Source organism: Eubacteriales bacterium mix99 (genome assembly GCA_038396605.1).
In the GTDB taxonomy this organism is placed as follows: Bacteria; Bacillota; Clostridia; order Caldicoprobacterales; family DTU083; genus UBA4874.
Genome location: CP121690.1, coordinates 2306859 through 2364529, shown reverse-complemented (window position 1 = coordinate 2364529; position 57671 = coordinate 2306859). Strand labels below are relative to the sequence as shown.

Genomic DNA, 57671 nt, shown 5'->3' with positions numbered 1-57671 from the left:
CGGAATAGTTCGTATAAGCCCATTCCCAGCAAAAATCCCCCGAACAATTTTCCAAGAAGCCGAGAAGGCATGGAAGAAGCCAGAATGGAACCCAGAACGGCACCGAACGCCCCTGCCAGCATCAGAGGGAGAGCCAGTCGGAATCGTATATGTTTGTTCTTGCTGTGTACACAAATCGCAACCAATGCCGTGGGGATAAAGACAGTAAGGTTAATCCCCTGAGCACTGTGCTGGGACACGCCTGCCAGAAATATCATCGCCGGAATCAGAACGGTTCCTCCTCCAATCCCCATTCCGCTGACTACGCCGGACACCAATCCGATTGCAAACAAAAGCAGCTTCAGAAAATCATCCTTACGGCGGCTACAATCATAAACAGCGCGAATATCTTTTGCAGCCAATAGGAGGATACACGGTGAAGGAGATATGCGCCCGTAAATCCACCCAGAATTCCTCCGGCGGCAACCGGCAGTGCTTTCCCAAAATCCAGATATCCGTTCCGGAAATAGATGAAGGCGCTGATGACAGCCAGAGGCAGGATCACAGCTATGGCCGTCGCATGGGCATCATGTTCATCCACATCCAGGAAATGCACCATGGATGGTACAACAATCATTCCCCCGCCGGCACCAAACAGACCATTGCATAACCCGGTCAGGATGCCCATCAAAATAATTTTCAGCTGATAGAATCTCTTTTTCAAAAAAATCACCTGTTCGGTCCGTCATTTTTGAGTGCCATTATCTTGCCCGTGCCGACTCATTTTATTCAGGAACTCAGAACCTGCTCCCGCAAGCGTTCTTTCAGCTTCGCAAGGTCAAACATATCTGTTGCTCCCACTTCTTCGCAATACTGCCACAACCGGATGTAGCACCCTGCTGTGTGGCTGTCGCCGAGAAGTTCCTGCCCGAAATAGGAATCAAATGCTTCTTTGGCAATTTTACTGCCGAGCTGATATAAATCAGAATTTTTGATTCTGTATATATCGGCACTCCCTCTTCGGAAAAGCCATAATTCATCCATTTGTATGGCTTGTCCCAAATATATATTGAGGCAAGAGGTTTGTATGTAGTTAAATAAACTGCAGCATAGTCTAAACTTGAAATGGGATTTGCAAACGGTTTTAGAACCGAAATCCCCTGCATTACGCTTCCATGATATGCTATCATTTCAAACTCCTCTCTTTCAGCCACTCCACTGAGCGCCGCAATCCTTCGATGGTCTTTACCTCCAAGACGATGCGGCAATTATGGTTTTCCGCTAAATGAAGATATTTTTGCAAATCCAATTCTCCCTCGCCTAACGTACTCATCAAGTGTTTTCACCGTCAAATACAGATAGCCGTTATCCTTGCAGTACCGTTCGACGACTTGCATCAATTTGCTTCCAACACCCTGCCGATGATATGCTTCCAAAATACCCATATTGAAAACTTCTGCTGTGTAAGGATTGTGTATTTTCAACGCTATGAATCCAACAGGCTCGTCTCCGTTGTATGCCGCAAAGAAAGGGTAGTCTCTATGTATAATGGCTTTGCGGTCTATGTCCCCGGGGGGACTGAACCAAGCGGGAAGCGCGTGCATTATTTCTAGCGTGATTGCCGTTATTTCATCCGGCAGTTCGACCATTGCAATTCTCATTCTACACTCCTCCGTATCAGAATGCCCTTCATGTGTTCGCTGTTGTTATGGACTTCCAAAACAAGCTGCTTTTCTTCCTCACTACACCCGATGAGGATTTTAATTCGCTGTCCCTTTTCATCAAACCCACAGTGCAGATGATAGCATCAACTGCATTGCCATCAGTGCTTTTCCAAACGTCAATCCCGCCGCCGTCCATCGAGGAGGTGTTTTCGAGATAGCCGTAGTCGACAGGATATATCAATGTCGGATATTTCGGTTGATGACTGCCTTTTGGGCGGTCGATGATGATTTAGGATTCAGATACAAGTTTATCTATGGCAGACCAAAAATCGGTGTTATTCGTTATCAATTTAGAAAAATGCTTATTCGCATTCCATTCTAATGCCTTTTCTTTTTCAATGGCTGTATGCTCTACCCATGCCGGACGAAATCCGCTTTTGATAGCGTTTCGCACGGAGCCGAGATTTGACCACGCACAGCAGTAAAACGGAACCTTTTCTCTTTTAAACACTTCAACTGCCAATTGGGAAGTCAAAGCTGCGGCAACACCCTGCCGGCGATACTCCGGCAAAACATCAATTCCAATTTGCCACATGGTTTCACAATCAGCGGAGCAGCCGGAAAGACCGATTAATCTATCGCCATCATACGCGCCGACGCCAAGCATATCTAAATGCGGCCGCGTTGAGGACAGTGCGTTGCTCCACTCCGGCAGATACAAATCGGCAAAATCATGTCGTTCTAATAGCCGCATTTCATATTTGCACGAAAGTGCTTTTACCACGTCAACATCCGGCAACCAGTATTCTGCTTGGTAATACGGTAAAAAACCGTATTTGACAAATTCGTTTGTCAGATGGTGTATCTGTGGCATCTCAAAGCAGCCATGTGGATACTTCGTATCTATATATAGCTTCACAAAGTCATAAACTCGCTCGTCAACGGAAGCGACGATATTTGAACCGTATGTAATAAGGTCACAGAAAAACGGCAAGTTCAAGTATCTTCGTGCTTTTTCATTTGGCTTAGAGATAACAACGACATTTTCCGTTTTTGTAAAATCATTGGGCGAACAGTTTGCATCTATCGCATGCTGTTCCATCGCAATGCGCAATATATCAGCGTTTGTCATTTTGAGTATCCTTCCTATAGCCTTTTTACAAAGTGAATGGTTCGCCCTGCTTCTTCAAACCCGATCTTCAAATGAAAAGCGAGGCTCTCCGTGTTGCCAATCAGGCAGTCGCTTGCAAATTCGACACAGCTTTTTTCTCGTGACCATGCCTCTCCAAAACGAACTGTCGCAGTTCCTGATTATTTTCGGCCTTATCGCGTATGAGTTGCGGTTCGTAATTATAAAGCTTGCCTTGCGGCTTGTCCGTCCGTCCAAAGATGTAATCCATTGACACATCAAAGTAATCCGCATACCAGCGAAAAGTTTGAATGGAGGGAACCGACTGTCCGTTTTCATAACGGTTAATGCTGGACTGGCGAACTCCGATCATACCGGCAAGTTTATTCTGAGAAAGCCCCACGCTTTCACGTAGCGCACGTAGTCTTTGGCTCACAATTTCCATATCAAGACCTCCAATTAAAGCTACACAGTAGTATGGCAAATAATCGGATATTGTTCAACCCGCAATAGACATAAGATATTGATTTATTTATAAATATTTTTTAAGTTGGCCTTTGTTCCACTGAACGGAGAGGTTTGCGAGTTGCCGGGTCAGTTCATCAATGACTCGATCACATTCTGATTCCTGGCAACTTTTATCCAGACGACTATTCCTGTTTGTCTGGGTAATTTGTCGTTTCGGTTATTTTGCCTGTAATGGAATCCAGCCGGGTGCGTTCAACGATTTTGTTTGCATCATATTCGTATATCGTAAAAACAATTTCGTGAGCCGCCTTGTTATAAGTCTTTTCATATACATAGCGCACCCCATTCTCCAATGCCTCACGGTTGCCAATCCACATGGGATAATTGGCAAATAACTTGTCGTTGATACTATTCGACACATCAACGGAAACGCCGACATCGGTAAGCAACGTATGTTCAAAGTCACCGTAATCACCTATCACCGCATCTCTGCCGATTTTCTTCATATAGCTTGCCGCATACGAGCGTTCCTGGGACTTTAAATTCTGCTTGTCGCCGTCCGAAGGAGATAAAGCCCTACTCCTGTATTCGGACGGGAACAATTTTCTGATGGAGTCCCCATATCTTGGCCATCTTCCGGATATTCGATTTTCGTACAAACAAGGCCGCCGTCTGAATACGTAAACGTGAATACGGCGGGAATAATACCACTACCCGAAACTTTCACGAAATTCCCGTCCTCAAAGCCGTATTCACCGTACATGGTAAGGACATAGACTGTTATAATTCCTGATTTTTCTTTCTGTCCGAGAAGAATGTGACCTTCTCCGGCACACTCTCCGCTGAGATAACCCGTCTGGTTATCCTTTAGAAAGGCCGATCTGACGGCTTCGTCCAGAGCGCTGCCTTTCCATTGCCAAGTCATCCCGCCGTCTTCCGTTGCGAGATAGGCCGTGGAGGTATTGCCGTCGTTGTCATAGAGCTCAATCGGGTAGATGCCAGAGTTTCCGGTGAACGTGGGAACGAGGGGCGTCATCCTGTATTCCTTCAGATAATCAGGGATATCCACCGTCATACGGCTCCATGTTTTTCCGCCGTCAAGCGTGCGGCTGATTTCTGGCCCGTGGTCAACAAAGTAGCGGTAACTCATAAAGCCGACTTTGGAAGAGGCAAAACCGGCGCCGGTCACCGTTCCGGAGTACATTGCGGAGCGGTCTCCGACCCACCAGGTCTTTCCGCCGTCCGACGAGGTGCAGACATTTTCGTTTCCAGTTCCGGCTGAGGGCCCGGTACAAACCACCGCCCATGTGAAATTATCAATCGAGCCGCAGTAGACATCGGCATTCATCCAACCCGGTTCCCAGTGATTTGCTGGAAAATCATTAAATAACGACATGGGCAGGCTCATAATATAGGTTCCGTTCTCTTTCGTGTAAACGTCAAAAGGGCCCGTGTTTGTGTCTTTCACATACTCCACAAATGGGCCCGTGGATATATCCTCCGCAGCGGAAGCATAGGCGCTTTTTACATGTTCATTGATTTGCGTAATCAGACTGTCCAGCTTTTCTGCGGAGTCGCTTTCCGACCACAAATCCGCGCCGACAATGCTTTCCACCCAATCGCGGGTAAATTGCATGTCAGCGGGATTTCCAGTACCATCGTCCAGGCGGAACGTGACCTTGTCTGCGTTTCCAATCAGAGAAAACATAATGCAGGCATTCTCTTGGAAAACGTCGATATGATCCGGTTCCGATGTGTTATAGGCGGCCTTGACTTCGGGCGTTACGCTGAAATATACATCGACGCCGTAAGGCTCAGCGCTTGTTTTCAGTTCAATATGGTCATACTTGACGTCGGTCGGAAACTCCAGAAGGCTGATTATATTTCCGACAGCTGAATTATCTCCAACATAAGCGGTACGGTACTCAAAAAGCTGCTCCGCATTGGGGTGCTCATAGGATGTGTTAGCCTTCTCTTTTGGATTGGACAGCAGGCATATCCCGGCGACTATGCAAGCTATGACCGCTACTATAATGATCCAGAAAGCTGGTTTCTTATAATTTAGCACATTTTTCACTCTTTCTTTGATGCCTACTTCACCAAACGCCAACGGACACATCGCAATGTTTCGGCGCTTGACTGCACAGCCCAGCAGCGCGAGGGAATAAGCTTTCTTTTCATTGACGCCAATATCTTTTATGACGGTTTCGTCACAGGCAACCTCGATATCCCGGCACAGCAGGACGTAAGCCACCCACATCAGTGGATTGAACCAATAAACCGTCAAGAGCAGAAAACCGAAAGGCTTTATCCAGTGATCTTTCCTTCGGATGTGGGCCTGTTCATGAGAAACGACATAGTTTCTGTCCTCTTCGCCGACGGCAAAGGGCAGGTAGATCCGTGGCTTTATGATACCCAGGACAAATGGGAACGATATCGCGTCGCTCTCATAAATATTATCTTTGAAAAGAATAGCGGAATCGACCTTTCGGCGCAGTCTGACATAGGTAATGGCGCTGTAGAGCATCATCACAAGCATTCCGGCGAGCCATACAATTCCTGCAATTGTCATGACGATCTGCATGGGATTGGCACTATCCGTCACTGCCGGAGTCAAAGATCCCGCAATCGTCGGATTGACGACGCTGTTTACAGTGGGAATGCCGCTGCTGATGGCCGGTTCCCCTGAATACAGGATATCTGGCGTGACGGTAGTAGAACTTGGGATCAGGCTCATGACGCTTTCAAACGAAAACGGCAGTATAAGCCGCAGTCCAACCAGCGCCCAAAGGGCGCAGGAAATCCATCTGGGCGCTTTCCTAAGCAGCAGCCGCAGGAGGATGACCGCGACTACCACATAGCCTGCCGTGATGCTCATGTTGAGAAGATTAACAAACAATTCTTCCAGTCGCATATTATTTGACCTCATAGTTGTCGATCATCTTCCGAATCTCGGCAACATCCTGTACCGATAAGGATTTACCGTCCGCAAACGCGGCCAGGAACGCCGGCAGAGAACCATTAAAGGTTTTATCGAGAAACTCCCGGCTTTCCTGACGCTGTATTTCTTCCTTAGAGTACAGGGAAGTGATTATAGCATCCTCGCTTTTCAGAACGCCGCGCTCGCAAAGCCGTTTGATAATTGTATAGGTCGTGGATTTTTTCCATCCGAGTTCTCTGGCCGCTAATTGAACGAGTTCACCGCTGTTTATCGGCTCATGCTCCCATATGATGCAGCAAAAACGGTATTCCGTTTCAAATATTTTGGGTGTTTCCATTTATTAATTCTCCTTGGCTTTAGTCTACCTTAGTCGACCGTATAAATTAAGTCTACCACAGTCAACCCGGCGTGTCAATTATGACCGCTAAATTATCTTTTAATTTTTAAAAGACAGGAAAGCGCGTTTTTCATGGTCATATCCTCCTGTTTTGTATTGTGTTCTAATCCATGGCACCTGATATTCCCATCCTCAGCCGCTAGGAAATCGTGTTTTTGCGTTTCTTCCTCGGCCCTCTCGGTTTCGACTCCAGCCTTTGTTTCACCCCGTTTGGGAAAAACGAATACTCGAAGAAAACAACAAATCCGAACCCATCTCCTATCGGAAAAAGGTTCGGATTATATTGGTTTGGTGCGAGAGACGGGACTTGAACCCGTACGTCATGGACACACGCCCCTCAAACGTGCCTGTCTGCCTATTCCAGCACTCTCGCATATGATAAACAATACGATGGGCTTTTCATTCTCTGAAAAGCCACAACAAACATTATAGCATAGTCCGGCGGATTGTCAAGAAAAAAATCCATTCTTTCCCCGGCCCGGCATCCTGTGTGTCCAAACAAATTCTCTTTATTTTTCGTTCACAAGATACCAGTCTTTGATATTATTGTACAGATTCAATTCCCGGACTTTGTCCACACCATGAACCCGGTTATTGACCAACAGGGACCCGGTACGAAAATACAGACTGATCACCGGAAGCTCCCCCACCAGATGTTCCTGTATCTTTTGATAGGCTTTCTTCTTATCCTTTTCCTTATATGCTGTTGCTGCCGTATCCAAAAGGCTGTCAAGCTCCGGATTCTGATAGCGGTAGAAGTTGTTCTTTCCTTTTCCAATCTGCGAGGAGTGAAAAGCAAAACGCAGGTCCGGAACATAATCCAGATAATAACCGGTCAATATGGCATCGAATTTATGCTTTTGCATATTCTCGCTCTGAAGCTGCTCCCAGCTCACCGCTTCCGTCTGTACCCGGAACCCGACCAGGGACAGATGCTTGCTGATCAGCTCTGCCACATCCCTTCGGAAATCGTTATCACTGTTGGTAAGAATCGTAAAAGCCAGATCCTGTTTCTCTCCCTCCACTATTTTATCCAGTACGCCGTCTCCGTCGGAATCCGTCCATCCGGCTTCCTTCAGCAATTTGGCCGCGCGTTTCTCATCATAATCATAGATCCGGTATGCACTGTCATAGAGCCAGGAATTGGATGGCATGGGCACGTCAACCGTTTCTGCATTGTTCAGATACACCCTGGATATGATATCCGTCCGGTCAATGGCATAGGCAATTGCCTTTCGGACATTCTTGTCCGCGAACAGCGGGTTATTGCAATTCAACGCCAGGAATTCATAGTTTTCGGTCAGATACTTATATCCGGTGATTTTATCGAGATCCGAATAGTTATTGGCATAAACGGCCATGGTGTCCACAAGATCAATTTCCCCTTTTCCGAGGGCGGCTCTTGCTTCCTCGTTCGTCTGACAGACTCTTGCGAGAATCGAATCAATGTAAGGTTTGCCATTCCACCAGTCCTCATTGCGAACCAGCTTCATGGAGGTCCCATTGTACGGCTGGCTGAGATCCACCTGATAAGGTCCTGTCCCAATCGGAGTCATGGAGAAATTTCCCTTTTCCTTCTGCATGAGTTCCGGGGATTGATACACATTTTTTGAAAGGACCGGAAAAGTCATAATGTCCAGAACCTCACTGGATGGTTCGGCCAGGCGGACAAAAAAGGTATAGGGATCATTGTTGCGCAGACCGGCTTCCACAATATTGACATTGCCTGCCAGATCCTTTTCATATAAGGAACCAAGCTTCCCGCTTTGAAGTGCCTGAAAGGTGAAAAGAATGTCTTCCCCGGTCATTGCCTGTCCATTCTGCCATTTTACATCCTTTCGGACATGAAAGGTCCAGGTCCTTCCATCCTCGGAAACTTCCCATTTTTCCACCAGGGAAGGGGCCGGCCTGGACTTTTCGTCCAGTACAAGGGGGTGCTCAAAAATAAGGTTCAGAAAGTTCAGAATATCCCTGGACTGTGTCAGCAAAGGATTAAAGGAATCCGGTGCCATCAGCGGAACCTTCAACTCCCCGCCCATTTGGGGAGACGGAGTGGGAGTCGCTGTTTCCTTCGGCTTTGCGCTTGCATCCGGGGAAGCAGAGGGGGCTCCACCGCCCGTGTCACAGCCCGGCGTGAGAAAAAGAAAAAGCAATATCAAAAGACAGGACAATACTCTTTTCATTGATTGGATCCTTTCCGATTGGACGATGAGCCCAACGAGGGATATGTTTCCCGATAGATTTTACAGGCATTCTTTACTTTCAGGACATAATCCCGCGTCTCCTGAAAAGGAATGTGATCCAGCCGACATCCATCTCCGCTGTAGGTTTTATCCTTCAGCCATTCCTGCACATTTCCAATTCCTCCGTTATATGCTGCGAGGACCAGCTCCTCGTTGTCAGGAAACTGCGAAGACAAAAATTTCAGATACCAACAGCCAATCCGGATGTTCATCTCCGGATCCAGGAGCATGGCTTCCTCAAACTCCGACAGGCCCATTTTCCCTGCTGCCCACACCGCGGTACCTGGCAGAAGCTGCATCAATCCCCTGGCATCCTTTCCGGAAACAGCATCCGGGAGAAACCTGCTTTCTGCCCAGATAATGGACGCCACCATATAGGGATCCACCGAATACTTTTCGGAATAGGTCTTAATCTCCTCCTCAAATTTCAGAGGATATCTCATATGTTTGATCCATACCCTGCCAAACAGGAAATATATCATCAGAACAACCGCCAAAAAGAAAAGTATCTTACTTATAACGGCTGTCCTGCTCCTTTTCGGTGTCCGCATTCCTGATCCTCCAAAGCCTTATATTCCTTCCATATCCGAATGATCTGCTCTCTGGTGTATTGTACGGTCCGGGAATTATCAATCACCCTGTCGGCCAACCTGCATTTCTCCTTCAGGCTCATCTGGCTCTTTATCCGTTGCATCGCCTGCTCTTCTGCCATGCCGTTTCGCTGCATCAGCCTCCGGATCTGCAGCTCCTCCGGTATGGCAACCACCCAAACCTCATCCACGAAACGATTCCATCCCACTTCAATCAACAAGGGAACATCCAGTACGGCAATGGGCGGGTTCCAGTCTTCTTCCATTTGCCGAAGCATGCCCTCCATCTCCTTTTGGATGATGGGATGGGTGATTTGGTTGAGGGACTGCCTGGCCTTACGATCTGAAAAAACCATTTCTCCCAATCGTTTTCGGTCCATCTTTCCATCCGGAAGAAAATATCTGCTTCCAAAATGGTCATAAACCGCCTTCCAAACCTTGTTCCCTTTTTCAGACAAACGCCGATCCACTTCATCCGCGTCAATCACCGGGACCCCCAGTTCCCTGAGTATCCCGGAAACAGTGGATTTTCCAGTTGCAATGCCACCCGTCAGACCGATTCTTTTCATGAAACACCAGCCTTACTTTGCGTCGTACCAGCTTCTCCCGGTATTGATATCCACTACGAGGGGGACCGAAAGAGGGACGGCATGTTCCATTTGATCCTTCACCAGCGCCATGACTTCTTCCAGCTCCGGTTGATACGTATCGATGATCAGTTCATCATGTACCTGCAGGATCAGCCGGGAGCACAGTCCCCTCCGCTCCAACTCTCCGTGAACCTGTATCATGGCTTTCTTGATAATATCCGCTGCGGTGCCCTGAATGGGAGTATTCAGGGCAACTCTCCTGCCAAAGTTTCGTATATTGTAATTTCTGGATTTCAACTCAGGAAGATCCCTTCTTCGATTCAGTAAAGTGGTAACATAACCATTTTGCTTGCCTTCCTCCACGACCCGGGCCATATATTCCTGTACTTTCGGATAGCGGTCCAGATAACTGTCAATATATTTTTTCGCTCTTGCGCGGCTGATGCCAAGATTTCTGGACAGGCCATAATCGCTGATCCCGTATACAATGCCAAAATTAACTGCCTTGGCACTGCTGCGCTGTTCATCGGTAACCTGCTCCATGGAAACGCCAAAAATCTCAGCGGCCGTCCGGCGATGAATGTCCTCATTCCGGATAAAGGCATTCATAAAGGTGGGATCCCCGGAAATGTGTGCAAGAACCCGCAACTCAATCTGGGAATAATCCGCATCCACCAGAAGATGCTCTTCATCGCTTGCCACAAATACCTTTCGGATCCTTCTTCCCATTTTTTCACGAACGGGAATGTTCTGCAAATTGGGCTCCGTGCTGCTGATCCGGCCGGTCGCCGTAACAGTCTGGTTGAAGCTGGAATGGATCCGCCCGTCTTCCGGGCAAATGACCGTAAGCAGTCCGTCGATATAGGTAGACTTCAGCTTCATGACCTGACGATACTCCATAATCTTTCCAATAATGGGGTGGCTGCCCTGCAGATGCCCGAGGACTTCAATGTCGGTGGAATATCCCGTCTTTGTCTTCTTCTGAACCGGGAGATGCAGCTTTTCAAACAGGATTTCACCAAGCTGCTTCGTGGAGTTGATATTAAAGTTTTCTCCTGCCAGTTCCGTAATCTCCTCCGTCAGCCGGGACACTTCCGCAGTAAACTCCACATCGAGCTGCTGCAGAACCGTTTTATCCACTTTAAAGCCAATCCGCTCCATATGGGCCAGAACACGAATCAGCGGCTGCTCAATCTGCAGATACAATTCCGTCATATCTTTCTCTTCCAGATGCTTTTTTAAAACCTTCGTCAGATCCAGTAGATCCGAAGCATCGGCAGAAGCCGTGTCCCGGTTCAGATAATCATAGAGAAGCTGTTCCGGCACATATTTGTTTCGTGTCGGCTCCAGAAGATAGGCACCGATGAACGTGTCAAATTCCAGCCCATGGATTGCAATACCGTACCCGGTAAGCTCCAACATCAATTTCTTGGCATCATGCGTCACCTTGCGGATCTCCGCCTTTTCAAAAAAGGGTTTCAGCTCCTGCAGTGTTTCCTCATAATCCAGACAATCCAGATCGCTGTCCGGCATATCCTCTTTCCAATGCAGCCGGTAATTATGACCGGGCTCCCAGGAAACCTGCATTTCCCCGTCCAAAGTAACCGCAACCAGCTTTTGCTTCATCAACTCCGGAAGAAAGGCGCGAAATTCCTCCGCGTGACAGATGTCCGAATACGTATTGGTTTCCTCCACTGCTTCTTCCTGCGCAGCAGTCTCCACTTCTGTCAAGCCCAGTTTTTCAATGATACTGTTGAACCCCAGTTCCTGCAAAAAATCCTTCAGTTCCGGAGAATTTGGTATCGCAAGGGGCTGATCCATCACAGAACAGTCAATGGGCACATCCAGCCGGATTGTGGCCAGATCCTTGCTGAGCAGGGCGTGCTGCCGGTATATGGTCAGGTTTTCCTTCAGCTTTCCCTTCATCTCATCGGTATGATCCAGAACATTTTCCAAAGTGCCGTATTGCTGAAGCAGTCTGGTCGCCGTCTTGGGCCCGATACCGGGCACTCCCGGAATATTATCCGATTTGTCCCCCATCAGCCCTTTCATATCAATGAACTGAAGCGGCGTCAGACCATATTCCTTCTTCATTTCCTTCTCATCGTATCGATGTAGCACAGTGATGCCTTTTTTGGTAAGCAAGACATTGGTGTTGGCGGATACCAGCTGAAGGGCGTCCTTATCCCCGGTAACCAACAGAACATCCCGATCCGGACTGCTGCAGGAACTGGAAAGGGTCCCCAGTATGTCGTCCGCTTCATAGCCGTCCAGCTCATAAATGGGAATATCCATCTGCCTCATGGCTTCCCGGGCCAGCTCAAACTGAGGCACCAGCTCCTCCGGTGCTTTCTGCCTGGTGCCCTTATAGGCCTTGTATTCCCTGTGCCGGAAGGTAGGTGCCTTTTTATCAAATGCCACAGCCAGGCTATCCGGCTTATAGTCGCTTATCAATTTCAACAGCATATTTAAAAATCCATATACCGCATTGGTAAAAACGCCCTTCTTGTTGGTCAGAACCGGAAGCGCGTAAAATGCCCGATGCAATAAGCTGTTGCCGTCTATGATCATCAATACCTTATTCATTCTGTCCCCTCTGTCCATTGCTTCTGTTCCAACACCTTCTGCTGTCCTTTCCTTCTATCCCTTACTTTGACTTTAACATATTTTTATGAAGAATTCAATGCCATTCCCAACTTCCCAACAGGCTTCCGCACAGAAAACAAAAAAACAGATTGCATTCCGATATGGATTATGTTATCATATTTCATGTTATCATTACACAGATGCGCCGAAGTGGTGGAATTGGCAGACGCGCTGGACTCAAAATCCAGTGGTAGCAATACCATGCGGGTTCAAGTCCCGCCTTCGGCACCATATTGAGGAGTAGCTTTAGTAAAGCTACTCCTTTTCTTGCTTGTATCAGAACGTCCGTTTCTGCCCTTGTATTCTTTGGACCAGGATGTGTTATCTGGGTCAAACGCCTGCGAATGGTACCGCCCTGGGAGAAATTTACGATACCAGCAGCAAATCATACTGAGCTTTGTTTTAAAAGAAGCTGCTTCCATAAACCTTTATCCTTTCTTACAAATACAGGCACAGGAAATCCGCGCCGCCCTCAAAATACTTGACAAATGTCTGTGGAAGACGTAGCATAATTATATTGTTAGTGATTACTAACTTATGTGAGATTTGCTTATATGGGGTCTTGCAGAGAAAAGGAAGAGGATATTGACAGAAGCCTGAGAGAAAGGACTTGAAAAGATCTATGACATTAAGGGATCTGGAGCTCGGAAAAACAGCAGTGATCACCTCGGTAGGCGCGAAAGGTGCACTCAGGCAGCATTTCCTGGATATGGGAATCATACCGGGTGCAGAAGTGACGCTTATGAAATTTGCACCAATGGGCGATCCAATGGAATTATTGATTCATGGCTATGAACTTACCCTGCGTCTTTCCGATGCCCAGAAAATAGGGATAACGGAAAAAACTCCGGAACAGAAAACGCATTGGGCGGTAAAGCATGAAACAACACTGGAGCGAAACCGTATCGTACACCCCGGACTGGGGGAAAGCGGGAAATATCACGTAAAAGCAAAGGAAAAGCCATTGCCAAAGGGTACAAAACTCACCTTTGCCCTGGCAGGAAATCAGAATTCAGGGAAAACCACCCTGTTCAACCAGTTAACCGGAGCCAACCAACACGTCGGCAATTTCCCCGGCGTTACCGTTGATCAGAAAGACGGACCCATCAAAGACCATCCGGGAACCCTCGTAACTGATCTGCCGGGAATCTATTCCCTATCACCATACAGCAATGAAGAAATGATATCCAGACAATTCATTATCGATCAGAAACCAACCGGAATCATAAACATTGTGGATGCCACCAATATTGAACGCAATCTGTATCTTACCCTCCAGCTGATGGAGCTGAATGTACCAATTGTGCTGGCCTTGAACATGATGGATGAAGTACGGGGCAACGGCGGCACCATCGATATCAATGAGATGGAGGAAACCCTTGGCATTCCCGTTGTTCCCATATCTGCATCCAAGGATGAAGGCGTCGATGAGCTGATAAAACATGCAATTCATATTGCAAAATATCAGGAGCAACCTGGCAGAATTGATTTTTGTGACAAAAACAAAAATGGCGGAGCGGTTCACAGGGCATTGCACAGCATTATGCATCTGATAGAGGATCACGCGGAAGCCGCCGGAATCCCGCTGCGATTTGCCGCAACCAAACTGGTTGAGGGAGATGCCACGGTTCGCAAAGCCCTGAATCTGACACAAAATGAGAAAGAGACCCTGGATCATATTATCCTTCAGATGGAAAAGGAAAGTGGGCTGGACCATGCGGCAGCAATCGCAGATATGCGATTCTCCTTCATTCAGGCATTGTGTGACAAAACAGTGGTAAAGCCGAAAGAAAGCAGGGAGCATAAAAGAAGCCGGAAGATCGATCGCTTTCTTACCGGCAAGTATACCGCAATCCCTGCCTTTGTCGGAATTATGGGGCTGATATTCTGGCTCACGTTCAATGTAATCGGCGCATTTCTGCAAAACATTCTGGAATCCGGCATTGACTGGCTCTCCGGAGTAGTGGACTCGGCTCTGACAGCCGGTCATATCAACAATGTCCTGCAATCTCTCATCGTTAACGGAATTTTCAACGGAGTTGGCAGTGTCCTGAGCTTCATTCCCATTATCGTCACCTTATTTTTCTTCCTGTCCATTCTGGAAGACAGCGGCTATATGGCTCGGGTTGCCTTCGTTATGGACAAATTGCTTCGAAAAATCGGGCTTTCCGGCAGAAGCATTGTGCCAATGCTGATTGGATTCGGATGTACGGTTCCGGGGGTCATGGCCAGCCGCACCCTTCCTTCCGAGCGGGATCGCAAAATGACCATTCTGCTGACTCCTTTCATGAGCTGTACGGCAAAGCTTCCAATTTACGGATTCTTTACGAACACTTTTTTTCCGAAGCATAGCGGTCTTGTCATGACCGGCCTGTATTTCCTCGGAATTCTGGTTGCCGTCCTTGTTGCCCTGCTGACCAAAAATACAGTGTTTCAGGGAGAGGCCGTGCCTTTTGTAATGGAATTGCCAAATTATCGCATGCCGGGTGCCAAAAATGTGGTACGTCTTCTCTGGGACAAGGCAAAGGATTTTCTGGAGAGGGCATTTACCGTTATTTTTGTTGCGACCATCGTGGTGTGGCTTCTGCAGACATTCGACTTTCGGCTGAATGTCGTTACGAACTCAAAGGACAGCATTCTGGCTGCACTGGCAGGTCTCCTGTCCCCCATTTTCCGCCCGCTGGGATTCGGGGAATGGCGCATTGTGACATCGCTGATTGCCGGTTTTATGGCAAAGGAAAGTGTGGTATCCACTCTTACGGTATTGTTTGGAAGCAAGGAAGTCCTCCTGTCCGTGCTTTCCCCGGTATCTGCGGCTGCACTGCTTGTGTTTTGTCTGCTGTACACGCCTTGTGTCGCAGCTGTTGCCTCCATCAAGAGGGAACTGGGCGGGAAATGGGCAGCTGCAATTGTGATCGGCCAATGTGTCATCGCATGGTTATGTGCCTTGATCGTACGGGGAATCGGCATCTTTTTCATAATGGTTTGATGACAGCGGAGTCTGGTTCTTCCGGATATCCGGCTGTTTTCCAAACGGCAATACACCTTAAGGGCATCTCTTTTCTGAGATGCCCTTTTATGAATCAAGGATAATCCGTTCCGGACGATCTCCCAGCCGGCTGAGCAATTCGTTGGTGATCGTTCCGGCATTTTCCGCCACTTCTTCCGCTGTAATCTCTTCCATGCCATCCCTTCCGATCAGTGTGACCACATCTCCCCTTTTCACACCCGGGATTCCCGTCACATCCGCCATAAGCTGATCCATGCAAATGCGGCCGAGGATCGATGCACGCTGCCCATGAATCAGTACCTGCCCTTTCCCATCGGAAAGAGCCCGCGGATAACCATCCGCATAACCGACAGAGATTACGGCAACCGTCGTTTTTTTCTGTGCAATAAATTCCCTGCCATAACTGACCCCTTCTCCCGGGCCAATGGTCCTTACCAGAGTTACCCTGGACCTGAGGGCCAAAACCGGCTTTAAGTCCATGGAACATTTTGTCCGGGGATCCGGCGTGCTCAAGACACCATAAAGTGCGATGCCGATTCGGGCATAGTCACAGGAAAGCGACGGATAATTCAACACCCCATAGCTGCTCTGCACATGTGTCCTGGGGAGAGGAATCCCTTTTGACTTCAATTGGTACAGAAGCTGATAAAAGCAGCGGATCTGCAGGTTGGTAAAATCGATATCGGATTCCCTGCGGCTGTCGGCTACACAAAGGTGAGTAAAAATGCCTTCAATGATGAGGTTTTTACAGTCAAAGACAGAGGCGATTTCCTCTTCATGCCGAAAGCTCTCCCCCAGACGGTTCATACCGGTATTCACTTTGATATGTACCGGCAGCGGCTTGCCAAAGCGGTCCAGTTCCATTGCATGCTCCGCATCCGCCACAGTCTGGGACAGCCGGTAACGAAACAACTCAGAGGCTCTTTCCGCAGGGGTATAGCCAAGGATGAGAATCTCTCCGTTCACCCCCTGCCTGCGAAGGCTGATTCCTTCATCAATGGTGGCAACTGCAAACGTATTCACGCCGATGCGGTTCAGATAAGCAGATACCTGCTCAGCTCCATGCCCATAGGCGTTTGCCTTTACGACGGCCATGATCCGGCAGCCGTCAGGAAGGATTTTCCGAAAGGCTTCCACATTTTGGCGAAGGCTGGACAGGCAGATCTCCATCCACGCCCGGTCCCGGCGTCCCCTGTCGGAAGAACGTAAATGCCCGTCTGTCTGCGGAAACCGATCCGGATTTCCGTGTATGGGACCGGCATCTGCGGATGCGCGTCGGCGATTTCCGATACGGACCAGCAGGGCAGCGACGATAAAAGAGCCCAGAGCGACGGTCAGGAAATGAAGAAAGCTGTTTTCAATCAGCAGGCTCTCAAGGCCCACCGCCTTCGCAAAACCGCGGATGCCAACAAGAACCGCAGGATGAATCAGGTAAATGATCATGGATAGATCCCGCAGGGACCGGTAATCCTTTCCCTTGTTGAAAAGAAGCAGACATGGAAACAGGAAAAACATGGTGGGCAAAAGGAAAAAGTACATACTATCATGCTGCTGAAGATGAAAACGATACAGCAGCAATCCTTCCACGAGCATCAGGGAAAAGGACAGTGCAAGCCCGGCAATGCACTTCTTCCCTGAAACCTGCCGGAACCGCTGTGTTCCTTCCTTCCTGTTTGCCTGCCTTGCATACAGCGCACCCATCAAAAAGAAAATGGGGGTATAGAATAAGCCGTTGCGCGTATAATCGGAGAACCGGAATACATACTGATAAACCGCTTTCAAAAATGGGATCTTTTCGGATATGCCATAATAGCTGTCTCCAAACAATCCGATGAGATACAGGAGCAGACAAACGAAGCTTGCCTGACCGGCATTCCCCTTTTTCAGCAGCAGCCAGACAATGCTGGCACCGAGGATTGCCGCAGGGAGGTACCACAAATGATAAAAAGTACCGTCAAAAAAAACGTCCTTCAGAAGATTCGGCAGAACTTTCCACTCCTGTACGGTCCCGTTATAGATAGTAAGCGGCAGATAAAGCAAAATCGCCATTGCATATAAAACAGCGGTTTTTTTCTGGAATGCAGCCAATCTGCCGAAAGGCAGTGCCCCGTCTCCTTCTTTCACATACAGAAAAAATCCGGAAGTCATAAGAAAAAAGGGAACTGCCACACGGGCCAGGATCCGCGTGAAAACAAAATCAGCAGTTTGATTCCAGTCCGCCAGAGGCGAAGTGTGAATGGAAACAACGAGAAAAGCGGCAATCAGCCGGAACCAGTCAATGCCGGCATACTCCACTTTGCCCGGATTCGTTCTGTCCTCCGCACGGTATCCGGAATCCATGTCGCATTCGTTTCCTGTATCCGTCATAATACATCCCTCCGTAAGGTTACCACAACGCCGTCCTCGTTGTTGCCGGAAGCCTGACAGGAGACCTGGTCCGGAATCTCCACAACTGCTTGCTGCCCTGGATCCCGCGGGACCGGAACATAGAAAATCTCATATGCATACCGGCCACACTGGAATCCCAAAGGATGATCCGGACAAAAGCATTTCAGATACTGGATATACTCTTCCAATGTATCATTCATTTCCTTTATGATCTCCGAATGAGGATATCCCACATAGCGAAAATGCCATGGCTCGCAGGCGATCTGCGTAATCTGTTCCCTGCCGGCAGGATATCGCTCAATAAAGCCATATGAAGCGGACAGCTGCCGGAATTGCCTGCAGATTCCGGCATCCGGAAAATCCGGGCAGATAAAGTCGATTTCCTCCCGGTTCTCAGCAAGATCGATGGCCAATCCTGTCTGGTGCTCGCTGCATCCCGGAATGGCAACATATCTGCCGGTATATTCTGCGCCGTTTTCCCGCAGGGAATCTGCATAGATCATCTGTTGTTCCTGTAAAGTCCGATAGCCACTGACCGGAAGGATTCTATCCCCTGCATTCAATTGCATCATTACCTCCAGAAGCATTTCTGCCGCCTGGCTTTCCATGGCAACAGAGCCGGCCCTGTCGGATTCTGCCGTTGCACAGATCTCTTCCCCGTCGGATGCGGATTGCCCCTGACAGGAAAAGGAAGAATCCAGGAATGTCAAACGATCCATTTTCTTTTTGTCCGGAAGGGGATGGGACGGGTTGACCAGTATCAGATTTCCACTTGAAATATAACTCTCACCAAATTGAAATGTTTTCATGACTCCACCGCCAATCGAATCATCTCATCCATCATCTGTCCGAATGGAATCCCAATTCCTTTCAGCATATTAGGATATCGGCTATGGGTGGTAAAACCGGGAATCGTGTTTACTTCATTGAATACAATTTCATTTTGGGGAGTCAGGAAAAAATCAACTCTTGCAAAACCGGAACAGCCCAGAGTCCGGTAAACAACCGCCGCTGCCTGTTTCACCCGCTTCGCCATATCCGCATCGATTCTGGCAGGCATATGGATCTTTGAAGTTTTCAGTGTATACTTTTCCGTATAATCAAAAAAACCCCGGGACAGCTCAATTTCATCGACTTCCCCTATGGTAAGGGGATCCGTATCCAAAACGGCACAGCCAACCTCAAAACCGGGAATGGCTTCTTCGATGATCACTTTGCCGTCGTATTGAAAGGCTCCTTTCACCGCATCCAACAGCCCTTTCCCATCGGAAACCCGGGAAATGCCGAAAGAGGAACCGGAATTGACCGGCTTTACAAAAACAGGATAAGAAAGCCCTGATGTCTGTTCCCGCAGCTCCGCATCCGGCAGCTGGGAATGCAGAACAACGGAATCCGGCGTCCGGATCCCTGCCAGCCGAACCAGCCGGTGAGCCATGTCCTTGTCCATACAAAGAGCAGAACTGAGGATGCCGCATCCGGCACAGGGGATCCCCATCAGTTTCAGCAAACCCTGCACCGTACCATCCTCACCGTTTTTCCCATGCAGAACAGGAAACGCCACATCGACCTGGATTCTTTTGCATTTTCCTTCCTCCTGCACCAATATTCCATGATTTCCCCAACCCGGCAAAAAGATAACCGGGACACAGGATGGGTGCTGCCACCAGGTATCCTGCCGGATTGGTTCCACTTCCCCATCGTATTTCAGCCACTTTCCCTGACGGGTAATGCCAAGCAGCAGGATATGATATTTCTCCGGATCCAGATTCTCAATGACCGAACCGGCGGACTGCAACGATACTTCATATTCCGTGGAATTTCCGCCAAATAAAATCGCTACTGTCTTCTTCATAAAAAGGACTCCTTTTGCATCAATTGTTTCCTCATCCCGAAGCGGGCAAAATAAATGGCCTGCCCGGTTTCATAGTTCATTCTATCGAAATCAGACAGGCCGGATGGGAATTTTAACTTGTCAAAGCCTTAAGAAAAGCTTATGAAATGATTAGGATTCTACAAAGAGCCAGGTCATTTTTCCCCTTTCAGCCTCTTTGCTTTCCCCTGCGGTTTGGCAGGACAACGGTAAATCTGGTTTTGGTCTCGTTGCTTTCCGCAGTAATGGTGCCTTTGTGAGCCATCACAATTTCCTTGGCGATGGCCAGGCCCAGCCCTGTTCCTCCCGTTTTTGAGGAGCGGGCGGCATCCAGCCGGAAGAATCGTTCAAAAATGGTGGAAAGTTTCTGTTTCGGAATCGGATCCCCCTGATTGGTAAACTGAATGATCACCTTTCCTTCCCGTTCCATGGCGGTAATGGCAATGGTGCTCCCATCATAGCTGTAAGCAATGGCGTTTTTCAGAATATTGTTGAACACCCGGGACAGCTTGTCGGCATCTCCCCACAAAATAAGATCCCCGGGTGCCTGCACCACCGCCTTTTTGTTCTGCGGGGACAGCATGGGATAGAATTCATCTGCCATTTGCTGCAGCATAAAAGCCAGATGAATCTCCCCCATGTTCAATACAATGGAGCTGACATTGAACCTTGTGATTTCAAAGAACTCATTCATCAGCTGTTCCAGGCGGTATGCCTTTTCCAGTGTAATGCCGGTGTACTTCCGACGCTGCTTCTCCGGCATATCCGGCGCTTCATCCAGAAGACTCAGATATCCGATGACGGAAGAAAGCGGCGTCCGGATATCATGGGCAATGTTGACCACCAGATCGTTTTTGCGCCGCTCCGCCTCCCTTGCTTTCTGTTCATTTTTCAATGCGGTCCGCTTGATCTGGTTCATCCTGTCCTCCACCTCCCGGAGCTCTTCCGGCAGCCGGACAAATTCCTTGTCCGGCCGGACCAGATCCGCACTTGCCGTCACGACCTGCTCAATGTACCCTACGGTTCGTTTCCATTGCAGATAAATGACAGCCAGAATCAGAATCAGCCAGCCCACCGGAATCAGGAGCGTAACAAATGGTTCCAGGCTCTCAAGAAAGTCATAAAGCAGAGATGGCTGCCAGACGATCATCCTGTGAAGGACAAAGTATGCAGCAGCGATAAGAAGCACATACCCCAGCGAGGCGAGCAATCCCATTCGGACACACCGAAGAATCATTTTTCGGGTGAATGTTGATCGGAAGGGCTTATTCCTCAATTTTATATCCCACCCCCCATACCGTTTTGATGTATTTCGGATGCTCTGCACTGTCATGCATTTTCCCACGCAGATGCCGGATATGCACCATGACGGTATTGTTGCTGCTGGAGAAGTACCTGTCCTTCCATACCTTGCGGAACAGTTCCTCTGCACTGACCACCCGCCCCCGGTTGGACGCCAGTACCCATAAAATAGAAAACTCAATGGGAGTCAGGGAAAGCATCCGTTCGTTCAGCATACAGATGTGCTTGTCCTGATCCAGCACCAGACCGGAAAACACGATGGTGTGGTCCTCCCGGGCCGGTTTGGATGTGTTATATTGCCGGAACCGCCGTAATTGTGCCTTTACCCTGGCAACCAGTTCCAAAGGCTGAAAGGGCTTGGTAATATAATCATCCGCGCCCAGCATCAGGCCATTGATTTTGTCAATTTCCCCATCTTTTGCCGTCAGCATAATGACCGGAAAGTTATGCTTCTCCCGGATCTTCCGGCAGATGGAGAATCCGTCTTCATCCGGAAGCATCACATCCAGGATTGCCAGATCCACGGATTCCTTTTCCACACAGTTCAGGGCATCCTGTCCGTTATAGAACTTGAACACCCTGTAGTCTTCGTTCTTCAGATATACTTCAATCAGATCCGCAATGGATTGTTCATCATCCACGACCAGTATATTTGCTTTCACGGTCCCCTGCTCCTTACCATTTACCATTTTTGCTTTTTCCCCTTTGCCGCCTGAGACAGGCCTGATCCCGCCCTGCCCTGACAAAGGCTCCCATCCATTATATCCGGATACCGGCATCCTGACAACCGCTTCCTTTTCTCCCTTCTGTCCGGACTGCGCCATCTCCGGCTGTGCATCCGACTTTCCCGCTGCCCACAAAAAAAAGAGCAGCTATCGAAATAGCATGCCCTTTTTCGGAATTCCTCAATTTTCATTTGCTGAAATTCCTGCCATGTTTCCCATTTCAGCCTGCTTTCATTCCTTGGTATCCTCTTTCTGAATGCTGAGGCCTCTTTTGGGTGCACATCCGGGATCGCACCCGGGTTCATTCCTGGGTTCGTTCCTGTCTCCGCAGACATCTTCCAGCTGAGGAGGGAACAGAGGCAGATTGAAGATATCGTCACATACGGATTCCGAGAATTCTTCGCAGGGAGGAATTTCACAGAAGCCAAATGCGGGAATCAGCAGCTCCACCTTGGCAATGATCTTGAGTATAATGGTCAGACAGACATCGACATCAAATCGGAAGGTATCACCCGGTATAAACCGTCCGGATACACAGATTGCATTTACAATGCTCTCCAGTTGGAACGGAATCACAGACTCATCCGGCACATAGAGAACAACGTCCTTGGGTACGGTGATAACGGCCGTACCTGTACCCTGCCGTCCTTCACAGTCTTCAAATACCACTTCAATCGGTATCTCTACTTTGGTACGGACACGGGCGAAGTTGGGACGGTCCTGCAGCCTGTCAATACGGGTTCCAACCAGTTTTCCCTTTACCGACGTGCTCCGGCAACTGACAAACGTCAACGGAGGCATGAAATTCTTATGGCTCTTGCAGACTTCCTTCAGGACAATCCTCACATCGTTGATTGTCTCCTGCTGCAAGCAGGAGTCATAGACTTTGTTCACCTGAACGCAGACCTTCTCAAGTATGTTCTTCAATCCGTCAAATCCGATCCTTCCCGGGCAACGAGGATTTCCTTCATTCTTGTAGGAATAAAAAGACATCAATAAACCCCCTTTTCCTAATGGAATATGAGAGAACTCCCTTCTCTCATTAGCCATGATATGTGAATATCGATTTGATTGTGCCTGCTTTGAAGTGATATTTTATACTGGCCTCTCATAAGTTATATCAGACGTATTGTTTTGAAACCGTTTGGAGTATGGAGGATAAGGAGGAAATCACCATGAGAAAAACCAGTTTCCCCTATTTCGTGGAAGATTCCCTGGAAAAGCAATGGTTCTTCACCCTTTCCGATCAACAAAAAATACAGTATGCCTGCAGGGAAAACGGCCAATGGTCGGAAAAGATCCCGATTGACGGAAAAACCGTCCGCTTTTTCAGTGTTACCATGGACAATCAGGATCGAATCTGTCTGCTCGCCTATACCCTGGGAAAGCAGCTGATTTATTATGAATGGGACGGGAGACAGTGGTACCAGCGTACGGTATATCGTGTTTCCTCCAGATTCGAGGATATCTCCTGGCTTTCGGTTCTGTCCAACGCTTCTCATGTCCATCTGTTTTATTATATTGAAAACTCGCTGAAACGGGCACAGGAATCCTTTGTGCATTCCTATTCCGAAAATGGCAGATGGAAAAGCAAGGTTCTCCTGCATTTCCTCACCGATCAAAATGCCACGCCTCAACTGGTCACAAATGATAAGAGTGGAAATCTAGTGTGTATCTATACCAAAATCCTCCGGGGCCACACGCAATGCTGTCTCATCCGGTTTGACAACCTGCAGCGGATCTGGTCGAGACCTGTCACTCTGTTTCAGAAACCGGACAGATGCAGCAATTTCAACGGCACAGTGGACACCGACGGGCTCCTGCATATGATATGGTGCGAAGATGCCAATCCAAAATACCGTCTGAATTACAAAAAAATTGATACCAATTCCAGGGCGCCGAGCTCTGCCGATCCGGATGTCTGTATATGGGAAGGCCCCAATCCCGTCCAGGTTCCGTGCATTTTTTCCGAAAGAGGACCTCATTGTTTTTGGATTCAGGGAAAGAAAGGCATGGGCAGCCGGAAGGAACCGACGGACCAGCACTGGGAGACTACCCGCGAAATCCCGGATCAGAAACTCATTCCCTATCTGCACATTACCAAAACAATGGACGGTGCATCCCATACGATGATGGACCTGGGGGATGGCTATCCTGGCTTTACATGGTCTGCCGGAAACCCGGACAGCAGTATCCGGGAAAACAGGCCGGACGGAAAAAAGAAGGCACAGCAAGCCGGCCACCGGAAGAAACAGGATCCGGAAGCGAGGGCCTTTCCCGCCCCGCCGGATACCTCCGTACAGCAGGACGTCCGAAAGCTATCGAAAAAACTGGACCAGAACAATGCCAGAATGGATGCCTTCCAGCACAGCCTATATGAGATGCAGGATCATATCCGACAAAAAGACAAAAACTTTTTCCAAGTGAATGCGCAGGTCCGAAGACTGTCGTTTGATATGGAGCAGATCCGAAGGGAAAGCAGAAGATTTCCTTCCTCTGACTTGCCTGTCCGACCAAAGACTCCTTCAAAGGATTCCATTGCAGCAGAGGCTTCCAAATCTCCGACCGATCCGGAAAGCGGGAACAAAGGCCCGGATACAGAGGGAAAGGAAACGGAAAAACAGGACACGGAAGAACAGAAATCGGAAATGGATACCGGCAGGAATCCGGAGGGCAACCGGCCCGCTCCGGATGCGCCTGAAAATGAAAATGCAGAAAAGGAAGACGAAGAGATCCGTTTGGGAAACATCAGTATCCGGATCAATCCGGAAGAGGAGCCGGATGAAATTCCCTAGCACATCCGGCTGCAGCTTTCAGGAAATCAGGAAGGCATCCAGCTGATGCAGCAAATCCCTTATCCCCTCTCTGGAAACAGCGGAACAGAAAACCGCCGGAACATCCTGGGAAAATCCCAATTGGCCCATAACCCGGTCCGCCTCCGGTTTTCTCCGGGTTTTGCCCAGTTTATCGGACTTGGATACGGCCACCAGGACCGGAACCTGGTAATACCGGATCCATTCCGCCATCTGAATATCTTCTGCGGTGGGATCATGGCGGATATCCACGATGAAGATCATCCCTTTCAGCCGGGAATCCCTTGCCAGATATTCCTCCATCATGGCTCCCCATCTCTCCCTTTCCGATTTGGCTGCTTTTGCAAAGCCATACCCCGGGAGGTCCACCAGAAAAAAAGAATCATTGATCCGAAAAAAATTAATCAATCTTGTTTTACCTGGACGGCCGCTGGTCCTGGCCAATTTGTTCCGGTTCGTCATGGCATTGATCAAAGAGGATTTCCCGATATTGGACTTTCCGATCATGGCAATATGGGGATCCCTTCCCCGTGGATACTGTGCGGCGCTCATTGCGCTTGTTATGAATTCAGCCTTTTTTATTTTCATCTTCTGCACCGTCGGAAGGTCCCGGCATTCTGGTCAGTGCATGGACAAGCACATCATCCATGGAATCCACCGGAACAATTTCCACCTTTCTTTTTACATTGTCCGGGATGTCCTCCAGGTCTTCCTCATTTTCACGGGGAATCAGAACCTTCCGGATGCCTGCCCGATGGGCAGCCAGTAATTTTTCTTTCAGTCCGCCGATGGGGAGAATCCGGCCTCTTAAGGTAATCTCCCCTGTCATGGCAACGTCGCTTTTTACCGGTATTTCCGTCAGTGCGGAAAGTACCGCGGTCGTCATGGTAATCCCTGCAGACGGGCCGTCTTTCGGTATGGCCCCTTCCGGAATGTGAATATGGATGTCGGTATTCTCATGAAAATCATCCCGCAGGCCAAACTCCTTCGCCCGGGAACGGATATAACTGAAACCGGCCTGTGCCGATTCCTTCATAACATCTCCAAGCTGTCCGGTCAGGACAAGCCTCCCGGTGCCGGACATGGGAAGAACCTCAATGGACAGGGTTTCTCCGCCAACGGAAGTCCAGGCAAGTCCGGTTACAACTCCTGCTTCATTCTGACTGGGGACTTTGTCGTAATGAAACCTGGGAACGCCAAGATATTTATGAAGATTGCTTTCGGAAATGCGGACGCTTGCGCCTTTCGATTCCACTAATTTCCGTGCTGTCTTCCGACAGATCGTTGCAATCTGCCGTTCCAGACCCCGCACACCGGATTCCCGGGTATAGGAGCGAATGATGTCCTGAATGGTCTGGTTCGACATACGGATGCCGTTTTTCGGTATCCCATGCTCCTTCATCTGTTTGGGGATGAGATAGCCGGATGCGATATTCCGCTTTTCCTCTTCGGTGTAACCGGAGACCGATATGACCTCCATACGGTCCAGAAGGGGCCGTGGTACAGTTTCCAGCGTATTTGCCGTAGTCAGGAACATGGCCCCGGACAAATCGAAAGGCAGCTCCAGATAATGGTCCCGGAAGGTATTGTTCTGCTCTCCGTCCAATACCTCCAGCAGGGCGGAAGCAGGATCCCCGCGAAAGTCGTTGCCCATCTTATCGATTTCATCCAGCAGGAAAACCGGATTCCTGGATCCGGCCTGTTTAATGGATGCGAGGATTCGGCCGGGAATGGCTCCCACATAGGTACGCCGGTGTCCGCGTATTTCCGCTTCGTCCCGTACCCCGCCCACCGACATCCGGACGAACTTCCGGTTCAGGGCCCGGGCAATGGACCTGGCGATGGATGTCTTGCCGACACCGGGAGGCCCGACAAAACAAAGGATTGGTCCTTTCATGCTTTTCGTCAGCTGTCGGACAGCCAGGTATTCCACGACGCGCTCCTTTACATTTTCCAGCCCATAATGGTCCTCATCCAATATCCTTGCTGCATTGCGAAGATCCAGATTGTCTTCCGTCTCGGTATTCCACGGAAGGTCCAGTATCCAGTCCAGGTAGGTCCGGATGACCGAACCTTCTGCGGACCCCGGTCCCATTTTCGCCAGCCGGCTCAGTTCCCTGGAGGCCTTTTCATGAGCTTCCCCGGGCAGGCCTGCCTTTTCTATTTTTCCCTCATATTCCTCAATTTCACCGGATAGTCCTTCACTTTCTCCCAATTCCTTCTGAATTGCTTTCATTTGCTCCCGCAAATAATATTCTTTCTGCACCTTGTCGACCTGTTTTTTTACCCTTGAGTCAATCTGATTCTCAATCTTCAGAATCTCAATTTCCCGTATCAGCATATCATACAGGATCTCCAGCCTCTTTACGGGATGAAATGCTTCCAGGATCTTTTGCTTATCCGGGGTCTTTACCAGGGTGTTGGCGGCAATGATGTCCGCCAGCCGGACCGGATCCCCCGGATTGTCCACGGTCAGGAGGGTTTCCGGAGACACCTTATTGCCCAACTTGACATAGTCCTCAAAAACAGACAAAACCTTGCGGGACAATGCCTCCAGCTGCAGATCTACTTCTTTGGATTCGTATTTTGGTGGAGTGGCAACTTCGACTTCATAATAAGGATCCTCTTTTGTAAACTCCAGGATCCGCCCCCTCTCCAGGCCATCAATCAGCACCCGGACCGTATCACCAGGCAGCTTCAGCAGCTGCTTGATTTTTGATATGGTCCCAACTTGAAAAACATCTTCCGATTTTGGTTCCTCCAGCTTTGCATCCTTCTGCGTAACGAGAAAAATCTCCTGGTTGTTCACCATTGCCGCTTCCAGCGCGGCAATGGATTTCGGTCTCCCGACATCAAAATGCAACATCATATACGGAAAGATCGTTAAACCCCTTAATGACAGCAAAGGAAGCCTTTTGACCGGCTCATTGCTCATTCGGTAATCACTCCTTGTATCTGTCTGTACTGCGTTTCCCTCATATTATACCGAATTATGTCAATATGTGCAATCGAAGCCTTTCTTTCTTGATCCGGAAGCAGTCAGCAATTCGGCTCCCGTCTGAACGGATGGCAGCGAACCTTTTCCTCCGGACGGATACATAGAAAGCCGGATGACTTCCTCCACCCGGCTGACCGGAAGAACCTGAATCTTTTCATTCTCAAACTGTTCCTGATCGTTTTCCAGGGGAATCAGTACCCTTTCCGCACCGGCCTGAGCAGCTGCCTTGATCTTGACAGGCACCCCGCCCACCGGTTTGACATTTCCCCGAATGGAAACCTCCCCGGTCATGGCAATTTTATTGTCAATGGTCTTCCCGGTGATGGCAGAATATATGGCAGTCAGGATCGCAGTCCCGGCAGAAGGCCCGTCCACCGGTGTTCCACCAGGGAAATTCAAATGAATGTCATAATCCCTCGTATCGATATTCAGATACTTTCGGATAACTGTCATGACATTATCCACCGAGCCCCTGGCTGTACTCTTTCTGCGGACTCTCTTGCCTTCCCCGCCGATTTCCTCTTCATCAATCATACCGGTTACCGTAAAGATGCCTTTTCCCTTGGCTACAGGAATGGCCGTTGCCTCAATGTCCATCACGGCACCCAGATTGGGACCGTATATGGCCAGCCCGTTGACACATCCTATTTGCGGGTCGGCTGTAATTTTCTTTTCCGGACGGGGGGAATAGTTTCCGCTGTCGATCACCCATTCCACATCCTTTGTGGTGATTCTGGTACGGTCTTCCGTGAGGGCAATGCCGCCGGCCAGCTGAACGATATTCACCGCATCCCGGCCATTGCTGGCATATCCGCTTAATACGGACACCGCTTTGCCTTCGATCCCGAATCCGCCTTTTTGCGCCGCATTTTCCGCGATGGTTCCAATTTCCTCCGGACTCAGGGACCGGAAAAACACCTCCAGACAGCGGGAACGAATCGCCGGTGAAATTTCATCCGGATTCCGGGTTGTAGCCCCGATCAGACGAAAATCAGCCGGCAGGCCTTTCTGGAAAATCTCATGGATATGACGCGGAATATTGGTGTCCTGCGAGTTATAGTAGGCGCTTTCCAGAAATACCTTGCGATCCTCCAGAACCTTCAGCAATTTATTCATTTGAATCGGATGAAGCTCTCCGATTTCATCCAGGAAAAGGACGCCGCCGTGTGCCTTCGTTACCGCTCCCGGCTTGGGCTGGGGAATACCGGCTATTCCAAGGGGCCCGGCTCCCTGATAGATGGGATCATGAACCGAACCAATCAATGGATCGGCTATGCTCCGTTCATCAAAGCGTACCGATGTTGCGTCCATTTCAACAAATTTCGCATTCTGCCGGAAAGGCGACCGGGGATTCTTTTTTGCTTCTTCCAGCACCAGCCTGGCAGCACAGGTCTTTCCCACTCCGGGAGGCCCGTAAATAATGATATGCTGGGGATTGGGACCGCATAATGCTGCCTTCAATGCTTTGATTCCTTCTTCCTGACCGATAATATCCTGAAAGGTTTTGGGACGTGTCTTTTCCGAGAGTGGTTCACTCAGGGATATTTCCCGCATCCTCTGAAGCTTCTCCATTTCCTTTCTTGATTCCTTTTCCACTGCAGACTTGTTTCCCTGCTGTCCCTTCAACAGATTCAAAAAATACAGTCCTGTAATGATAGAAAAAAGGAACTGTATCATGATAAGGATCTCGCTCACCAAAATCATCCTTCCTTTCCATGCTTTTTGTGTACAGACTTTAAAAATAGTATGTGGGATCGGAAGGCATTTTATCCATCTGAGGAACATTCCACAGGTCGATCTGCAAAAAAAAAGGGGGAGCTGTCTGCTCCCTCTGCTTTCGCGTTATGATGCGGTTTCTTTCTTTTCCTTTGGCTTTTTCAGGGCTTTCCGGGGCTTTTCCCCCTCGGACAGGATCAGGATCGGATCCTGCTGGTTCAGAATCGTATCCCTGGTAATGATACACTTCTCAATATCGTCCCTGGAAGGGATATCATACATGACATTCAGCATGATATCTTCCAGAATAGCCCGCAACCCTCTGGCGCCTGTTTTTCGCTCAATGGCCTTTTTCGCAATGGCGTTCAGTGCACCGTCTTCAAACTCCAGAGTCACCTCATCCATCTCAAACAGCTTCTGATATTGTTTCACCAAAGCGTTTTTAGGTTCCTGCAGTATCTTAATCAAAGCCTTTTCATCCAGCGACTGAAGCGTGGCAATAATGGGCAGTCTGCCGACAAACTCCGGAATCAAACCGTATTTCAGCAAATCCTCCGGCAGAATGTGCTTCAAAATCTCTCCAATATCCTGATTGGCATTGGTTTGGATATCTGCACCAAATCCCATGGTCTTTTTACCAATCCGATTCTGGATGATCTTATCGATTCCGTCAAATGCTCCGCCACAGAGAAACAGGATATTGGTGGTATCAATCTGAATGAACTCCTGATGGGGATGCTTTCTGCCGCCCTGAGGAGGCACACTGGCAACCGTACCCTCCAGGATCTTCAGCAATGCCTGCTGGACCCCTTCTCCCGATACATCTCTGGTAATGGACGGATTTTCCGATTTTCTGGCGATCTTATCAATTTCATCAATATAGATGATGCCCTTTTCAGCCCGTTCCACATCATAATCCGCTGCCTGTATCAGCTTGAGCAGAATGTTTTCCACATCTTCGCCGACATAGCCGGCTTCGGTCAGGGATGTGGCATCCGCCACAGCAAATGGAACGTTCAGTATTCTGGCCAATGTCTGTGCGAGCAGCGTTTTCCCGCAGCCCGTGGGGCCAAGCATCACAATATTGCTCTTCTGAAGCTCCACATCGTCATTCCGGACATCACTGTTAATCCGTTTGTAATGGTTATATACCGCAACTGCCAGTGTTTTTTTGGCATGCTCCTGACCTACCACATACTGGTCGAGAATTTTCTTGATCTCATCCGGCTTTGGAATGTCCTTGAACTCCAGATCGGAGGCATCCTCAAATTCCTCTTCAATAATTTCCTGACATAATTCAATGCATTCATCGCAGATATATACACCGGGCCCGGCAACCAACCGACGGACCTGGTCCTGCATTTTGCCGCAAAAGGAACACTTCAGCTGCTTCTTGTCTTCATATCTTGCCATGTCTTCACCTCTTATCCGCTATGCTCTCGTCATGATCTCATCAATCAGGCCATAGTCCTTAGCTTGTTCAGACGACATAAAGTGATCCCGCTCCGTATCCTGAACGATCTTTTCAAGAGGCTGTCCGGTGCGCTCGGACAGAATGCGGTTTAATCTTTCCTTCACTCTCAAAATCTGATCGGCATGAATCTTAACATCCGTCGCCTGTCCCTGAGCTCCGCCCATTGGCTGATGAATCAATATTTCACTGTTGGGCAGGGCAAACCGTTTCCCTTTCGTACCGGCAGCAAGGAGAAATGCGCCCATGGATGCTGCCATCCCGATACAAATGGTGGATACATCGCATTTAATGTACTGCATGGTATCATAAATGGCCAACCCGGCAGAAACGGATCCCCCCGGGCTGTTGATATACAGCCGGACGTCCTTGTCCGGATCGGCAGACTCCAGATAAAGAAGCTGTGCGACGATCAAATTGGCTGAAACATCCGTAACCTGCTCCCCCAGGAATATGATTCTTTCCTCAAGCAAACGGGAGTAAATATCATAGGATCGCTCTCCGCGATTTGTCTGTTCCACTACCATCGGTATAAGACTCATAACTCAATTCCTCCTTATTTTCCGCCGGCGGATTCCTTGCCGGCATTGCTGGCATCTTCCTCCACAGAAGCCTCCGGGGAACTCCTGTGATCTTCCTCTTCCGCTCCATCCTTCGGATTCTTTTTGCCCTTGACCACGACGGCTTCCTTCATAAGCATGTCCGTCGTCTTTTGAGACAGAACACTGCCTTTGAGATACTCCTCATTGGATCCGAAGTTCTTTTTTACTTCCTTTGTGTCCATTTTATACTGCTCTGCCAACTCTGCATACTTCTTTTCCAGATCCCCGTCTGTCGCAACGATGCCTTCCGCCCTGGTAACAGCCTCCATCACCAATCGTATCTTAACTCTATTGTATGCGGTTTCCTTATATTGTGCCCTAAAATCCTCAACTGATGTATGGGTGGCTTCCAGATACTGCTGCAGGTTCACACCACTGTACTGCATACGATATTCCATGTCCCGGACCATATTGTCGATCTCATTATCCACCATTTTCTCCGGAATATCCACTTTGGCATGATCTGCGATTTCCTGGATCAGCTGATTTTCCATGGTGGTTCTGGCATTTTCATCTGCAGTTTTCTGCAGCTTTTTCCTGAGATCCTCCTGATACTCCGCAAGGGTACTGAACTCGCTGGTATCCTTCGCAAAGTCGTCATTTCTCTCCGGCAGCTCTTTTTTCTTGATATCATGAATTTTCACATGAAAAACAGCTTCCTTCCCCTTCAGATCCTCAGCCTGATAATCCTCCGGGAATGTCACAGTAATATCCTTTTCTTCCTCCGGCTTCATTCCGATCAACTGTTCTTCAAATCCCGGAATGAACTGCCCGGATCCGATATCCAGAGACTGTTTCTCCGCCGAGCCTCCAGGAAATTCCCTGCCGTCCACGGATCCGTCAAAGTCCAGCGTTGCCCGGTCTCCATTCTCTGCACCCCGGTCGATAACATCGATCCATCGGGCATTGTCATCCAATGCCTTTTTCAATGCTTCTTCCACTTCTTCATCGGATACCGTATGATTGGCATCCTCCACTTCGATTCCTTTATATTGTCCAAGCTCCACTTCCGGCTTGACCACAACCTCCGCTGTCAGGATCAATTCCTTGCCGCTGCCGATCTGCGCAATATCGATCTCCGGCATGGCAACGGGCTCAATGCCGGTTTCCTTTACGGCATCATCATAGGCTTCCGGAAAGATGACATTGATGGCGTCTTCATAAAAAACCGCTTCTCCATAATACCTTTCAATAACCTTTCTGGGAACCTTCCCTTTCCGAAAGCCGGGAACGGAAATGCTTTTCCGGTTTTTCAGATAGGATTTCATCATGCCCTTCTCAAATGTCTGGGGGTCTATGTGAATCTCAAGCTTCACTTTCTTATTCTCCAGAATTTCTTTTGTAACCTTCACCAACAATGTCCTCCTTAAATGATCCGTCAATTCTCCGGTTCATATCTTGCCTTTCAGTATATCACTTAACCCAAAAAGGGATTCCTCTAACTTCCATTGCAAAAAAATCGGAAAACGGATACTAAATTTCCTAAATTGTATCTTAACATAACTGACAATTGATTGCAATACCACCTGCTGCTCCTTTTCTACTGGATTTTTGCACAATGGTGCGGTATGATAGAAGAAAAGTTGGTTCAGAAAGGATGATATATGATGAATGAATTGCTGAAGAGCCGGAATATATTGATTATGGGAGTTGCCAACAAATGGAGCATTGCATGGGGAATTGCGCAGTCCTGTGCAGAAGCCGGTGCAAATCTGATTCTTACCTATCAGAATGAAAGAACAAAAGGCGGCATTGAGCATCTGACCCGTGATATGCCTGGCATTGCACTGTATCCCTGTGACGTGACCGTTGACGATCAGATCGATCAGCTGTTTCAATCCATACAGAACGATTTCGGAATCCTGCATGGGCTGGTGCACTGCATGGCGTTTGCAAAAAGCGAAGAGCTGGAGGGACACTATTACAATACCTCCCGGGACGGTTATCTGCTTGCTCAGAATATCAGCTCCTATTCCCTGACAGCAGTTGCCCGCGGGGCACGGCCGCTTATGCCGGAAGGCGGCAGCATTCTCACACTGACATATCTGGGAGGGGAACGCGCCATAAGGAACTATAACGTCATGGGCGTGGCAAAAGCTGCATTGCAGGCCTCCGTCCGTTATCTTGCCAACGACCTGGGGCCGGGGAACATCCGGGTCAATTCCATTTCTGCCGGCCCGATCAAAACTGTATCGGCCAAGGGAGTGAAGGATTTCAATTCCGTACTTGGAATTTATGAGGAAAAAGCCCCCCTTCACAGAACAACCAATCAAAAAGAAGTCGGGGATACCGCAGTGTTTCTGCTCAGTGAAATGGCAAGGGGAATTACCGGAGAAAATATTCATGTGGACGCCGGATATCACATTGTCGGCTGACTTCCTCCCCCCTTACCAATGAAATAAATACTGCTTCCCATCCTTCATGATCCGGTAAATCAGTTCGGCAAACAGGCTGTTGGCCCAGGCAAACCACGGCCGGGTAAACTGACCCGGGTCATCCTTATGAAAGCTTTCATGCATGTAGCCGGTATCCGCATCGGTTCCGGCTATCATTTTCAGCAGCTCCCTGATTTCCTCCTCGTCTGTGGAGGTCAGCGCCTGCATGATCAGTCCGATATGCCAGATATAGTCCTCTGACGTATGGGGACTGCCAATGCCTTTTGCACAGCTGCCTTCAAAGAACCAGGGATTGTCCCTGCTCAACAGGAATCTGCGGGTATGGGCGCAGACGGGATCCTCCGCCGCCTGATACTGCAGATAAGGTATGGATAAAAGGCTGGGCACATTGGCATCATCCATCAGATTATAGTGCCCCATGCCATCCGTCTCATAGGCATAGATCGGCCCGTATTTCGGATGAGGGAAGATTCCATAGTTCTGAATGCCATCATTGATTTCCCTGCCAAGCTTTTTTGCGGAGCCGGCCAAAGTCCCGTCTTTCCAGACATCCCGTGCGATCTCCTCAATGTATCGAAGAGCGACGACAGCAAACATATTGGCAGGAATCAAATAGTGGAAGGTACATGCATCATCACTGGGCCGGAAACCGGACCAGGTCATGCCGGTATAGCGGACAGGTGTTCCCCTGCCCCCGTTTTGCAGAGTATCCGTAGGGGAACCGCCTGCCCTTTCGAAGCAATACGGGGAGTCATCCAAATGATGCTGCTCCCGCTGCCAAAGCTCCAGTATGGTGCGGACCGCTTCCCGGAATCCATTATCGAAAACCGATGTTTCCCCGGTTGCCTTCCAATACAGATAAGACAGCTGAATGGGATAACATAAGGAATCCACTTCGTATTTTCTTTCCCATACCCATGGATTCTGTTGGGTTCTGTCCTGTTTGTGTCCCGCATTGTCCGGTTCCCTGTTAAAGGCATTGGCATACGGATCCGTTCGGATGTACTGCATCTGTCTTTTGATCAACCCTTTGATGATTTGCCGCAGCAAAACATTTTTCACGGAAAAAGGGATATAGTGCCGTACCTGTGCAGAGGAGTCCCGAAGCCACATGGCCGGAATATCCCCGGTAAATACAAATGATGTTCCGTCCGGGAGCATCTCGGTTGTCGTTTCCAACGTGCTGTAAAAGCAATTGCGGTACAGATTCATGAGAAATGGCGGATCGATGTTCCCCGGATCGATCTCCCCTTTCAGCTGTTCAATCGTTGATGTCATAGTTTTGCTCCTCCTATAAATCGTTGCTTTTCAGGTACGCTTTTTTGTGGAAAGACCCATTATCAGGTCGGCATCCAGATGGATTTTTTCCGGCCCCTTTTTTTCCTGTATCTGACGAAGAAGCAGACGAACTGCGGTTGCTCCCATTTCTGCTTCCCTTTGCCGGACAAAGGTAAACCGGTAACCGCCCTCGCACTCATATTGATAGTGACTGTCCGGGCTGTCAAAACATACAATGGACAAGTCCTCCGGCACTCTTTTTCCTATGGACTTTGCAGCCCGCATGGCCAGAAGGGCAATATTGTATTCCAAAGCATACAGGCATGTAATTTCGGGATTGTCCCGCAGCAGTTCCACGATTTTTGAAATATCCTCCTGCCTGCTCTTGCCGGAATCCTTACCTGGCAGGGTACTGATCAAGTCGGTCCGCCATATGGAATCATCAATTTCTATTCCATGCTGTGCATGACTCTTGATGAAACCTTCCACTCTGTCCGATATCGTGGAAGTATTTTGATAGGGAGGGGACAGAACAGAAATATGATTATGTCCCAGATCCAGCAAAAAGTCCGTAGCTTTTTCCGATGCTTCATTATTATTCGTCCCGACAAAGGAAATGGGAATTCCATTCATGCACCGATCCACCGATACAATCGGAAACCCGTTCAGGGCCAGCTCCAGAATCTTTCGGCTGTACAGTTCTCCGTGAACTGGCATAATGATAATGCCGGCCACTCCCAGCTCCAACAGGGCATTCAAGGCCTTTTCCTCAACATCCTGCCTGCCATATGACTTTTTGACAACGAGATAACAATTTTCCCGGGCGCCCTCCTGTTCGGCACCGGATATCAGGGTCGTCCCGAACGACTCACTGAAATCGGGCATAAGGAGGCCAAATAAAATCGGCTTTCGTTGGGACGGATCCAAAAGATCCGGATTCTCGTCCGTTTGGGTCGGTTCGGAGGATTCCCGGTTCCCTACAAAGGATCCCTTTCCAGGTGCCCGGGTGATCAGCCTTCGTTCCGCCATCATTTCCAGCGCCTTTTTGCTGGTAATGCGACTGACATTGTATTCCTCCGCCAGTTCCTTTTCGGATGGAATCCGATCCCCCTCCTGATAATCCCCCTGTGTGATCTTTTCAACAAGATCATTATAAATTTTCTGATACAATGGTAAACTCGCTTCGCTCATAAGCTGCACCCCATTTCTATTGGACGTTCCAGGACATTCGTCCTGCCATTGCCTATCCTTAATATGATATACCATATAGAAATGATATGTCAATATTAATTTGAAAGAAAACTGTTTGTTTTGTAATATCCCTTACCGTCCAAATTTTGGGGGATCAAAGCGGGTGGAATGGCTATGGCTTTCTTATTTTCCGGGTCTTTCTATAAACTCCTGTTATAAACAGGAAGTTCAGCAGCAGCGTAGCGACGCATAGCCAGAAACCTGGCTCTTTCGGCTGTATTCCCGTTATAATGAGGCAGCATATGGAAAGTACGCAACAAAGAATCGAACCGGACAGATACGGTTTTGTCTGACGGATCACGAGCTCATCCTGTTCTGTCAGGCCTTTGTGATTATTTTCTTTATTTTTCAAGATTGGCATCCTCCCTTGCATTCTGATACAGTGTAAATGGAGGAAGTTCCGCTGTGCGATGGCATGCCACCATGGATGATCCATGCTGCTCCATAGCTGGTTTCTTTTCTTTGCATATTTCTTTGCAGTACCGGCATCTGTTATGAAAGCGACAGCCAGACGGAATAGTACCTTCGATTTCTTCCATCGTCTTGATACTGGTCTCCCGTGGCTGTCTCGCAATCTTCGGATCCGGTATCGGCACAGCATTTAAAAGGGCACGCAGATAAGGATGTTTTGGATGCGAAAGAACCTCCTGCAGGCGTCCGGATTCGACGATCTCTCCCATGTACATCACCTCGATTCTTCCATTTTGCCCCACATAACGTGCCGTCGCCAGATCATGCGTGATATAGGCGATGGCAATATTGTCCTCCTGATTCAGCTTTGCAAGGAGATTCAGCACGGATACACGAAGAGATACGTCAATCATGGAAACCGGTTCATCCGCAAGAAGCAGCTTCGGATTCATGGAGATTGCACGTGCGATCAACATACGCTGTCTCTGTCCTCCGGAAAGCTGATGCGGATATTTCTGCAGAAAGTTTTCCGCAGGGGTCAGTTCCACGGTATTCAGAAAATGAGAGACTTTTTCCTCCACATTTTTCTTGTCGGAATACTTCTTGATCACAAGCGGATCACCAAGAATTTTAATCATCCTCCGCATCGGGTTCAGGGAAGCATAGGAATCCTGTTGCACCATTTGAATGTTGTTCCGGTATTCTTCCTTTTGTTCCTGATTCATCTCCGGCACTTCCGTGCCCTTAAAAAACACTTTTCCCGAGGTTGGATGTACGATGCCGGCGATTACATTTGCCATCGTTGTCTTTCCGCTTCCGCTCTCTCCCACGAGAACAACTACTTCTCCGGGATATATGGACAAATTAATATCGTGCAGTGCATTCACATAATCTGCTTTTCGGAACAGCCCCGTCTTTTTGTTAAAGTTGACCTCTACATGGGATAGCTTCACAATCGGAGTTGTCTTTTCCATTACGGTTGCCCCTCCTTTCCGGAAATTCTGTGGCAGGCAGCCAGATGCTCTTCTCCGGCCACTTCAAGTCCTGGCTCCTCCGTAAGGCACCGGTCCTCACAGTAAGGACATCTGTCAGCGAAAATGCAACCTTTGTGTGGCTTCATGAGGTCCGGAGCAGAGCCCGGTATGGCAACCCGTTCCTTCAATTCTCCAACAAGGGAAGGCGCTGCCTTGATCAGCATCTGTGTATAGGGATGCAGCGGGTTTTCAAACATCGTGAAAATATCTCCCATCTCAACAATTCGTCCGCCATACATCACCGCCATATAATCGCAGACTCTCGCCACGATTGCGATATCATGGGTGGAGAGCAGCATCGTATTATGCATGTTCTCATGCATTTGCACAAGAAGCGTAAAGATGTAATCCTGTGTAATCACGTCAAGTGCCGTGGTAGGTTCATCAAGCAGAAGGACCGGCGGATCGAGCAGCTGTGCAAATGCAATCATCACTCTTTGCTTCATCCCGCCGGAAAGCTCATGGGGATAAGATCTCAGGATCCGCTCCGGTTCCAGCTTCACCTGCTTTAAAAGCTTTCTCGATATCTCCATCATCTCTTTGTTGCTCCTATTCCTGTGGTGAGCCATAATTGTCTCCACAAACTGTTCCTGGATGGTCATCGAAGGATTCAAAGAGTTCTGGGCCGCCTGAAAAACCATGGAAATCTCATTCCAGCGAAATCTGCGCAGTGTCTCCTCGGAAAGCTTCCGTATATCCTGATTCCCGAAGAGAATTTTCCCCTGTGTAATCTCGCCTGGTGCGGATACTGTACGAAGAATCGCACTGGTGAGCGTTGTCTTACCGCTCCCGCTTTCACCGACAAGCCCCGTGATTTTATGTGCAGGCAGTTCAAAATCCAGATGACAGACTGCGTGAAGATCCCCGTCCGGCAGCAGAAAGTCGACGCACAGATCTTCGATCTTCAGAATGATGTCCCCAAAAATATCGGATTTCATATTACTTGTTGACGGTTCTTTGACTGACATCCGGACGACCCCTCCTTTTGCTTTTTTTGGCACTCGCGGCAGAGCGCAGTCTCGGATTCAGCGCCTCATCCAATCCATTTGCAAAGAAGATCAGAGACATCTGCAGGAGCACAAATGCAAAGGTCGGAACCAGCATGTTGAAGATTCCTGCCGTATTCATGCCGCTTGCCGCCTGTGCGGTGGCATTGGAGAGGATGATCGACCAGTGTGTGACATCATACGGCGCCATCCCCAGCATCATCAGCGCCACACTGGATGCAATGGCAGCATTCGTGTTCAGCACGAACGTCGAGGCAAGATAAGAAGTCACGTTTGGCAGAATTTCTTTCAATATGATATACCACTGTGGCATTCCCATAATTCTGTCAATGAGGACGAATTCTCTCTGCTTCAGGGAAAGAATTGTTGACCTGACATTTCTGGCGAGCTGTGCCCAGCTGAGTACCGCGAGAACGACTGCCAGCATGACGGTGCTCTTGATTGGAAATACAACCGCTATGATCAGCTGAATCGGGAAAATTGGCACACTGATCAGAACCTGCGCCACAAGCGAGATGATCCGGTCTGTAATGCCACCCGCAAAACCGGCGAGGGCTCCCAGAAAGAAGCCCAGCGCCACAGTGAACAGCGATGCCAGAAGACCGATGTACAGCACCGATTTCGTGCCATGCACAATCTGCTGGAGCAAATCATTTCCCACATAGTCCGTCCCGAGCGGATGAGCGGGAGAGGGCATCTGATACCGATGCTCGAAATCCGTTCCGAGATCCAGCGGTACAACCTTTGTCCCAATCGTAGCGATCAGCAGAAAGGCTATAAGGATAATCATTCCAATAAAAGCCTGTTTGTTTTGATACATCGTCTTGAAAAACGATCTGACTGCGCTCATCATTCCCCTCCTTATCAGTCCTCAGCTTTTACACGCGGATCCAGTTTCGGTAAAAGCAGATCCACCACAAGACTTGCTGCTACTGTCGCAGTCGTCGTAATCAGAAGAATTCCCTGACAGACGGTAAAATCTCTGTTTCCGAGGGCCGCACCAAGCTGTGATCCGATGCCCGGATAGGCAAATGGTCCCTCCATATAGGTCGCACCTCCCAGCATGGATCCAAAGCTGATGGCAAGTGATGTGTAAAGGGGCAGGGAAGCATTCTTTTTTACATATTTCTCTCGTATCCTTTTGCTGGATATTCCGCGGGAATAGGCAGCCGAGACATAATCCTCGGCCATAACGCTGACACAGCTGCCCTTCATATTCATCACCCACGTATTGATCTGCGTGCAGGTATAGGCAAACACCGGAAGCACCGCATGCCAGAACATATCTTTAATAAATGCAAAGTTGAAGCCCGGGGTCAGATTCGAAGAATAAGCCCCCTGTATCGGGAACCATCTCAATCCAAATGCAAAGATTGCAAGGACGAGTGTCGGCACAAGAGCCGGCGGAATCGCATTTACAATGGTTGTATAAGCGGCAATCAGTGCACTCACCACGGATTTTCGCTTCCAGGCCATAATACTTCCCAGCCACGTACCAAGAAGATAGCTCAGGATGAGGGCAATAGAGACCAGAAATAACGTCCACGGCATGTAATAGCCTATAATGGAAGTAACTTTTACCGTATAGTTCGACATGGAATTTCCCATATCACCCCGCAGAAGAGCGCCGTAATAGCGCTTCATCTGCGAAGGGATCGGTTCCTTCGGGTCATAGTTATATCTGCTGACGACAAGTTTTCTGGCCTCCTCCAGGGGAATTCCCCTCTCAACTGCCATATCCCTTGCCTTCGCGGTAAAGATATCACCCGGCATCAGGCGAAACAGTACAAAAGTAAGAATGGAGCAAAGTGCTATGGTAAGTATTGCCATGCCGACCTTGTTGATGTAGTATCGGGATTTCATTTTCCATCCTTCTCCTTATCTTCCGGCGGCTGCAGCATCCACATTTTACGAATATATCCGGATTGACCGACGTTCAGATTACGAACCTGAATATCGTCCTCTTCTGTTTCAGGGATCGGCATCCAGCGGTCGTCGGTCAGACGGTCCAGCATGGGAAGTCCGGAGACGTATTTCATATTTTCCCAGTACCCGGTTGTGTTCTGGAAGAAGTTGATGCCGAAAGCATTTTCATTTGTTGCCCAGATCATTCTCTCATAATGGTCCTTGTTGACATTTTCATCGCTCTCACGCAGCATGCCCTGTGTCCATGCCCATGGATTAAACTTGTTCCCATCCCAGTCTTCCAGCTCCAGAGTGGAAAGTTTACGGTTTTCATCAAATGGAAAATTCATCTTCTTGAACATTCCATTTCCTGCATCAAAGAACTCGGACAGGCTGAAAAACGGATAGCTGAATGTCCAGGCGATATTCATCCAGTCAAAGCTCATGTCAAACTGGTGCTCTTCGTCGGCGGCTTTACCATACATACTGCCGTCCATTGCCTTCACCTCACAGTCAATGCCAAATTTCTTAAACTGGTTTGCCAGTGCAGGTGCAATCAGTGTGGCAACATACCATCCCTTATCAATTCCGATCACCATCTTCATTGGTTTTCCTTCCGGGCTGAGCCACTCATCCCCTTTCCTGGTACAGCCGATACTTTCGAGCAGCTCTGCCGCTTTGTCGTGATCCGTGGAATACTTTCTCATCCTGTCAATGACTTCCGGATTCAGATATTTCTCAAGCATCGAGGGCGGAATGACTGTAGTGGAATATGGATTGGTATCCGACTGGTAGGATCCGATATCACGGATTGCCTCCCGGTCTGCAATATAGTTGAGTGCCTGACGAAACTCCTTTTTGTCCATCGGAACTCTCTCGGACTTTGTGTTAAAGTAAACACCCATACATGCCGGATCCTTCATTGGATAATAAATCACATTTTTGTTGGAAGAGAGAACTTTCTCCGTCATATCCTTCGGCAGCGTTCCGTCCATCGCATAAATGTCTTCGTTCATCATCATATTGGCCTTGGTCTCGCCCGTTGTCTTTCGGATGATAATCTTGTCAAAGAGCTTTATATCCTTATTCCAGTAATATTTATTCGGAATCATGATCGCTTCGTTCATGGTATGTCCCAGTACATTTACATAAGGACCGGTTCCGATTACATAGTGCTTTTTTTCTTCGTGGTGCGTGTACTGTTTATACACATCGTCGATTTTGGCGGCAGTCTTCGGATCCGCCGTCCGGTCTTTGCCCCATGGAGCCTTCACGCCTTCCTCGATCTGCTGCTGAGTCAGATCCGGAAGCTCTGCCCAAAGTTTGCTCAACTCATCTGCATATTTCCCATAAATATGGTAAGGGCATCTCGCATGATGAATCTCCCTCGTGATCAGCATGATCCGAAGCTGCTCAGATGGAGCAGGTTCTCTCCAGACAAATTCAACCGTTAAGTCGTCCGGCGTCTCCACGCTCTTGAGATATTCTACCGGGGTGTTCGGGTTGATCGCGTAAAATGCCCAGATATCCTTACTTGTAAATGGCTCGCCGTCGTTATATTTCACATTGGGGCGGAGTTTAAAAATCGTTTTGTTCCCCTCATTCGTATAGCTCTCCGCCAGCTGCATCTGGATATCATCGGTTCCGCGCTGATACCTCATCAGGCCCTCGTAGGCAAGATCCCCAAAGTTTCCGGTACCTGCCTCTGAATGCTGATTCGCGATAAATGTAGCCGGATCAGGAATTCCTCCCTCTGTGATATAGACCTTCTCGCCCTTTTTGATCTCTGCCTTTGCAGGTGCCGTTTCCGCCGTCTCTTCTCCCGGAGGTGGGCCCCCGCACGCTGCAAGGCTGATGGACAGACAGATCGTCATTAAAATGGAAATGAGTCTCTTTTTCATGGTATAATACCTCCTTCTAAGATTCATCCTATATCCTCTCCACATAAATTGGTTTCCGGATGCATGAAATCAGACAGTCGTTATATTTATATGTCAATGATGCTAAATTAGTATAGGTGTCTTTGGCAGCAGTACATCCTTCTTTAATACTTTATAAAAAGACGGAATGGATTTTATGCCATCACCTCCACCATTCAATTTTTGTGTTCAGCATTAATAATGATATATCATACCGCTTTGCATATATAACATGTTTATAATATACCATACTTATTTATATGTCAATATCATTTTAATATATTTTACTATAAGCACGCTTCTTTGACAGTAGAAAACAGAACAACGATTCCTGAACCCCTTGCAGCCGATAGGCTACAGGGCTTTTTTTAAACCAAAATTATGATAAATAATAGTAGACAATCGTAGAGATATATGGTATAATAGATATATATTACACCGTTTGGAGAGGTTTTGTCATGTATCTAAAAACTGTAACAAACAAAAAAACTGGACGTACATACTTAAGCATGGCGCAAAGCTATCGGAAAAAAGGAAAGAAATATCCAGGCAGTACTACTGTCGAGTCCTTCGGGTATCTGGATGATCTTCAAAAAGTTTACGATGATCCCATTGCCCACTTTAAGGCCTATGTAGAGGAGAAGAACAAAGAAAAGGCTTTAAACGATGCGGAATATATCGTAAAAGAACGTAAGGACACTGTTCTCCCTGAAAATACAGCCGGCCGTAAAAATTTTGGATATATTGCCATTCTAAAGATCTACTATGAGCTGGGATTGGACCGGCTCCTTCTCAACAGGCAGAGAGGCAGGAATTTCGACTACAACACAAGCACCATATTGAAACTGCTTGTCATATCGCGGATTCTTGAACCTGCATCAAAGAAACGCACCTTTGAGCATCGGAGCACCTATTTTGATTTCGAGAAGAAAGATGATTTCTCCCTTATTGACATATACCGGTCACTGAGCTTTTATGCAGGGATCGATTCTGCCATACAGCTTCAAATCCATAAGCGGATTACAGAGCAATACAGCCGGGACACCAGCCTGGTATATTATGATGCGACGAATTACTACTTTGAGATTGATATGGAAGACGAACTGAGGGCAAAAGGTCCTTCCAAGGAACACCGGCCCGATCCCATTGTACAGCTGGGCCTTGCCATGGATGCGGATGGCATTCCGATTTCTTACGAATTGTTCCCTGGTAACAATTCGGAAAAGCTGCACCTGAGGCCTATGATTGGAGAGCTTGTACGAGCCTATGAATCCGGCAGAGTTGTCGCAGTGGCTGATGCGGCCCAAAATACCGGGAACAACATCTATTACCTGGAAAGCGGCAAATGCTCCTACGTATTCAGCCAGACGATCCGGGGAGGAAGCAAAGAATTCAAGGATTATGTTAATAATCAATCCGGTTACAAGCAGTTCAGTGATCAGTACAAGCGCAAGTCCCGGGTAATCAGGCGGGAGATAGAAGTCGATATGTTAAAGGAAGGCGGAAGAACATATAAAAAGAAGGTACTTGTGGATCAGCGGCAAATCGTTTTCTATAACAAGAAGTATGCGGACCGCTCCAAAGCGAAACGGGAAGCTGTGCTCAAAAAGGCCCAGTGTATCGCCTCAACACCGTCTGCATACACAAGGGCCACGTCCTATGGGGCTCTCAGATATGTTAAGAATATCAAGGTGGATAAGAAAACAGGTGAAATCAAAAAAGCTCCCAAAGGCCGGCCATGTATCGACATGGAGAAATTCAGGGAAGATGAAAAGTATGACGGTTATTACTGCATCGTGACAAACCTGTTCGATGAAGATGGATCCGACACATTCTCTGATGACAGGATCATCGATATGTACCGCGGGCTCTGGCGAATTGAGGATAATTTCCGTGTTACAAAAAGTGATCTTGAAACGCGGCCTGTGTACGTTTCCCGTAAAGACAGGATTCATGCGCACTTCCTCATTTGTTATATATCGCTGGTAATCCTCAGACTGATCCAAAAACGTCTTGGTGGCGCGTACTCCCCCGAAGCTATCATCAATGCCCTGAAGAACATTACCTGCTCACCTGAATCCCAAAATATCTATCTTTTTGATTACAGGTCAGATGTAACGGATGCAATCGGTAAGGCAATGGGCTTCGATTTTACAAAGAAGAGACTTACCCGATCCGAAATTAAAAAAAGTTTAGGACAAGCAAAAAAAGATAATTTTCACTACAACTTCTTCTCATATGATAAAAGCCGCAACCTTGCTCATACCTAAGGCTTACGGCTCCTTTTTCTCTTTTTTACTGTCAAACTTGAGTTTATAATATACCATACTTATTTATATGTCAATATCATTTTAATATATTTTACTATAAGCACAATACATTTTTTATGATACTTTACTTGTTTCTGTATTGCCACAATATTTTTATATTGCTACGCTGGACTTAATCAGGCCTGGAATGGAACTCTGAAAAAGCAACAGGCAGATAAAGCAAAAAGAAGCGAAAAAAATAAGCTTACGAAGCTTACATTGGTATACTATCTTGTATTGCTGGTTCTTACGCATTGGGCCTTTTTTTCTCCAGGACGGATTCCAATACAGCAATTGTTTCTTTTATCATTTTCTCCCGGCTGTAGCCATGCCTCACATCTTCCCTTGCCTGCCGGCCATACGATATGGCGATCTGAGGGTGATCCAGACAGTATTGAAGGGCGTCCCTTATTTCCAGCGGTCTGCCCGGCTGGATCAGATAACCGTTTTTACCATGGGTGATAAGCTCCGGGGTTCCTCCCACGGCAGAAGCAATGATGGGCAGTCCAAACGACATGGCTTCCAGCAGAGTCATGGCAAGACCTTCGGACAGTGTCGGCAGGACAAAGAGATCAAAGGCAGCATAATAATCCCATATGTTGTGAACCTGACCCGTAAAAATCACCCGCCCGGCAATTCCAGGACGTTCGGCCAGATTCTTCAGGCTGGTTTCCTCCGGCCCGGAACCGGTGATCATCAAAACGGCACAGGGATACCGATCCAGTACAGAGGGAACCGCTTCCAACAGAAAATGAATTCCCTTGGATGGGATCAGTCGGGCCACTGTCCCGATCAGAATGTTGTCTCCCCTGATACCGTACTGCCTTCTTACCTTCTCTCCATCACCGGTATCCCACTCCGGTCTGGGATTGCGGATTACCCGGATCGGTTCGGGATGCAGTCCCATTTCCCCGGTCATACTGTCCTTCAGTGCCCGGGAAACACAAATAATGGCATCGGTTCTTTGTTCCATCCATTTTTCAAACCGGCATATAAGAAAGCGGCCGGTTTTCCCCCTGCCATGCAATACCATATTATGTACGGTATAAACAAGGGGACATCCGGACATCCAGCCTGCCATTCTGCCAATCAAGCCGGCCTTAAAGCCATGACAGTGCAACAGATCCGGCTTTACCCTGCGGAGAAGGGAATACAGCTCCGCAATCTTCCGGGCATCCTGTAACGGCTGTATTGTACCGGGAAAGCGAAATGCAATTACCTGTGCCCCAGCCTTTTCCAGACTGGCCAGATCACTCCGGGGAAAATCACACAGCACAATGACCTGGTGTCCACTCTGAAGCAGGCCCCTGATCAGGAGAACGGCATGTTCCTTCATTCCCCCTTCCGCTTTCCGGACCAGCTCCATGATTTTCATAACGGGTTCCTTCCTCTGCTGCTTCCGTTACCCACTGCAGCCTTCTCTTCCTCTGTTCCTTCTCCCTGGGAAAGCTGATCCATTACCAGCAGCAGCACAGGCAGGGCAGTGTAGATCATCCCTGTCCCGGCTGCCACAATACCGGAATCATTGACAAGCAGAGCCGTGATACAGCCCAGAATGGCAGCAGCAAAGCCTTTGATGGCTTTGGGATACTTTTTGGTCATGTCCCGGAAGATCCCCACCGGGCGAAAAATAAGTACGGTCATGGCCAGAAGAGAGAGCAGGAAAACACGGGTCCAGATGGTATAGCGGATCAGCTTGACATTCATCTGAATCTTTCGTTTCATAATATACAGAAGTTCCGTCAGGCCATTCTGCCGGATCAAACGCACCGTCAGCCCCATGTGCGTCTGACTGTCCGCTGTCCGCATGCTGTCAAACATAAAAATACCCGTAAGGAGTGCGACAACCAGAAGGGCAATGGGGATGAAATGCCGGAGCCGTATGCGGCCTTTTCGCATCAAAAGAAAGAAACAGGCAAAGGCCGTCGTCGCCGTAATGATGCCCCCCACTTTGGCGCCCAGACCCGGATCCGCCAGAATAAACAGCGTCAGGGCAAACAGCGCCGGTACAACCCATCGCATGGGCCTGCCGCCCTTTTTGTCCCTAATTTCACAGAACACCCCTGCGCCGCTGCATACCGATCCAATCAGGATTCCCATATACTCATTGCCAATTCCGTAAAACCTTGCACCACTTATGACATCATAGCCAAGGGGAGAGCCCTGGATCAGATGTGCACCGGTCAGCTGATCTCCCAGCAGCAGTCCTGCCATGGCAAAACACAGGACAGCAATCCGATTCAGGGTATTCTGCTTTTTCAGAAAGAAAAGTGCGGTAATTCCCGCCGCCAGAAGCCAGGACAGCAGAAAGCTGCCGGCAGCGGTGGACTGATGAAACAAGGTCAGCAGCAGATAGGAAACAGGAATTACCATCAGAAAGACCAGACAGACTTTCACATAGGGAAGAAACCTTCTGGCAAACAGAACCACCAGAAGAGACAGGATCAGCAGAATCACAAGTACAACCACATAGCTCCGCAGTAAAAATCCGCGTTGATTATAGATTTCCGTCAGACGCGTATTGAATGCTTCCAGGTCCGCCGGCCCTTTCGGAGGGTACGTGGTAAAAATTCCGGATCCCAGCTGCCCCGGCTGACGGGGAATATTGAAATAATCCAGTACCGTTGCTCCGACATCCAGATTTGTAATCACTCCGGACCTCCGTGTGGAAGCAGAGGACAGCAGTCCCGCAGACAGGCCGGGCCCCGCTGCGACCACCGGCGTCAGGCGGTTGTTCTCCGCCAGATCGCGGGCAGGTCCCAAAGGGGTCACGAGCAGGACCAGATCCCGGGAAAGATCCAGACGGTCCGCGAGACGGCCGATAAAGGCATCGCTTTCTTCAATCGCTGTTTTCTTGTATTGTTCATTCATCGCATCGGTTGCTTCCTGCCGGAAGTCCTCCGCCCGGGAGGTATCCCCCAGCTGTATGGCAATGACGTCGGAATCGCCCCATATCTTCTGAACCTTGTCATACAGAAGCTGATAATCTGTACGGATCCCAAAGGGCCTTTTGTTGTCTTCCACGAGAAAGCTTCTGTCCACCGATCCTCCTGGAATGATTCCCTGATCGTCCATGAGAAAAGGTGCCAGATAGCGATGATATTCATTGGGAGTATCACAGTTTCCGACGGCAGCGGCATGATAACCGGCGTCCCGCAATGCGGTACCGAGAGCACCAATGGTTACGGTATAGGGTTTCTTCGAATTGTTGCGGACCGACTGTGCATAGCCCAGATCAACCACAGCTTCCGCAGGCGGATTCCTCCCCGATATCTGCTGATAAAGGGATCCGACAGATACACCCTGATAATCCTCCCCTGCATCAAAGGCAAGGGAGGATTTGGCCGAACCGATGATCCTGGTTCCTGCACCCATGGTGATATAGGTGTCCCTTTGGGATCGGTTCCCGCCGGTATTGGTGGTCATCAGTCCGATTCCGCCGTTCTGTATCAAATGATCGATATGGGGGGTGTTTGCCTGGTTTAAATCCGATAGTCCAACCCGATCCAGAAAAACCACAACTGCCTTTCCACCGGCCCGCGGCGACCGATCCGCATCGAAAGATGGCATGGACGAACAGGCTTTCAGGCCAGGTGGGTCTGCCCTGCCCGACTTCCGGTCCGGAAGGTGCAATGCTGCCGCAAGGCCTGCCACAATCACTGCGCAGAACACAAGAGCAAGGACTGTGGAAAGCCCTGGCGATTTCATCCGTCTTCTCTTCATATAAGCTGCTCCCTCATTTTTCACTCTTTTCTACATTTTGCCCAGGATGGGATGATTCATTCAAACAAAGGAGAAGCAGAAAAAGACGGCTTTCCCAAAAATCTTCAAAGGAAAAGCAAGGAAAAATAACGAAAAAAGCTCTCCAAAGCACCGGTATCCGATGCTCAGAGAGCTTTTACCATTTCATCTATAAAAATACAGGTACAGAATCCCGTAGTTCTCCGGAATGCAAGACAGGAACGGTATCAGGAGGGAACCACGTCAAACTTGGTGCCCGGCAGCATATACTCCATGTTCTGGATCATCGAATTGCCGCTTCCCGGATCCGGAGACTCCCCCATTACAATCTCGGTAATGTCGTTTTTCCTGGCATAGTCCAAAAGAGTATTCAGAACATTCTCAGAACGAAGAACCGTCATGTCCGCCCCTGCCTGTTTGGATATCTGAAACAGATAATCCAGCGCTTCTCCCTCATCCGGATTGCCCAGAACATGAACCCCGATTTTTGTTACATGTACCACAGTCAGTTTTCCGCCGGTACCGTTTACCAGCTTCTGTCCGACTTTGATCAGCCGCTCACAGGTCTTCTGACGGGTAACGCATACCATAACCCTTGGAACATCCATACCATTACCTTCCCCTTTTCAACCATGATCTTGTCCGACCCTTTTATTATACCATGGCCCCCCCCTGCAATCTATTTATTCCGGAAATGTTCATCCTTTGTTTACAAAGCACAGGAAGCCGTCACATCACATCAAACAGGCTCAATTGGTCGCTTTCCGGAAGGCCTTTCAGGCAATCAAACCGACGGAGGATATCGATGATGGAATTGCCCGCCCTGGCCCGTCTTGAAACATCCTCCACTGAGGAAAACGGCATTTCCCTGGCAGCATGGTACAGGCTTTCCGCCGCAATGGTCCCCGTGCCGGGCATGCTGTTGAAGGGCGGCCGCAAACCATCTTTCTCCACTATAAATTTTGTTGCATGGGATTTGTACAGATCAATCGGCAGAAACCGAAAACCTCTTTCGTACATTTCCAGAACGATTTCCAGATCTTCATACATATCCTTATCCTTTGGGCCGGCGTCATTCCCCATCATTTCAATTTCCTTTCTTTTTGCCTGTGCCTTTTCCCTCCCATAGATCATGTATTGCGCATCAAACGCCTTTGCACGGATGGAAAAGTATGCCGCATAATAAGCCATGGGCATATGGACCTTGAACCAGGCAATCCGGAAGGCCATCATGACATAAGCCGCAGCATGGGCCTTGGGGAACATGTATTTAATTTTCCTGCAGGAATCAATGTACCAATCCGGTACCTCATGCTCCCTCATCAGGTCTTCGTATTCCTCCCATTTCGGCTCTTTCAGGGCCTTGCCCTTGCGTACGGTCTCCATAATCCGAAAGGCTGTATTGGACGGCAGGCCTTTTCGGATCAGATACATCATGATATCATCCCGGGTACATATGGCTTCACTCAGGGAAACCGTTCTTTTGTCAATCAGATCCTTGGCATTGCCCAGCCAGACATCGGTGCCATGGGAAAGGCCCGATATGCAGAGCAGATCCGCAAAGGTCCTGGGCTTGGTATCCACAAGCATTCCCCGGACAAACCGGGTCCCAAACTCCGGAACCCCCAGAGTTCCCACTTGGGAATGGATTTGCTCCGGGGTCACCCCCAGCGCATCGGTGGAGGAGAACAGGGACATGGTTTCCTTGTCATCCATGGGGATTTTCCTGGGATCCACTCCGGTAATGTCCTGAAGCATTTTGATCACCGTCGGGTCATCATGGCCCAATATATCCAGTTTCAGCAGATTCTGATCAATGGAATGATAGTCAAAATGCGTTGTGATGATATCGGAACCCGAGTCATCCGCCGGATGCTGCACCGGACAGAATTCGTAAATCTCCCGCCCCTTCGGAACAACGATAATTCCTCCCGGATGCTGGCCGGTGGTCCGCTTCACCCCGGTACAGCCCCTGGCGATTCTGGCAATTTCCGCTTTGTTCACATGGATATTCCGTTCCTCAAAATACTTTCTCACATAGCCAAAAGCGGTTTTCTCGGCGATGGTACCGATTGTTCCTGCCTTGAAGGTGGTACCCTTTCCAAAGATCACCTCTGTATATTTATGTGCTTTTGCCTGATATTCCCCGGAAAAGTTCAGATCAATATCCGGCTCCTTGTCGCCGTTGAAGCCCAGGAAGGTTTCAAACGGGATATTCATGCCGTCCTTGGCCAACGGCTCCCCGCATACGGGACAGCGCTTGTCCGGCAGATCAAAGCCGTTCCGCACCCCATAGTCCTCAAAATCGGAATACTGACATTTGGAACATCGATAATGAGGCGGAAGGGCATTTACTTCGGTTATGCCGGTCATAAACGCCACCAGGGAAGAACCTACGGAACCCCGGGAACCAACCAGATATCCATCTTCATTGGACTTTGCCACCAGCTTCTGGGCGATCAGATACATAACGGAAAATCCGTTCTTGATGATGGAATCCAGCTCTTTGTCCAGCCGGGACTGAACGATTTCCGGCAGAGAGTCGCCATACAGTTCATGAGCCCTGCGGAAAGCACTGTCCTTTATGGTCTTTTCGCAGCCCTCAATATGAGGCGGACATTTTTCCGGGGAAATCGGGCTGATCGGTTCACACAGATCCGCGATCCGGTTTGTGTTGGTCACAACCACTTCATAGGCCTTTTCCTCTCCCAGATAGGAAAACTCCTCCAGCATCTCCTCCGTCGTCCTGAAATACAGCGGCGGCTGATTGTCCGCATCCTTGTATCCCTGGCCTGCCTCCAGTATCCGTCGGTATATCTCATCCTCCGGGTCCATAAAATGGACATCTCCGGTTGCTGCCACAGGTTTTCCCAGCTTTTCCCCCAGAGCGACGATCTTCCGGTTGATTTTCTTTAAATACTCCCGGTCCGGCACCTGTCCCGTCCGGACCAGGTAATCGTTGTTCCCCAGCGGCTGGACTTCCAGGTAATCATAATCCTCCGCGATGGCCTCAATCTCCTCATCGGATTTCCCCAGGAGAATGGCCTGGTACAGCTCGCCTTCGCTGCAGGCTGTGCCCAGAATGAGGCCTTCGGAATATTTTCGGTAAAGGCTCTTCAAAATGCGCGGCTTTTTATAAAAATAATCCAGATGGGAACAGGATACCAGCCGATAAAGGTTCCTCAAACCAGTGTTATTCTTTGCCAGAATAATGGCATGATAGGTGCTTTGCTTCTTATAGGCTTCGTTTCTGGACTCCTCATCCGAAGCATACCGGTCGATGTCCTCCAGTGTTTTGGCTCCCCTTTTCTTCAGCTTGTCCAGCATCACCCGAAAGACCTGAACGGTGGTGTCCACATCATCCAGGGCCCTGTGGGCGGTCTCCACCCGGATTCCCAGCTTCTTTGCGATCCTTCCCAGTTTATAGGTTTTAAAATCAGGAAACAGGGCTTTTGCCAGGGACAGGGTGTCCACATAGGTAAAGTGAAATTCGTGTCCCAGAGCTTTGGCATTATGCTTCAGGAATCCGATATCGAACTCCGCATTGTGGGCAACCAGCACACTGCCCTGAATGAAATCCAGCATCTTTGGAAAGACCTGTCCGATGGTTTCCGCGTCCCGGACCATGTCATCGTTGATATGGGTGAGCTCCACAACCCTTTCCGGTATTGGCTTTTCCGGGTTGACAAAACAGTTGAATTCTCCCACCGTTTTGCCGTCCTTTACCTTCATGATCCCAATTTCCGTGATCCTCTCCGTGATCGGGGAAAAGCCCGTCGTCTCCAGATCCAGGACGCAATAGGCCGTATCCAGGCTTTGCCCCTCCGGATGCGTCACGGACGGTTTTCTGTCCGGTACCAGATAGGCTTCCATACCATACAGGATCTTCATATCCTTGTTGTCCCTCCCCAAAAGCTTATGGGCTTCCGGAAAAGACTGCACAACCCCATGATCCGTAATGGCAATCGACTTCATGCCCCAGCTCATTGCCCTCCGGATCAGATCCGTTGCACTGGACACGGCATCCATCTGGCTCATCTGCGTATGTAAGTGCAGCTCCACTCTTTTTTCCTTCGCATGGTCCTGCCGGACCGTCTTTTTCCTGCCTTCCGTTTCCAGAATGGCAAAGGCTATCAGCTCAATTTCACCGGAAAATTTGCTGTATCCGGCATTTCCGGAAACCCGGACACCCTTTGCCTTCTGAAGTCTGGGCAACACCTTGCTGTCCTCCCCCGGTTTCAGGAAGGCTTTGCATGTCATGGAACTGGACCCGTCGTATAAATCAAAAATGACCAGTGTTTTCCCGCTTTTCAGCTCCCTGGACTGCAGATTGGAAGGTTCCCCTTCAATGGTCACTTTCCCTTCTTCCGGTGTAATATCGACAATTCGGATTACCGGCGCGGCTTTTTTGGTCTTCCTGCCGTAAATCAGAGCCGATTTGCTTTCTGTCTGATAGGGTTGTCCCACCGGTCCCTGTTGGTATTCCGCAACCTTTGCCGGCTTAACCCGGACGGTCTCATACGGAACCGATGCCTCAGCCTTTTGGGGTGGTTCCTCCTGTGCCCGCTGTTTTTGTACCTGCTGCCTTTTCTGTATCCGGGCAGCCTCGTCTCCGGTGTATTCAATGTGGATTTGAACCTGATTCAGTGCAAATTTCTGTCGGATCCATTCGCTCAAAGTTTCCCTTTCATCGGATCCGATCTCCTGATCCGATTGGACCTTCAATTCGAATGCTCTTGCCTTTCTTCGGATGAGAACTGCTTGTACCACTGCATCCCCTATGCTGCCTGCTGCGTTGTAATCGTCAAATATCTCACTGATTCGTTTCATGATGCTTTGGCCTTCCCCCCAAATCATTGCTGCCTCCATTATATCGGATTCCACCGGAATTGTCATGTGAAACCAAAGAGAAAAAATGGCAGACAGCTGTTCTTCCATAAAAAACTCCAGCAAAAAAACTCCCGCCATCCGCGTAATCTGCGGTCTGGCGGGAGTGATACCCCATTTCAGAAAGCCATGGATTTCATTTTCCTGCTTTGCTGTTTTACCAGGGATTGGGTACAAAATCCCCGCCGCGACACCATTTCAGATATTTCATTGCATGGAGCTGGCTGGTCATTTCCCATTCTCCCCCATAGATGGGGTCATGATATCCTTCAATACAGATATCCCCTTCGTATCCGCCGGTATGTAAAATCGTAATAATGTCCGTCCAGTTGGTATCGCCGAATCCAGGTGCACGGAACGTGACGAAATCATCTGCACCCAGGATTCCCAGGCGACGGATGCCATCCCAGTCCACGGTTGCGTCTTTCCCGTGAATATGGACCACTTTCTTCACCCATTGCCGAAGCTGGGAAACCGGATCAATCAGCTGATACATCTGATGGGCAGGTTCCCATTCCAGTCCGATATTCTCATCCGGTACCTCTTCAAACATCATTTCCCAGGCTTTGGGATGAAATCCGATATTACAGGTATTTTTCTTCCAGGTACCTCCCATGGGACAGTTCTCAATGGCAATCTTCTTCCCCCGGTCCGCAGCCCGTTTGCCCAGCTCCCGGAACACCTTTTTATACTGCGGCATGGCGTCCTCCACGGATTGGCCCTCCAGTGCCCCGGCAAAGGTACTGACCATGGGTGCGCCAAAATCATCTGCCAGGTCAATGCAGTGTTCCAGCGTCTTTCTCTGGTCCGGATTGCTTAAGGGATTGCAGTAATATCCCAGGGAAGCCACTTTCACTCCGGAATCTCCCAGAATCTCCTTGACTTTGCCAGCCAGTTCCTTCAGGTTTGCCCCACCGAGCGTCATATGAAAATTGATGGAAACGCATTCAAAGCCGGACTTTACAATATGCGGCAGCCATTTTTCCGCCTGACCGCCCGGTACACAGGTACCAATTTCGATTTGCTTCATAATCGTTTACACCCCCGCTGATTATTTTGAATGATTACAGGACCTCACTGTTTACACTACACGAGCAGGGCAAAAAAGTCAATGATTTCCCCGCTCTTCGCACAGAATAAACAGGAAAAGGAGGAACGGGCTACAGGCGGGAACTCCATCCACCCTGAAGCCCTATGTTGTTCTTCAACCCTGTGCTATAATAACACGGAAACAGCAAACGGCTGAAAAGCGTTTGAAAAGCGTTTGAAAATCAGTAAAAGAAAGAGAGATGAAAGCCCATGGAGCATTATTATACGTCAAATCCGCAGACGCCCCACGATATCCGGGAGATTGTCTTTTCCACCGGCAATGTTTCATTGAAACTGTATACGGATGCCGGAGTGTTTTCCAAAAACAAGGTGGATTATGGGAGTGAACTGCTCATCCGATCCCTTCCCGGGCTATCCGGAGACATACTGGATCTCGGCTGTGGATACGGTGTGATCGGTCTGAGCATTGCACTCGCCAATCCGGAAACCTTTGTGACGATGGCGGATCTCAATCACCGTGCCGTGGATCTTGCATTGAAAAACGTGGAAAGGAACCATATACCCAATGCCTCTGCTCAGATAAGCGACGGATTCCGCCAGATCGACGACAGGTTTCAGGCCATCGTCAGCAATCCGCCCATCCGGGCCGGGAAAAAGGTCGTCTATCCCCTGCTGGAGCAAAGTATGGATTATCTGCTGCCGGGAGGAGCCCTTTATCTGGTCATCCGGAAAAAGCAGGGGGCAAAATCCGCCGCCGACAAGCTGCGTTCTGTCTTCGGAAACTGTGAAGTCCGCAACAAACAGGGCGGTTACTGGATCCTGGAAAGCAAAAAAGAAGATTGAAAGCCCTACATCTTTTCGATTTCCTTCATCAATTCCTCCACCAGGTCTTCTTCCTTCACCTTGCGCAGGATCTCCCCTTTCCGGAAGATCAGGCCCTCTCCGTTCCCTCCGGCGATTCCGATATCCGCTCGTTTCGCTTCCCCCGGACCGTTGACCGCACAGCCCATGACCGCCACTTTAATGGGCTTATGGACAGACTGCAGACGCTTCTCCACCTCTCCGGCGATTCGGACCAGATCCAGCCGGGTCCTTCCGCAGGTGGGGCAGGAGATCATCTCCGCCCCTTCCCGAACCCCCCCCAGGGACGCCAAAATCTCCCTGCCGACCCGCACTTCCTCCACCGGATCTCCGGTCAGGGACACCCGGATGGTATCCCCTATCCCCTCCGCCAGCAGGGTACCGATTCCAACACTGGACCGGATGGTTCCCTTCCGTACGGTCCCGGACTCCGTCACACCGACATGAAGGGGATAATCCACCTTCCCGGAAATCAGCCGGTAGCATTCGATCATTTCCCGGACATCCGACGACTTTACGGAAAGAACAATATCATGAAAATCGAATTCCTCCAGCATCTCCACATGGCGCATTGCGCTTTCCACCATGGCTTCCGGGCAGACCCGTCCGTATTTTGCCAGAATATCCTTCTGCAGGGATCCGGAGTTGACACCGATGCGGATGGGAATGCCCCGGCCCTTCGCAGCCTCCGCAACAGCCCTTATCTTTTCCCTGTTTCCGATATTCCCGGGATTGATACGCAGCTTGGACACGCCACTGCGAATGGACAGCAACGCCAGGGCGGAATCAAAATGGATATCTGCGACCAGGGGAATATGAATCTGCGGAATGATCTTCCGGAGAGCCTCCCCCGCTTCCTCATCCGGCACTGCACAGCGGACAATATCGCAACCTGCTTCCTCCAGCTTTAATATCTGGGAAACAGTGGACGGAACGTCCCGTGTGTCCGTGTTGGTCATGGACTGAACCGATATGGGAAAATTTCCGCCAATGAAAATATCCCCGACCCTTACTTTTCTTGTTTGCGCCCTTTCCATTTTTACCCCTCACTTCCTGCCTGCAAAAGCGCAGGATTGCACCGAAATCATTTCAGCTGCATCCTTTTTCCATAATATTAATTAATATTATGCTTCAATATCATGTTTCCGGTTCCCTTAACCTGCCCAATACATCCTGAATCACCCAATCCGGCGTAGAGGCTCCGGCTGCCACCCCGACTTTCTCCGTCTTTTGCCCGGGGATGGGCCAGTCCGGGAGTTCCGCACTGTTTTCCACCAGTACGGTCTCCCTACAGTTGGCACTGCAGATCTCAAACAGCTTTTTGGTGTTGGAACTGTGCCTTCCTCCGACAACCACCATCCGATCCACGGATCGGGAAATCTGATCGGCACTGTCCTGCCTCTTCTTCGTTGCACTGCATATGGTATTGAATGCCAGCACCTCATTGCTTCGCCTTGCAATGACTTCCAGCGCTTTCTCATAGTTGGACGGTTTCTCCGTGGTCTGACACAGCACACAGACTTTGTCGGGAAGGTCCTTCAAATCGCTCCCGTCCCTGGTGATCTGTGCCGTATTGCCGCACCAGCCGTTGATCCCAATGACTTCGGGATGATTCCGGTCCCCCACGATGACAATCCGATAGCCTTCCTCATGATATTTCCTTGCTTTCTTCTGAATACTGGATACATAAGGGCACGTCGCGTCAATGCAGTCAACTCCGCCTTTTTGGATCCGATCCAGAACATCCGGTGTCACTCCATGGGAACGGATCACAAGGGTATCCCCGGGACGCAGCCGGCCAATCTCTTCCTCTCCGATCTCCCGGACACCTTGCTCCCTCAGACTCCGGACGACATTCCCATTATGAATGAGGGGGCCGAGGGTATAGGTATGGGACGTTTTGCTGCCGCTTTGGCAGCGAACAGTCATATCCACCGCCCGCTTTACCCCAAAACAAAATCCGGAATTTTCCGCCACAATAATCTGCCTTGGCATAAAATATTTTCACTCCTTGACGGAACCCATGTTGATTCCGGCGATGAAATATTTCTGGCAAAACGGATAAATAATCATAAATGGA

46 protein-coding genes, 2 tRNA genes and 1 pseudogene (2 of these 49 cut by a window edge) are annotated in these 57671 nt (G+C 49.0%); 6 read left to right on the top strand and 43 right to left on the bottom strand.

Annotated elements, in window-relative coordinates; translation table 11 throughout:
• From QBE55_10375 to polA, 15 genes and pseudogenes are all read right to left on the bottom strand, one after another.
• Nucleotides 1-338, bottom strand: partial view of a sulfite exporter TauE/SafE family protein gene (locus tag QBE55_10375; GenBank protein ID WZL79922.1) — the 5' portion only. The gene continues 16 nt to the left of window position 1, outside the view; 338 of the gene's 354 nt are visible here — the first part of the coding sequence; the start codon lies at nt 336-338; its stop codon lies off the left edge, out of view.
• 2 nt (nt 339-340) lie between these two features.
• Nucleotides 341-703 carry a sulfite exporter TauE/SafE family protein gene (locus QBE55_10370; GenBank protein WZL77936.1) on the bottom strand — a complete coding sequence of 121 codons (363 nt, stop codon included), beginning with the start codon at nt 701-703 and terminating at the stop codon, nt 341-343.
• A 100-nt stretch (nt 704-803) separates the two neighbouring features.
• The gene (locus QBE55_10365) at nt 804-1193 is read right to left on the bottom strand and encodes a hypothetical protein (GenBank protein WZL77935.1); all 390 of its coding nucleotides are present in this window, start codon (nt 1191-1193) and stop codon (nt 804-806) included.
• A 54-nt stretch (nt 1194-1247) separates the two neighbouring features.
• Nucleotides 1248-1640 (bottom strand): GNAT family N-acetyltransferase, encoded by a 393-nt coding sequence (locus QBE55_10360; protein ID WZL77934.1) that lies wholly within the window; start codon nt 1638-1640, stop codon nt 1248-1250.
• Nucleotides 1637-1932 (bottom strand): annotated as a pseudogene (locus tag QBE55_10355) (inorganic pyrophosphatase). Before QBE55_10355 ends, QBE55_10360 begins: the two are co-directional and overlap by 4 nt.
• Nucleotides 1933-2775, bottom strand: coding sequence for a GNAT family N-acetyltransferase (locus tag QBE55_10350; protein ID WZL77933.1), 843 nt, complete (start codon nt 2773-2775; stop codon nt 1933-1935).
• A gap of 100 nt (nt 2776-2875) precedes the next feature.
• Entirely contained in the window at nt 2876-3217 is a 342-nt protein-coding gene (locus QBE55_10345) for a helix-turn-helix transcriptional regulator (GenBank protein ID WZL77932.1), read from the bottom strand.
• Between the two features lie 205 nt (nt 3218-3422).
• Nucleotides 3423-3746, bottom strand: a complete 324-nt coding sequence (locus QBE55_10340; GenBank protein WZL77931.1) for a hypothetical protein — start codon at nt 3744-3746, stop codon at nt 3423-3425.
• Nucleotides 3747-3778: 32 nt separating this feature from the next.
• Nucleotides 3779-6154 carry a M56 family metallopeptidase gene (locus QBE55_10335; GenBank protein ID WZL77930.1) on the bottom strand — a complete coding sequence of 792 codons (2376 nt, stop codon included), beginning with the start codon at nt 6152-6154 and terminating at the stop codon, nt 3779-3781.
• Between the two features lies 1 nt (nt 6155).
• Nucleotides 6156-6518 (bottom strand): BlaI/MecI/CopY family transcriptional regulator, encoded by a 363-nt coding sequence (locus QBE55_10330; GenBank protein WZL77929.1) that lies wholly within the window; start codon nt 6516-6518, stop codon nt 6156-6158.
• A gap of 349 nt (nt 6519-6867) precedes the next feature.
• A tRNA-Leu gene (locus QBE55_10325) sits at nt 6868-6951 on the bottom strand.
• Nucleotides 6952-7087: 136 nt separating this feature from the next.
• Nucleotides 7088-8761, bottom strand: a complete 1674-nt coding sequence (locus QBE55_10320) for an ABC transporter substrate-binding protein (GenBank protein WZL77928.1) — start codon at nt 8759-8761, stop codon at nt 7088-7090.
• Nucleotides 8758-9264 (bottom strand): lytic transglycosylase domain-containing protein, encoded by a 507-nt coding sequence (locus QBE55_10315; protein ID WZL77927.1) that lies wholly within the window; start codon nt 9262-9264, stop codon nt 8758-8760. The genes QBE55_10320 and QBE55_10315 overlap by 4 nt, the downstream gene beginning before the upstream one ends.
• Before the next feature lie 71 nt (nt 9265-9335).
• A complete protein-coding gene (coaE, locus tag QBE55_10310; protein WZL77926.1) occupies nt 9336-9980 on the bottom strand; it encodes a dephospho-CoA kinase in 645 nt (214 codons plus the stop codon).
• Nucleotides 9981-9992: 12 nt separating this feature from the next.
• A complete protein-coding gene (gene polA, locus QBE55_10305) occupies nt 9993-12587 on the bottom strand; it encodes a DNA polymerase I (GenBank protein WZL77925.1) in 2595 nt (864 codons plus the stop codon).
• A 204-nt stretch (nt 12588-12791) separates the two neighbouring features.
• On the opposite strand from polA, the gene QBE55_10300 reads away from it, so the two are divergent.
• Nucleotides 12792-12878: transfer RNA gene (locus QBE55_10300), tRNA-Leu, on the top strand.
• Between the two features lie 391 nt (nt 12879-13269).
• Nucleotides 13270-15636 carry a ferrous iron transport protein B gene (gene feoB / locus QBE55_10295; protein WZL79921.1) on the top strand — a complete coding sequence of 789 codons (2367 nt, stop codon included), beginning with the start codon at nt 13270-13272 and terminating at the stop codon, nt 15634-15636.
• Nucleotides 15637-15723: 87 nt separating this feature from the next.
• On the opposite strand, the gene vanT is transcribed toward feoB, so the two are convergent.
• From vanT to QBE55_10265, 6 genes are all read right to left on the bottom strand, one after another.
• The gene (gene vanT, locus QBE55_10290) at nt 15724-17997 is read right to left on the bottom strand and encodes a serine racemase VanT catalytic subunit (protein WZL79920.1); all 2274 of its coding nucleotides are present in this window, start codon (nt 17995-17997) and stop codon (nt 15724-15726) included.
• A 23-nt stretch (nt 17998-18020) separates the two neighbouring features.
• Complete coding sequence (locus QBE55_10285; GenBank protein ID WZL77924.1) at nt 18021-18854, bottom strand: M15 family metallopeptidase; 834 nt, start codon at nt 18852-18854, stop codon at nt 18021-18023.
• Complete coding sequence (vanG, locus tag QBE55_10280) at nt 18851-19897, bottom strand: D-alanine--D-serine ligase VanG (protein ID WZL77923.1); 1047 nt, start codon at nt 19895-19897, stop codon at nt 18851-18853. The genes QBE55_10285 and vanG overlap by 4 nt, the downstream gene beginning before the upstream one ends.
• Nucleotides 19898-20084: 187 nt before the next feature.
• Nucleotides 20085-21131 (bottom strand): ATP-binding protein, encoded by a 1047-nt coding sequence (locus tag QBE55_10275; GenBank protein WZL77922.1) that lies wholly within the window; start codon nt 21129-21131, stop codon nt 20085-20087.
• Between the two features lie 49 nt (nt 21132-21180).
• Nucleotides 21181-21879, bottom strand: a complete 699-nt coding sequence (gene vanR, locus QBE55_10270; GenBank protein ID WZL79919.1) for a VanR-ABDEGLN family response regulator transcription factor — start codon at nt 21877-21879, stop codon at nt 21181-21183.
• A gap of 294 nt (nt 21880-22173) precedes the next feature.
• Nucleotides 22174-22935 (bottom strand): hypothetical protein, encoded by a 762-nt coding sequence (locus QBE55_10265; GenBank protein ID WZL77921.1) that lies wholly within the window; start codon nt 22933-22935, stop codon nt 22174-22176.
• Nucleotides 22936-23117: 182 nt separating this feature from the next.
• On the opposite strand from QBE55_10265, the gene QBE55_10260 reads away from it, so the two are divergent.
• The gene (locus QBE55_10260) at nt 23118-24737 is read left to right on the top strand and encodes a hypothetical protein (GenBank protein WZL77920.1); all 1620 of its coding nucleotides are present in this window, start codon (nt 23118-23120) and stop codon (nt 24735-24737) included.
• Nucleotides 24738-24755: 18 nt separating this feature from the next.
• Here QBE55_10260 and yihA read toward each other — a convergent pair whose 3' ends face one another.
• From yihA to tig, 6 genes are all read right to left on the bottom strand, one after another.
• Nucleotides 24756-25343 carry a ribosome biogenesis GTP-binding protein YihA/YsxC gene (yihA, locus tag QBE55_10255; GenBank protein ID WZL77919.1) on the bottom strand — a complete coding sequence of 196 codons (588 nt, stop codon included), beginning with the start codon at nt 25341-25343 and terminating at the stop codon, nt 24756-24758.
• A complete protein-coding gene (gene lon / locus QBE55_10250; GenBank protein WZL77918.1) occupies nt 25324-27690 on the bottom strand; it encodes an endopeptidase La in 2367 nt (788 codons plus the stop codon). The genes yihA and lon overlap by 20 nt, the downstream gene beginning before the upstream one ends.
• Before the next feature lie 60 nt (nt 27691-27750).
• Nucleotides 27751-29457, bottom strand: a complete 1707-nt coding sequence (lonB, locus tag QBE55_10245) for an ATP-dependent protease LonB (protein WZL77917.1) — start codon at nt 29455-29457, stop codon at nt 27751-27753.
• A 138-nt stretch (nt 29458-29595) separates the two neighbouring features.
• Complete coding sequence (clpX, locus tag QBE55_10240) at nt 29596-30882, bottom strand: ATP-dependent Clp protease ATP-binding subunit ClpX (GenBank protein ID WZL77916.1); 1287 nt, start codon at nt 30880-30882, stop codon at nt 29596-29598.
• Between the two features lie 18 nt (nt 30883-30900).
• Complete coding sequence (gene clpP / locus QBE55_10235) at nt 30901-31482, bottom strand: ATP-dependent Clp endopeptidase proteolytic subunit ClpP (GenBank protein WZL77915.1); 582 nt, start codon at nt 31480-31482, stop codon at nt 30901-30903.
• Nucleotides 31483-31496: 14 nt separating this feature from the next.
• Complete coding sequence (gene tig, locus QBE55_10230; protein WZL77914.1) at nt 31497-32894, bottom strand: trigger factor; 1398 nt, start codon at nt 32892-32894, stop codon at nt 31497-31499.
• Between the two features lie 252 nt (nt 32895-33146).
• On the opposite strand from tig, the gene fabI reads away from it, so the two are divergent.
• Nucleotides 33147-33917 carry an enoyl-ACP reductase FabI gene (gene fabI / locus QBE55_10225; protein WZL77913.1) on the top strand — a complete coding sequence of 257 codons (771 nt, stop codon included), beginning with the start codon at nt 33147-33149 and terminating at the stop codon, nt 33915-33917.
• A 12-nt stretch (nt 33918-33929) separates the two neighbouring features.
• Here the strand turns inward: fabI and QBE55_10220 are convergent, their stop codons facing one another.
• From QBE55_10220 to QBE55_10185, 8 genes are all read right to left on the bottom strand, one after another.
• A complete protein-coding gene (locus QBE55_10220) occupies nt 33930-35216 on the bottom strand; it encodes a glycoside hydrolase family 125 protein (protein WZL77912.1) in 1287 nt (428 codons plus the stop codon).
• Nucleotides 35217-35246: 30 nt separating this feature from the next.
• Complete coding sequence (locus tag QBE55_10215) at nt 35247-36407, bottom strand: GntR family transcriptional regulator (protein ID WZL77911.1); 1161 nt, start codon at nt 36405-36407, stop codon at nt 35247-35249.
• Between the two features lie 172 nt (nt 36408-36579).
• The gene (locus QBE55_10210) at nt 36580-36819 is read right to left on the bottom strand and encodes a hypothetical protein (GenBank protein WZL77910.1); all 240 of its coding nucleotides are present in this window, start codon (nt 36817-36819) and stop codon (nt 36580-36582) included.
• On the bottom strand, nt 36809-37852 hold the full coding sequence (locus QBE55_10205) for an ABC transporter ATP-binding protein (GenBank protein ID WZL77909.1): 1044 nt from the start codon (nt 37850-37852) through the stop codon (nt 36809-36811). The genes QBE55_10210 and QBE55_10205 overlap by 11 nt, the downstream gene beginning before the upstream one ends.
• The gene (locus QBE55_10200; protein ID WZL77908.1) at nt 37852-38880 is read right to left on the bottom strand and encodes an ABC transporter ATP-binding protein; all 1029 of its coding nucleotides are present in this window, start codon (nt 38878-38880) and stop codon (nt 37852-37854) included. Before QBE55_10200 ends, QBE55_10205 begins: the two co-directional genes overlap by 1 nt.
• Nucleotides 38852-39769: an ABC transporter permease gene (locus tag QBE55_10195; GenBank protein WZL77907.1), complete on the bottom strand. Its 918-nt coding sequence runs from the start codon at nt 39767-39769 to the stop codon at nt 38852-38854. Before QBE55_10195 ends, QBE55_10200 begins: the two co-directional genes overlap by 29 nt.
• A 14-nt stretch (nt 39770-39783) precedes the next feature.
• Complete coding sequence (locus QBE55_10190) at nt 39784-40782, bottom strand: ABC transporter permease (GenBank protein WZL77906.1); 999 nt, start codon at nt 40780-40782, stop codon at nt 39784-39786.
• A complete protein-coding gene (locus tag QBE55_10185) occupies nt 40779-42725 on the bottom strand; it encodes an ABC transporter substrate-binding protein (protein ID WZL77905.1) in 1947 nt (648 codons plus the stop codon). The genes QBE55_10190 and QBE55_10185 overlap by 4 nt, the downstream gene beginning before the upstream one ends.
• 476 nt (nt 42726-43201) lie before the next feature.
• Between QBE55_10185 and QBE55_10180 the strand changes: the two genes are divergently transcribed.
• Nucleotides 43202-45013 (top strand): IS1634 family transposase, encoded by a 1812-nt coding sequence (locus tag QBE55_10180; protein WZL77904.1) that lies wholly within the window; start codon nt 43202-43204, stop codon nt 45011-45013.
• A 286-nt stretch (nt 45014-45299) separates the two neighbouring features.
• On the opposite strand, the gene QBE55_10175 is transcribed toward QBE55_10180, so the two are convergent.
• From QBE55_10175 to QBE55_10155, 5 genes are all read right to left on the bottom strand, one after another.
• Nucleotides 45300-46427 carry a glycosyltransferase family 4 protein gene (locus tag QBE55_10175; protein ID WZL77903.1) on the bottom strand — a complete coding sequence of 376 codons (1128 nt, stop codon included), beginning with the start codon at nt 46425-46427 and terminating at the stop codon, nt 45300-45302.
• Nucleotides 46424-48775 carry a hypothetical protein gene (locus QBE55_10170; GenBank protein ID WZL77902.1) on the bottom strand — a complete coding sequence of 784 codons (2352 nt, stop codon included), beginning with the start codon at nt 48773-48775 and terminating at the stop codon, nt 46424-46426. Before QBE55_10170 ends, QBE55_10175 begins: the two co-directional genes overlap by 4 nt.
• A 245-nt stretch (nt 48776-49020) precedes the next feature.
• Nucleotides 49021-49401 carry a universal stress protein UspA gene (locus QBE55_10165; GenBank protein ID WZL77901.1) on the bottom strand — a complete coding sequence of 127 codons (381 nt, stop codon included), beginning with the start codon at nt 49399-49401 and terminating at the stop codon, nt 49021-49023.
• Between the two features lie 121 nt (nt 49402-49522).
• The gene (gene polC, locus QBE55_10160; protein WZL79918.1) at nt 49523-53623 is read right to left on the bottom strand and encodes a DNA polymerase III subunit alpha; all 4101 of its coding nucleotides are present in this window, start codon (nt 53621-53623) and stop codon (nt 49523-49525) included.
• A 214-nt stretch (nt 53624-53837) separates the two neighbouring features.
• Nucleotides 53838-54710 (bottom strand): sugar phosphate isomerase/epimerase, encoded by an 873-nt coding sequence (locus QBE55_10155; GenBank protein WZL77900.1) that lies wholly within the window; start codon nt 54708-54710, stop codon nt 53838-53840.
• 269 nt (nt 54711-54979) lie between these two features.
• Here QBE55_10155 and QBE55_10150 point away from each other — a divergent pair, with 269 nt between their 5' ends.
• Nucleotides 54980-55573, top strand: a complete 594-nt coding sequence (locus QBE55_10150) for a class I SAM-dependent methyltransferase (protein WZL77899.1) — start codon at nt 54980-54982, stop codon at nt 55571-55573.
• Between the two features lie 5 nt (nt 55574-55578).
• On the opposite strand, the gene ispG is transcribed toward QBE55_10150, so the two are convergent.
• The 3 genes from ispG to QBE55_10135 form a co-directional block, all read right to left on the bottom strand.
• Complete coding sequence (ispG, locus tag QBE55_10145; GenBank protein WZL77898.1) at nt 55579-56628, bottom strand: flavodoxin-dependent (E)-4-hydroxy-3-methylbut-2-enyl-diphosphate synthase; 1050 nt, start codon at nt 56626-56628, stop codon at nt 55579-55581.
• Between the two features lie 100 nt (nt 56629-56728).
• Nucleotides 56729-57586, bottom strand: coding sequence for a 4-hydroxy-3-methylbut-2-enyl diphosphate reductase (ispH, locus tag QBE55_10140; GenBank protein ID WZL77897.1), 858 nt, complete (start codon nt 57584-57586; stop codon nt 56729-56731).
• Between the two features lie 9 nt (nt 57587-57595).
• A protein-coding gene (locus QBE55_10135; protein ID WZL77896.1) for a carbohydrate ABC transporter permease crosses the window boundary here: on the bottom strand, nt 57596-57671 show its 3' portion. The gene runs 818 nt beyond the window's last position; 76 of the gene's 894 nt are visible here — the last part of the coding sequence; its start codon lies beyond the right edge, outside the window; the stop codon is at nt 57596-57598.

Bases quoted from the DNA above. Each gene is read 5' to 3' on its own strand.
- QBE55_10340 (WZL77931.1), bottom strand. From the start codon at position 3,746: ATGAAGAAAATCGGCAGAGATGCGGTGATAGGTGATTACGGTGACTTT.
- vanG (WZL77923.1), bottom strand. From the start codon at position 19,897: ATGAAGAAGACAGTAGCGATTTTATTTGGCGGAAATTCCACGGAATAT.
- QBE55_10150 (WZL77899.1), top strand. From the start codon at position 54,980: ATGGAGCATTATTATACGTCAAATCCGCAGACGCCCCACGATATCCGG.
- QBE55_10285 (WZL77924.1), bottom strand. From the start codon at position 18,854: ATGAAAACATTTCAATTTGGTGAGAGTTATATTTCAAGTGGAAATCTG.
- vanT (WZL79920.1), bottom strand. From the start codon at position 17,997: ATGGATTCCGGATACCGTGCGGAGGACAGAACGAATCCGGGCAAAGTG.
- QBE55_10330 (WZL77929.1), bottom strand. From the start codon at position 6,518: ATGGAAACACCCAAAATATTTGAAACGGAATACCGTTTTTGCTGCATC.
- QBE55_10360 (WZL77934.1), bottom strand. From the start codon at position 1,640: ATGAGAATTGCAATGGTCGAACTGCCGGATGAAATAACGGCAATCACG.
- QBE55_10315 (WZL77927.1), bottom strand. From the start codon at position 9,264: ATGAGATATCCTCTGAAATTTGAGGAGGAGATTAAGACCTATTCCGAA.
- yihA (WZL77919.1), bottom strand. From the start codon at position 25,343: ATGAAAATAAAAAAGGCTGAATTCATAACAAGCGCAATGAGCGCCGCA.
- polC (WZL79918.1), bottom strand. From the start codon at position 53,623: ATGAAACGAATCAGTGAGATATTTGACGATTACAACGCAGCAGGCAGC.
- QBE55_10320 (WZL77928.1), bottom strand. From the start codon at position 8,761: ATGAAAAGAGTATTGTCCTGTCTTTTGATATTGCTTTTTCTTTTTCTC.
- lonB (WZL77917.1), bottom strand. From the start codon at position 29,457: ATGATTTTGGTGAGCGAGATCCTTATCATGATACAGTTCCTTTTTTCT.
- QBE55_10275 (WZL77922.1), bottom strand. From the start codon at position 21,131: ATGGGATTGCTCGCCTCGCTGGGGTATGTGCTTCTTATCGCTGCTGCA.
- fabI (WZL77913.1), top strand. From the start codon at position 33,147: ATGATGAATGAATTGCTGAAGAGCCGGAATATATTGATTATGGGAGTT.
- QBE55_10260 (WZL77920.1), top strand. From the start codon at position 23,118: ATGAGAAAAACCAGTTTCCCCTATTTCGTGGAAGATTCCCTGGAAAAG.
- QBE55_10265 (WZL77921.1), bottom strand. From the start codon at position 22,935: ATGTCTTTTTATTCCTACAAGAATGAAGGAAATCCTCGTTGCCCGGGA.
- QBE55_10335 (WZL77930.1), bottom strand. From the start codon at position 6,154: ATGCGACTGGAAGAATTGTTTGTTAATCTTCTCAACATGAGCATCACG.
- clpX (WZL77916.1), bottom strand. From the start codon at position 30,882: ATGGCAAGATATGAAGACAAGAAGCAGCTGAAGTGTTCCTTTTGCGGC.
- QBE55_10185 (WZL77905.1), bottom strand. From the start codon at position 42,725: ATGAAAAAGAGACTCATTTCCATTTTAATGACGATCTGTCTGTCCATC.
- QBE55_10215 (WZL77911.1), bottom strand. From the start codon at position 36,407: ATGAGCGAAGCGAGTTTACCATTGTATCAGAAAATTTATAATGATCTT.
- polA (WZL77925.1), bottom strand. From the start codon at position 12,587: ATGAATAAGGTATTGATGATCATAGACGGCAACAGCTTATTGCATCGG.
- QBE55_10180 (WZL77904.1), top strand. From the start codon at position 43,202: ATGTATCTAAAAACTGTAACAAACAAAAAAACTGGACGTACATACTTA.
- QBE55_10345 (WZL77932.1), bottom strand. From the start codon at position 3,217: ATGGAAATTGTGAGCCAAAGACTACGTGCGCTACGTGAAAGCGTGGGG.
- QBE55_10175 (WZL77903.1), bottom strand. From the start codon at position 46,427: ATGAAAATCATGGAGCTGGTCCGGAAAGCGGAAGGGGGAATGAAGGAA.
- QBE55_10190 (WZL77906.1), bottom strand. From the start codon at position 40,782: ATGAAATCCCGATACTACATCAACAAGGTCGGCATGGCAATACTTACC.
- feoB (WZL79921.1), top strand. From the start codon at position 13,270: ATGACATTAAGGGATCTGGAGCTCGGAAAAACAGCAGTGATCACCTCG.
- QBE55_10165 (WZL77901.1), bottom strand. From the start codon at position 49,401: ATGGATGTTCCAAGGGTTATGGTATGCGTTACCCGTCAGAAGACCTGT.
- QBE55_10155 (WZL77900.1), bottom strand. From the start codon at position 54,710: ATGAAGCAAATCGAAATTGGTACCTGTGTACCGGGCGGTCAGGCGGAA.
- QBE55_10220 (WZL77912.1), bottom strand. From the start codon at position 35,216: ATGACATCAACGATTGAACAGCTGAAAGGGGAGATCGATCCGGGGAAC.
- QBE55_10205 (WZL77909.1), bottom strand. From the start codon at position 37,852: ATGGAAAAGACAACTCCGATTGTGAAGCTATCCCATGTAGAGGTCAAC.
- clpP (WZL77915.1), bottom strand. From the start codon at position 31,482: ATGAGTCTTATACCGATGGTAGTGGAACAGACAAATCGCGGAGAGCGA.
- ispG (WZL77898.1), bottom strand. From the start codon at position 56,628: ATGGAAAGGGCGCAAACAAGAAAAGTAAGGGTCGGGGATATTTTCATT.
- QBE55_10195 (WZL77907.1), bottom strand. From the start codon at position 39,769: ATGAGCGCAGTCAGATCGTTTTTCAAGACGATGTATCAAAACAAACAG.
- lon (WZL77918.1), bottom strand. From the start codon at position 27,690: ATGAGCAATGAGCCGGTCAAAAGGCTTCCTTTGCTGTCATTAAGGGGT.
- coaE (WZL77926.1), bottom strand. From the start codon at position 9,980: ATGAAAAGAATCGGTCTGACGGGTGGCATTGCAACTGGAAAATCCACT.
- ispH (WZL77897.1), bottom strand. From the start codon at position 57,586: ATGCCAAGGCAGATTATTGTGGCGGAAAATTCCGGATTTTGTTTTGGG.
- QBE55_10170 (WZL77902.1), bottom strand. From the start codon at position 48,775: ATGAAGAGAAGACGGATGAAATCGCCAGGGCTTTCCACAGTCCTTGCT.
- QBE55_10350 (WZL77933.1), bottom strand. From the start codon at position 2,775: ATGACAAACGCTGATATATTGCGCATTGCGATGGAACAGCATGCGATA.
- QBE55_10200 (WZL77908.1), bottom strand. From the start codon at position 38,880: ATGTCAGTCAAAGAACCGTCAACAAGTAATATGAAATCCGATATTTTT.